We start from the raw sequence: 57,671 nt of genomic DNA on the forward strand, positions 1-57,671 counted from the left end.
GGTAGGGAAACGCCCGGTCCCATTCCGAACCCGGAAGCTAAGCCTGCCAGCGCTGATGGTACTGCACTCGATAGGGTGTGGGAGAGTAAGTCACTGCCGCAATATTCTTTGTTTGGTTGGTTGAGGGTCTGAGGGTTTGAGCGTTGCTCACCGTCAGGCCCTCAACCCATTCACAAGCACATTCGTGTGATGTCCGCACCGCGCTGCAGTGCCTACCGGCACTCGGCTGAGCCTGCATATGTGCGAGTCGTATGCAATTCCTTCTCGCTATTCAGAACCGCACGCTCGATCCTTGTGTCACCTATATAGTTCTCACCATGAGTCTTCATCCCGCCCTCCAGCCCATGTACGACACTGTCCTGCACAGGAACCCTGGGGAGTCCGAATTCCACCAGGCCGTGCTCGAGGTGTTCTACAGCCTGGGCGCTGTGGCGGACCGTCATCCCGACCTGGTGGAGTCAGGCGTCATCGAGCGCCTCTGCGAGCCGGAGCGCCAGATCATCTTCCGCGTCCCGTGGACGGACGATCACGGGAAGGCCCAGATCAACCGCGCATTCCGCGTCGAGTACAACTCCGCGCTGGGGCCGTACAAGGGCGGACTGCGATTCCACCCGACCGTCTACCTCGGCATCGTGAAGTTCCTCGGCTTCGAGCAGATCTTCAAGAACGCGCTGACCGGTATGCCGATCGGCGGCGGCAAGGGCGGTTCCGACTTCGATCCCAAGGGCAAGAGCGATGTCGAGATCATGCGCTTCTGCCAGTCGTTCATGACGGAGATGTACCGACACCTCGGCGAGCACACCGATGTCCCCGCGGGCGACGTGGGCGTGGGCAGCCGCGAGGTCGGCTTCCTGTTCGGTCAGTACAAGCGGATCACCAACCGGTTCGAGGCGGGAGTACTCACCGGCAAGGGCCTCGACTATGGCGGGTCCATGGTGCGGACTGAGGCGACAGGCTTCGGTCTCGTGTACTTCGTCCGCGAGATGCTCGCCGCCGCCGGCCGGTCGTTCGACGGCAAGCGGGTCATCGTCTCCGGATCGGGCAACGTGGCGATCCACGCTGCGCTCAAGGCGCAGGAGCTCGGGGCGACAGTCATCTCCGCGTCCGATTCCGGCGGATACGTCCACGATCCTGCAGGCATCGATGTTCGGCTGCTCAAGGACGTGAAGCTGGAGCGCGGTGCGCGGATCAGTGCGTACGCGGATGAGCGTCAGTCGGCCACATACCATCAAGGCGGAAGCGTGTGGTCGCTGGAAGCGGATATCGCCCTGCCGTGCGCCACTCAGAACGAACTGGACCGCGACGCCGCCGCTGAGCTGGTGAAGAGCGGAATATCCGTCGTCGCAGAGGGTGCGAACATGCCGTGCACGCCGGACGCGATCAAGGTGTTCGCCGAGAACGAGGTGCTGTTCGGTCCAGGCAAGGCCGCGAATGCCGGCGGAGTGGCGACTTCTGCTCTGGAGATGCAGCAGAACGCTTCGCGTGACTCCTGGTCGTTCGCGCAGACCGATGCCCGCCTCGACGAGATCATGTCCGGGATCCACACGGCGTGTGCGGAGGCGGCGGAAGCGTACGATGCGCCGGGCGACTACGTCGCTGGTGCGAACATCGCGGGATTCCTCCGCGTCGCCCGCGCCATGAGTGCGCAGGGCGTCGTCTGAGACTCTGACCTGACACCCCATCCCCTCAGCCGCCCGGCATTGCCGGGCGGCTGAGGGCGTTGTGCACGTCGTGGGGACTGTGCTGGACGTCCCGATGGCGGCTGTGAGGTCGTGCCTTCCTCCGGGTGTCGCCTGTGTCTACTGAGGAGTGCTGTGCCGTCAGCGGGGCGCAGGACGGTGATACTCGCCTGCCCAGTGCAGGAGGGGTGGGGGAGTCGTCCCAGCCGAGCTGCATGCCTCCACGCGGCAGATGAGCAGTTCATGGGTCTCAGCCGTGACGCGCTCGACGATCCGCAGGTCGAACCAGGCGACGCTGTGAGCGATGACGGGTCCCCCCGACGGGGCCTCGACCGTCTCGATGCTGTCCAGGACCCCGCGGAGGGGCTGTGCCGGCTCTCCGAGCCACTGGGCGATTCCCTTCTGCTCCGCCGAGAGGACGCTCAGAGTGCAGGTGTCGGTGAGTTCGAGTGATTCGGCCATCCGTGACCCCCCGTAGATGGACACGGCCATGGTCGGTGGGTCGTACGACACATCGAGGAATGAGTCGACGGTGATCGCGTGCCGGGCACTTCCGCGGCGACATGCGATGACGGCGACCGGTCGGGGGAAGTCTTGGGCCGTGCTGCGGTAGGCGTCCACGAAGGCTGGGTCGGACATGTCCGTGTGCGGTCCTAGAATGGGTGCCATGTCTGAAACATATCCCGCCGGCGGAGGGTCGGCCACGCTAGATCGGCTCGAGCAGGACCAGCTCGTCGAGCCCGGTGACCATGAGCGGTTCTCGCACTACGCACCCAAGGACAAGATCATGGAGGCCATGGTCAACGGCACTCCGGTCGTCGCGCTCTGTGGCAAGGTGTGGACTCCGACCCGTGACCCGGAGCGGTTCCCCGTGTGCCCCAAGTGCAAGGAGATCTTCGAAACGATGCCCGAAGGTCCGCAGGAGTAAGTGTCGAGCAGGGTTCCCGGCACTCACGCCGCTGAACAGCTTCCTCCCGCATTCCCCGAACGCGCTGCCTGGGGAACAGCGGGGAAGCTGCGTGCATGGCAGGCTGAGGCGCTGGAAGAGTACTTCGACACGCAGCCGCGCGATTTCCTCGCGGTGGCGACCCCCGGGGCAGGCAAGACGACGTTCGCGCTGCGGCTCGCAGCGGAGCTGCTGGCCAAGCGCATCGTCGACCGGGTGACGGTCGTCGCGCCGACTGAGCACCTCAAGGTGCAGTGGGCGGACGCAGCCGCACGGGTGGGGATCCGCCTGGACCCCCACTTCAAGAACGCGCAGGGACGGCACGCGCCGGGGTTCCACGGTGTGGCGGTGACGTACGCCCAGGTGGCGGCGAAGCCGGTGCTGCACCACAACAGGACCGCCGCGGCGCGGACACTCGTGGTCCTCGACGAGATCCACCACGCAGGCGACGCCCTGTCGTGGGGCGACGCGATCCGCGAGGCGTTCGAACCCGCCAGGCGACGGCTCTCGCTCACCGGCACCCCGTTCCGCTCCGACACCGCGGCGATCCCGTTCGTCGAGTATGAGCCGGACGAGGAGGGCATCCGCACCTCGCGCTCGGACTACACGTACGGCTACGCGCAGGCACTGCAGGACGGCGTGGTGCGCCCGGTGCTCTTCCTGGCCTATGCCGGCGAGATGCGGTGGCGGACGAAGGCGGGCGATGAGATGTCCGCCGTCCTGGGGGCTGACGCGACGAAGGACATCCACTCCCAGGCTTGGAGGACCGCGCTGGACCCGAAGGGCGAATGGATCCCAGCGGTGCTCCGTGCCGCCGATCGCCGTCTCTCGGAAGTCCGTCACACCGTGCCGGATGCCGGCGGTCTTGTCATCGCGACCGATCAGACCGTGGCGCGCGCCTACGCGAAGCAGCTGAGCGAGATCTGCGGAGAGGAGGTCACCGTCGTCCTCTCCGATGAGGCCGGTGCCTCGTCGCGGATCGAGGAGTTCCAGAACTCCGATCGGCGCTGGATGGTCGCAGTGCGGATGGTGTCCGAAGGTGTGGACGTCCCGCGGCTGGCCGTCGGCGTGTATGCGACGTCCTCGGCCACACCGCTGTTCTTCGCCCAGGCGATCGGCCGCTTCGTGCGTGCCCGGAAGCGGGGCGAGACGGCGTCGATCTTCCTTCCGAGCGTCCCGATCCTCATGGCGCTCGCGAACACGCTCGAAGCCGAACGCGATCACGCCCTGGACCGGAAGCCCAACCCGGATGACGACGGACTGGTCACGTTCGACGACGAGGCCCTCGCAGAGGCGAACCGCGCGGATTCCGCCAGTGACGACCTCCTGGGGTCCTTCGAGGCTCTGGACGCGCAGGCGAGCTTCGACAAGGTGCTCTTCGACGGCGGCGAGTTCGGCGCGGGCGGAGCAGTCGGATCCGCGGACGAACTGGACTTCATCGGCATCCCCGGCCTGCTCGAGCCCGACCAGGTGACGGAGCTGCTGCGCAAGCACCAGGCCGACCAGCAGTCCCGCCGCTCACGCGTCGCGGTCGAGGAGCCGCAGCCGGCCGTCGATGAGTTCGAGCATCGCGCGCTGAAGGAGGACCGCAACAGGCTGCAGACGCTCGTGGGCGCCTGGGCGCGGCGCACGGGCAAGCCGCACGCCACGGTCCACGTCGACCTGCGCAAGGCGTGCGGGGGGCCGGCCGTGGCCGAAGCGACGCGTGACCAGATCCGGGATCGGATCGCGAAGCTCGAGGCCTGGTTCGTCGGACGCCGCTGAGACTCACCGGCCGAGGCCCCCGGGCGGTCAGCCCTCGTAGTAGACGGTGGGGATGGCGGGCTCCCCGTCCTGGAGGCGCCTCGCGGTGCGGGGGAGCTCTGCGACGGACTCCGCGTGCCGGGCACGGGCCCGCCGCACCCCCTCCTTGCCGGTGTGCGAGTCGTCCACGACCCCGTCGACGACCAGGTCGACGAGCAGGTGCCGTCCGTCGGCGAGGTCGGCGGGGATCTGAGGAATGCCGATCGCCTCTTCCGTGACGATCGCGCCGTCGAAGACACGGACCGCCTGCTTGCGGCCGCCGCGGCTGCTCTTGCCGTTGGCCTTCTTCGCGACGGCAGTCCACTCGCCGTCGCCGCCCGGTGAGTCGGTGTGCGCGACGAGCTTGTAGACGAGGTTGGCGGTCGGGAAACCGGATCCGGTGACGACCCGCGTTCCCACGCCGTAGGCATCGACCGGAGCGGCGGTCAGCGCCGCGATCGCATACTCGTCGAGGTCGCTGGTCACGGTGATGGTGGTGTTCCTGGCTCCGAGCTCATCGAGCTTCGCCCGGACCTCGGACGCCTGGATCGCCAGGTCTCCGGAGTCCAGCCGCACACCGCCCAGCTCCGTGCCTGCGACGGCGATCGCAGTCTCCAGCGCTTCGTCCACGTCGTAAGTGTCGAGGAGGACCGTCGTGTCCGCACCGAGCGATTCGACCTGCGCGGTGAAGGCCTCGCGCTCCGTGTCGTGGATGAGGGTGAAGGAATGGGCCGAGGTCCCGAGGGTGGGGATCCCGTAGGCCATCCCCGCTTCGAGGTTCGAGGTCGCGGAGAACCCTGCGACGGCTGCGGCCCGTGCCGCGGCCACGGCGGAGCTCTCGTGCGTGCGCCGGGATCCCATCTCCGACAGCGGACGGCCCCCGGCAGCACTCGTCATCCGGGATGCCGCCGAGGCGACCGCCGTGTCGTGGTTGAGGACCGACAGGATGAGGGTCTCGAGGATGACGGCGTCGCCGAATGTGCCCTCCACCGTGAGGATGGGGGACCCGGGGAAGTACACATCACCCTCCGCGTAGCCGCGGATCGTGCCGGTGAAGAGGTAGTCGCGCAGATAGTCGAGAGTGTCCTCATCGACGAGTGATTCGCTCCTGAGCCACTGCAGCTGGGCATCGGTGAAGCGGAAGTCCGCGAGGTGCTCGAGCGCTCGGCCGGTGCCGGCGACGACGCCGTACCGTCGGCCCGCAGGCAGACGCCTGCCGAAGGTCTCGAAGATGCTGCGACGATGCGCCGCGCCGGATCGGAGTCCAGCCTGCAGCATCGTCAGTTCGTACATATCGGTGAGGAGTGCGCTCGAACCGAGCCTCGCCGCGAGTTCGCCCATGCCTGGATCCTAGAGCACATCACGGTCCACCGCAGAGCGTCGAGAGCGACGGACGATCCGGTGCGCCGCAGCCACGGCCGGGCCGCACCCGCGAACCGGCCGCACCCGCGAACCGGCGGCACCCGCGAACCGTCAGCAGCGGGGGCCGGCGGCAGCGGGGGCCGGCGGCAGCGGGGGCCGGGCCCGCCTCGTGTGAGGCGGATCCCATGCGTGCGGATGGGGACCTCGGCGGCGGTCATCGCGGTTAGGGTAGGGGCGTGGCAGACCAGGAAGGGGCGACCGCAGTCGCGGAGCCGGACGCATTGAGCGCGCCCGCGCCGGCGCGTGACCTGCCGTGGGTGACCCTGGTCCTCAATGACCCGGTCAACCTCATGAGCTACGTCGAGTTCGTCTTCCGCGAGTACTTCGGCTATCCCCGTGCGAAGGCCAGGAAGCTCATGCTCGAGGTGCATGAGAAGGGCCGCAGCCGGGTGTCGACGGGCACGCGTGAGCAGATGGAGACCGACGTCCAGGCCATGCACGGCTACGGTCTGTGGGCCGAATGCCGTCCTGCCGACGACAGGGGTGACCAGACGTGAGGATCCTGCCCGACCACACGGGCGAGCACGTCATCCTCCAGATGGAGGACGCAGAGCAGTCGATCATCGCCGCCCTCCTGTCCGACGTGTCGCAGCTGCTGTCGACCGACCTCCCCGAACCGGATGCGGATCCGTTCGAGAGGCTGGTGGGCCACCTCGATCCCGACCAGGAGGTCACCCGCCCCGGTGACCCCGCCCTGCTGCGCCTCCTGCCGGATGTGGACTCCACGGATCCAGACCGGTCGGCGGAGTTCCGGCGCCTCACCGAACGGGACCTGCGCGAATCGAAGCTGCACAGCATCCGCATCGCCCTCCACAGCCTCGGCCAGCACCCCGGCCCGGTCGCGCTGGACGCAGAGGCAGCGCGCGCATGGATGCGGGCGCTGACCGACGTGCGCCTGGTCCTCGCCTCCCGCCTCGACATCACACAGGACGAGGATGCGGAACGGCTGATGTCCGGGGCCAGGGACATCGGAGAGACGGGCGAGGCGGTCCTCAGTCTCTATGAACTCACCACCTGGCTGCACGAGCACATCACCCAGTTCATGCTCGAGGGGCTTCCCTCCCATCCCGACGACGGGATCGACGAGGACCTCGCAGAGCTCTTCGAGGACGACTGGCTCGATGCGGAGCTCGATGAGGAGACCGACGACGCCCCGGACGGCACCCAGTCCGATGACGACGACGAGGAGGACCGCTGATGCGACTCACTGCGGTCGGCACCTCCGGTTCGTTCCCGGGCGCGGGTAACGCGGCCAGCTGCTACCTCCTCACGTGGGACAACGGCGGCCGGGAGTGGAAGGTCGTGCTCGACCTGGGCTCCGGTGCGCTGGGAGCGCTCCAGGAGCACATCGACGCTCTGGACCTCGACGCGGTCGTGCTGTCGCACCTGCACCCGGACCACTGCCTCGACATGACCGGGCTGTTCGTGCGCCGCGTCTACGATCCCGCCGTGTTCCAGGCGCCGCCGGACTCTACCTCCGCTCCGGTGATCGCGACGGCACCGCTCGACGTCTGGGGGCCGGCCGGCACGCAGGAGCGCCTGACGCGGGCGCACCACACCGATCCGGGCCTCAGCCCCGACGCCGATCGGGCGCACCCGACCGACCTCGGCACCGCCTTCGCCTTCCGCACCATCCGCGAAGGCGAGCCCTTCACGATCGGCGGGGCCCTGTTCGAGCCGTTCCTGGTCCGTCACCCCGTCGAGTGCTATGCGCTGCGCATCACCGCACCGGACGGGGGAGTCCTCGTCTACTCCGGTGACACCGACGCGTGCGACGGGCTCGACCACGCCGCGGCGAACGCCGACCTCTTCCTGTGCGAGGCGGCGTTCGAGGAGGGCCGCGACGTCGCTCGCGACGTGCACCTCACCGGCCTGCGCGCAGGCGAGACGGCTGCGCGCGCAGCCGTGAGGCGCCTCGTCCTCACCCACATCCCACCCTGGACGCGCGCCCGCGTCGTCCGTGCAGAAGCGGAGTCCGTGTACTCCGGCCCCCTGGACATCGCGCGACCCGGCGCTGTCTGGGACATCCCCTCCGAAAGGACCCGACTGTGACTCAGACCGCTCGTTTCGACGGCCGCACCCCCGACCAGCTGCGCGAGGTGCGGATCACGCGCGACTGGCTGGACCATGCCGAGGGCAGCGTCCTCGTCGAGTTCGGCCGCACCCGCGTCCTCTGCGCGGCGTCGCTGTCCGAGGGCGTCCCGCGCTGGATGAAGGGGCAGGGCCGCGGCTGGGTGACCGGCGAGTACGCGATGCTGCCGCGCGCCACCCACACCCGCAGCTCGCGCGAGTCGGTCAAGGGCCGCGTGGGCGGGCGGACGCACGAGATCTCCCGCCTCATCGGCCGGTCGCTGCGCGCCGCTGTGGACATGGACAAGCTGGGGGAGAACACCCTCCAGATCGACTGCGACGTCCTCCAGGCGGACGGCGGCACGCGGACGGCCGCGATCACCGGTGCCTACGTCGCGCTCGCCGACGCGATCGACACCGGCCGCCGCCGCGGGTGGATCCCCGCCGCCGTCGACCCGATCGTGGATTCGATCGCCGCTGTGAGCGTGGGCATCGTCAAGGGTGCCCCCGTCCTCGACCTCCCCTACGAGGAGGACGTCGAAGCGGACACGGACATGAACGTCGTCATGACCGGCTCCGGCGCATTCGTCGAAGTGCAGGGCACTGCGGAAGCCGCCCCGTTCGACCGGTCCGAGCTGGGCCGGCTGCTCGACCTCGCGCAGGTGGGCTGCGCCTCGCTCACGGAACTGCAGCGCGCAGCGCTCGCCGAACCGCGCACGTCCGGTTCCTGACATGAGCGGCGCGACCTTCGCTGAGGCGGTCCTCGCCACCCGGAACGCGGGCAAGATCCGCGAGCTCGAGTCGCTGCTCGCGGAGTCCCTGGGCCCGGTCCGGGTCCTGTCCGCCGCCGATGCGGGACTGCCCGACGTCGTCGAGGACGGGATCACGTTCGAGGCGAACGCGCTGCTGAAGGCCCGTTCCGCTGCGGCGCACTCCGGACTGCCCGCGTTCGCCGACGATTCCGGTCTCGCGGTCGACGTGCTGCACGGCGCCCCCGGGATCTTCTCCGCGCGCTGGTCGGGAGTGCACGGCGACGATGCCGCGAACAATGCTCTGCTGCTCGCACAGCTGGGCGACGTGCCGGACGAGCACCGCGGGGCCGCCTTCGTCTGCGCGGCCGCATTCGTCACCCCGGACGGGACCGAGGTCGTCCGTGAGGGCCGCTTCTCAGGAACCCTGCTGCGCGAACCGCGGGGAGATGACGGATTCGGGTACGACCCCCTGTTCGTGCCGAACGGGTCCTCGCTGACCGCGGCAGAGATGGGGCCCGCGCGAAAGAATGCCGTCTCGCATCGTGCACTCGCCTTCCGCGCTCTGCTGGGGGCGATCGCCTGAGCGTATGAGGATGTGAGACCGCAGTCCGCATGCCGGACTGCGGAGGGTTCGCATGAGAGCTCCGTTACACTGTCGTACAGTCTTGAAGCAGTCCTCGACTTTGACTTCTCCCCGGATCCGACCGCGTGTCCCGGGAGCGAACGGAGCAATGATGTCCCGCCTCTCAGCCGCCGTCGCAGGCGCCGCAGTCCTCGCCCTCACCATCACCGGCTGCAGCGCAGGTGCCGACAGCAGCACGGGCGGTGAGGCGAACGCGGACCGCACCGACATCATCGTGGCTCACACCGCAGAACCGGTGAACCTCGACTTCACGACGACCGATGGCGCCGCGATCCCGCAGGCACTCATGGAGAACGTCTACGAATCACTCGTGCGCATCGACCAGGAGGGCGAGATCCAGCCGGCCCTGGCGACGGACTGGGAGGTCAGCGACGACCGCCTCACCTACACGTTCACCCTCGACGAGAACGCCGCGTTCTCCAACGGAGAACCCGTTACCGCGGAGGATGTGAAGTTCTCCTACGAGCGGGTCGGCTCGGATGACTGGACGAACGCGCTGGGCGCGAAGATGGATGTCGTGGACTCCATCGAGGCCCCCGACGACCAGACGGTCGAGATCACGCTCGCGCATCCGTCGAACACCTGGCTGTTCAACCTCGCCTCACTGGTGGGTGCCGTCTTCCACCCGGACGGGGTGGACGACCTCGCGAACACGGCGATCGGCTCCGGCCCCTACGAGGTCGAGGACTTCACCCGCGGACAGCAGATCGTCTTCTCGAAGCGCGACGACTACGCGGGCGCGACCCCGGGAACGCTCGACACGGTGACCTTCCGCTACTTCGATGACGCGGTCGCGGCGTCGAACGCGCTGAAGTCCGGCCAGATCGACGTGATCGGCAACCTCCAGACGCCGGAGCTCACGTCCGACTTCGAGGCCGATGACACCAAGCAGGTCGCCGAAGGCACGACGAACGGCGAAGTGGTGCTGTCGATGAACAACGCGGAGGGCATCTTCGCGGAGCAGACAGCCCGTGAGGCCGTGCTCTACGGCATCGACGAGCAGGCGGTCCTCGACACGGCGTGGGGCGGGCACGGCACGATGATCGGCAGCATGGTCCCGCCCACGGACCCGTACTACGAGGACCTCACCGACGTGTGGCCGCACGATGTGGAGAAGGCGAAGGAGCTCGTCGCGGAAGCGGGCATCGAGGGCGAGGAGTTCACCTTCACCGTGCCCAGCCGCCCCTACGCCCAGGCATCGGCGGAGATGGTCGCGGCCCAGCTCGAGGAGATCGGGCTGAAGCCGAACATCGTCACGCAGGAGTTCCCCGCGGTGTGGCTGGACGAGACGATGACCAACCACGACTACGACATGTCCGTCATCAACCACGTGGAGGCCCGTGACCTCCTCACCGTGTTCGGCGAGGGCTACTACACCGGCTACGACTCGGCCGGGATCGAAGAGATCGCGGCCGCAGCGGATGAGGGGACCGAAGAGGAGTACGTGGAGGGGATGAAGGAGGTCGCCCGGACCATCACGGAGGACGCGGCCGCAGGCTTCCTCTACCTGTTCCCGAACCTCGTCGTCGCAGACGCGACGGTCACCGGGCTGCCCGTCAACGCGGTGTCCGACTCCTTCCAGATCTACGACCTCGCGTGGAACTGAACGACGACCGCTCGGCCGGCACTCTGGGTCCTCTGGACCCGCCCATCGACACCGCACTACTGAAAGACGACTGATCCGTGCGCGCACTCGCCAGCAGACTCCTGCAGTTCGTGCTGACCGTGTGGGCTGCGTCCGTCGCAGTGTTCGCGCTCATGCAGATCCTTCCCGGCAACGCCGCACAGGTGGCCGCGGGCATGAGCGCCACTGCGGAGGACGTCGCCCGCATCGAGCAGGAGTTCGGCCTCGACCGGCCGCTCATCGTCCAGTACGGCGACTGGCTGACAGGGATGCTGCAGGGCGACTTCGGCATCTCCTATGTCACGGGCGCACCCATCACCCCGCTGGTGTTCAACAGCATCCAGGTCACGCTGATCCTCGTTCTCAGCGCCATGGTGCTCGCGCTGCTCATCGCAGTGCCGCTCGGGACGATCGCGGCGCTGCTGCGCGGCCGCAGCCTGGGCGCTGTGCTGTCCGGCCTGAGCCAGGTGGGAGTCGCAGTCCCCAACTTCCTCGCCGGCATCCTGCTGGTGATGGTCTTCTCGCTGGGGCTGGGCTGGTTCCCGTCGTCCGGATGGCAGGCGCCCATCTTCGGGATCGGCGGATTCCTGTCGCACCTGATCCTGCCGGTGGCCTCGCTGGCCCTGGTGCAGGGCGCGATCCTCACCCGCTACGTCCGCTCCGCAGTGCTCGAGATCATGCGCGAGGACTACCTGCGCACGGCGCGGGCGAAGGGCCGCACCTCTGCGAGCGCGCTCGCCGTCCACGGGCTGCGCAACGCGGCCATCCCGGTCGTGACGGTGGCCGGCGTCCAGCTCGCGACCCTCCTGATCGGCGCTGTCGTCATCGAGCAGGTCTTCGTGCTGCCCGGGATGGGATCGGAGCTGGTGCGCGCGGTCGAGAACCGCGACCTGCTCACCGTCCAGGCGATCGTCATGGTGCTCGTCTTCCTCGTCCTGGCGCTCAACCTCATCATCGACCTCCTGTACACCCTCCTCGACCCGCGTGTGAGGAATGCCGCATGACCACCCCCGCCTCTCCCGCCTCCACCGCCTCGGCGGCAGCCACCGGCGCTCCGGTCGCGGACGCCCCGCGCAGACGCAGCCGCCGCACCGCGGACCTCACGTTCATCGTCGGGCTCGTGCTCGTCGGCATCGTCGTGGTCCTGGCGCTCGTGTCCTTCGTGTGGACACCGCATCCTCCCACCCAGCCGGACGCGGCCGGCCGGCTCCAGGGGATGTCCGCGGCCCACCCGTTCGGGACCGACCGCTACGGGCGGGACACACTCACCTGGATCATGCTCGGTGCGCGAGTGACCCTGCTCGTCGGCATCGTCGCCGTGGGCATCGCCATGCTCATCGGAGTGCCGCTCGGGGTGCTCGCAGGCATGACGCGGGCGCGCTGGCTGTCCGGACTCATCATGCGCGGCAATGACCTCCTGCTGGCCTTCCCCGCGCTGCTGCTGGCGATCGTGTTCTCCGCCGTGTTCGGCCCCGGCACCGGACCGGCGATGGCCGCACTGGGCATCGCCGCGATCCCGGCGTTCGCACGGGTGGCCCGCTCCGGCACCCTGCAGATCATGGGCCGGGAGTACATCGCGGCGGCGCGCACGGCGAACCGCACGCCGCTGCAGATCGCGATCCAGCACGTCGTCCCGAACATCGCCGGCCTCATCATCGTGCAGGCGTCCGTCACCTTCGCGCTGTCCGTCCTGGCCGAGGCCGGACTCTCCTTCCTGGGGCTGGGCACGCAGCCGCCCACTCCCTCCTGGGGGCGCATGCTCCAGGAATCGCAGCAGTTCCTCGGTTCGCGGCCGGAGCTGGCGATCTGGCCGGGCCTCTTCATCGCGATCGCGGTCCTGGGCTTCAACCTGCTGGGAGACGGCCTGCGCGACCGCCTGGACCCGACGCTGAGAGGCCGAAGCTGATGACCGACCCGCTGCTCGCCGTGCGCGACCTCACGATCTCCAGCGCATCGCAGACCCTCGTCCACCCCCTGAACTTCGCGATCGCGCCGGGCGAACGGGTGGGGCTCATCGGCGAATCGGGTTCGGGCAAGTCGCTCACCTCGTCCGCGGTCATGGGTCTGCTCCCGTCAGAGCTCACGGCCCAGGGCGAGGTCGCGCTCGCAGGGGAGTCGGGAAACCTCCTCACCCAGTCGGAGAAGTCGTTCGCACGCCTGCGCGGCAGCCGCATGAGCATGGTCTTCCAGGAGCCGATGAGCGCCCTCAACCCGCTCATGCGCGTGGGGGACCAGGTCGCAGAGGTCATGCGCCTGCACCGGACGGCATCGGGCGATGCCGCGTCGAAGCGCGCGATCGAGCTGCTCGACCAGGTGCACCTGCCGGACCCCTCCGCTGCGGCGAAGGCGTACCCGCACCAGCTGTCCGGCGGCCAGAGGCAGCGCATCATGCTGGCGATCGCCCTGGCGAACTCCCCGGACCTCCTCATCTGCGACGAGCCGACGACCGCGCTGGACGTGACGGTCCAGTCCGCAGTCCTCGACCTCATCGACGAGCAGGTCACCGCACGCGGGACCGGACTGCTCTTCATCACCCACGACCTGGCGGTCGTCGCCCGCGTGTGCGAGCGGGTCATGGTCATGAACGCGGGCCGCGTCGTGGAGACAGGAACGGTCGACGAGATCTTCACCGCACCGCAGCACGAGTACACCCGCGGTCTGCTGGCCGCGAGCGACCTGACGGCCACGGATTCGCGCGGTCGCCTCTTCACGATCGCGACGGCCGACCAGTACGCCGGGGCCGATCAGCAGGCGACCGCCGCCGAGGTGCCGGTCACCTCGGAGCAGACGCACGAGTCGGCACCGGCAGCGGCTCCGGAGCCGACCACGGCCTCGGCTCCGGAGCCCGAGCCGGCCACGGCCTCGGGCGCGGCCGACCTCATCGAGATGACCGGGGTCGTCAAGACCTTCACCCGCCGGGCCGGGCTCTTCCGCAGCCACAGGGTCGAGGCGCTCAAGGGCATCGACCTCTCCGTGCGCGCGGGCGGACGGATGGGCATCGTCGGGGAGTCGGGGTCCGGCAAGTCGACGCTCCTGTCGATCCTCTCCGGCCTCGAAGCGCCCACCGCCGGTGCGGTCCGCGTGGGGGACGTCGTCGTCGACCCCGATGACCAGTCGGGCCTCACCGCGATGCGCCGCGACCTGCAGATCGTGTTCCAGGATCCCTACGCATCGCTCGATCCGCGGATGAGCGTCGCGGAGATCATCGGCGAACCGCTGCGCTCGATGCAGGTGGGCCGGGACGAGAGGCTCGGCAGGGCAGAGGAGATGGTGGAGGCCGTGGGGCTCGACCTCGACGCGCTCACCCGGTTCCCCCACCAGTTCTCCGGCGGTCAGCGCCAGCGCATCTCGATCGCCCGCGCCCTCGTCACGCGCCCGCGGATCCTCGTCGCGGACGAACCGGTGTCCGCACTCGACGTCTCCGTGCGGGCACAGGTGCTCAACCTGCTCGCCGACCTGGTCGACGACTACAGCCTGACGCTCGTCTTCGTGTCGCATGATCTGGGAGTGGTCCGCCACCTGTGCTCGGACGTCGCGGTCATGCGGTCCGGCGAGATCGTCGAACAGGGGCGCACCGACCAGGTGTACGACGAACCCGCGCACGCATACACGAGGGCGCTCGTCGCGGCCTCGCCCACCATCCACGCAGCGCTCAGCGCCTGAGCTGCTCCCGAGCACGAAGGAGAGGACCCGTGGTGAACCCCACTGCTCCGCACGCCACAACCGCCGATCTGTCCGTCGCAGCGATGACCGAGGGCTTCCGCACCGGCGACCTCACGCCAGTCGAGGTGCTCGACGCGGTGCGGGAACGGGTCGAGGCCTGCGAACCCACGCTGAACGCACTCTGGTGGTCGGATCTCGACCAGCGGGGGAGGGCCCAGGCCGCGGCCCGCGAATCAGCGGAGCGCTGGCAGGCGGGAGCGCCGCGCGGTCCGCTGGACGGCGTGCCGGTCACCGTGAAGGAGAACATCGCGGTCGAAGGCGTCCCGATGCCCGGAGGCCACGCGGCCGGCGACCCGCAGCCCGCGACCGCGGACGCACCGATCACCGCGCGGCTGCGCGCAGGCGGTGCCGTCCTCTTCGGTGCCACCGTGATGCCCGACTGGGGGATGCTGTCCTCCGGAGTGTCCTCACGGCATGGGATCACGCGCTCGCCGCTGGACCCCTCGCTCACCACCGGAGGCTCATCGGCCGGCGCCGGTGCCGCAGCGGCCGCCGGCTACGGCCCCGTGCACATCGGATCCGACATCGGCGGCTCGATCCGGCTCCCCGGCACCTGGCTGGGACTGGCGACCCTCAAGCCCAGCTTCGGACGGGTCCCGCTCGACGCGCCGTACCTGGGGCGGTGCGCCGGGCCGCTCGCCCGCCGCACGGAGGACGTGCGCGCGGCGATGCAGGTGATCGGCCGCTCCGATGCGCGGGACTACTCCGAACTGCCCGCGTACACCGGCGACTACGCACGACCGCTGGCGGACGGCGACACGGGTGTGCGCGGCCTGCGGATCGGCGTGCACACGGACGCGGGCTGCGGAGAGGCGACCGACCCCCACGTCGCGCGCGTGGTGCGGGCGACCGCCGACGCCCTGTCCGACGCGGGAGCCGAGGTGGTGGAGATCGCCCCCTTCATGGATGAGGAGCTGCTCGCCGACGTCGACCGGTTCTGGCGGGTGCGCTCGTGGGCGGACTTCTCCGCGCTGGACCTCGACGATCAGCGACTGATCCTGCCGCACGTGGCGCGGTGGTGCATGGCCGGCGCCGACGTCCCGGCCGTCGACCTCATGCGCTGCTACCACTCGATCCAGCGGATGCGCGCCGTGACGATCGCGGCGACGGTGGACTGCGACTTCGTGCTGTCGCCGGTGGCGCCCATGGCGGCGTTCCCCGCCGAGCAGCCGATGCCGTACACGGATCCGTCGCTGCCCATGCAGCACATCGGCTTCACGGTCCCGTACAACATGTCGGAGCAGCCCGCGTCGAGTGTGCACGCGGGGTTCACCCCCGACGGCCGGACCGTCGCCGTGCAGGTGGCGGGGCGCCGCTTCGACGACGCCGGGGTGCTGGCGCTCTCGGAGCGCATCGAGGGGATCACGGCAGCGGCCGCACCCGTGCGCACCGTGGGGGTCTGAGACCTCCGCGACGACACGCATGAGCCCCGTGGTCCACAGGACCACGGGGCTCATGCGTGCGTGGGGACTGGCCGCGTCCCCCGGCCGTCAGCCGTTGTAGAGGAAGTCGATGGAGATCGAATCCCCGTCGACGCTGACGGTTCCGGACGGGCGCAACTCCGATGTCAGCGTGTATTCGGCTCCGTCCTCGTCCTCGACGTCCGCCTCGACCTCGCCGGGCGCCTCATCGTCCGTGTAGAAGGAGCCGGTGCCGGGGATCCCGTAGTCGGTGACGACGATCGTGGGCCTCTCCGTCATCTCGTACTCGACGCCGTCCGTCTTGAGCGTGTCGTACGTCTCCTTCTCATCCGCGTTCGCGAACGAGTCGCGATCGAAGAAGCCGCAGTCGGTCTCGAGCTTGCCGGACTCCAGGCATTCGTCGAGCTTCGCATTGACCGCATCGGTGACGTCCTCCTTGTAGGCGTCCGTCACCTCGATGGTCACGTTGAGCGTCGCCGGCTGCGGTTCCGCGTCCGGGGCGAAGCCCACCGTGATGGCGGACGAGCCCTCTTCCGTGTAGGTGGTCTCCGGGACGACGAGTTCGTACGTCCCCGGCATGACCGCGTACTCCGTGGCCCCGGTCGCGAGGTCGACGGGTTCGCCGTTCACCGTCGCGTCCGCGGTCTGGGTGAGGTCGACGGAGAGCGTCTGCAGGACCGGCGGCTGCAGTGCCCACTGGTCGAAGAAGAAGCCCTGCCGGCCCGACTTGTCCGCGGTGAGCGGCAGTTCGTAGTCCTGGCCGTCGATCGAGTAGGACGCCGTCATCGTCGCCGTATCCCCGTCGATCTGGGCTTCGGACACCTGGACGTCCTCGATGGCTGAGGCCGAGGCTGAGAAGACGGCCGGATCGACGAGCGCCTCGTTCGCGCCGTTCGGCACTGTCGCGGGCGTGATCTCCTGCGCAGCTGCGAGGTCACCCGCGGCGACTGCGTCCAGGTACTCCTGCGCGACCGTCTCCGGACCGTACTGGCTGCGGTTGACGTTCATGAGGATCAGGGCGCCGACGACCACGAGGACCAGGACGAGCCCCACGGCGGACAGAGAGAGGATGAGGGGCATCTTCGACTTGCCCTTCTTCCGCTCCTGCTTGCGGGTCGCAGGAGCCGCGCCCGGCGCGTAGCCGGGGGCGGGCGCCGGCTGGGGGACCTCACCGGTCGGACCAGCAGCCTGCCCGCCCGGTCCGTCCTGCCCACCGCCGGGCTGTGGAGCATAGGGCGACGCGGGAGTCGATCCGTACGACGGAGGAGGAGCCCACGCGGACTGCTCGGATCGGTGCTCCTGCTGTGCCTGCTCCGGGGTCCGGTCGGGCATGGGCGGGATCTGCGGGTCCGGATCTCCAGAGCTCATCGCCAGGAACTCACCTTCACGACATCGACGACAGGGGTGCGGAGACGCGCTGGTCTCCAATCGCTCAAAGGTACCACCCGGACATGACCCGGAGGTGTGTCGAGTGCGCCTGTTGAGCGGCGATCGGGGCACAATGGGCGGCGATGTCATCGGCCCCCGCACTTCCCCCTCTCTCCAGCCGACACCCGGTCGTGATCGGCGCCCTCGAGGCGCTCCGGGCCGTCCTCGTCCTCGTCCTCACCGTTCTGGTCGTCGCCCTCGCCGCGTGGTTCGTCGCGATCGCCCAGCTGCAGCCGCTGTCCGCCGTCGTCCGGTGGGCCGGCACCCTGCTGGGCGCGGCCTCGGGGTGGGAGCTGGGGATCGGGCTCGGCCTCCCGCCGTCCCTCCTCACCGTCGGACTCATGTGTGTCATGACCTCCGCACTGCGAAGGACCCGCCGCGCGCTTGCCGCCAACGAGCAGCTGGTCCGTGCCGGAACCCTCCCCGCGACCCGCTATGCGGCGACGGTCGGGATGGCCACGTGCCTGGGTGCGATCGTCCTGGTGCTCCTGCTCGCAGGGCTGCTGGTGGGGGCGGGCACACTGACGCTCCTGGGGTCCGCGCGGTTCATCGTGGTGGTGTCGGTGCCGCTGCTCATCGCGTGCCTGGGTCCGGAGCGGCGCGGAGCACCCGCCGGTCGCTGGGCGCAGGCCCTGTTCGACCTCGTCGCGACGAAGGCGGGGGATGAGTGGGCCGACGCCCTGGAATCCGCGCTGCGGGTGCTGCGCCGCGTGGGGCTCGCCGTGGGGATCGTAGCCGTCCTGGGACTCATCGTCGCTCTCGCCACCGGGTGGTCCTCCATGGCCGAGGCGGTGTCCGGGTACTCCCGACCGACCGTCGCTGCGGTGGGGCTGGGCTTCGTCCAGCTGCTCTTCCTGCCGACGCTGCTGGTCATCACGGTGAGCTGGCTGTCGGGCGCCGGGGTCCACCTGTCTGCCGCTGCCCTCGCGACGCCGTTCAGCTCGCAGGCCGCAGTGGTTCCCGCCGTCCCCGTGCTCGCCGCGGTCCCGGTGGACACCGCGGCATGGGGGTGGGCGGTGCTGGTCGTCCTCCCGCTCGCTGCCGGGGTCGCGACCGTGGGACGCAGCACCTGGGTGGAGGAGGTGGACTGGCGCGTGGTCGTCATCTCAGCCGGTCTGGGCTTCGTCTGCACCGCTGCGGCCGTGCTGTTCGCAGCGGGGCCGATCGGACCCGCGGGACTGGAGACGTTCGGCGTCCCCATCGGGACTGCGATCGCCACCATCGGCGGAGCCGCGGGTGCGGGCACTGCCGCCGGGTGGGGCCTCAGTCTGCTTGCGAACCGGGCATCGGCTGACCGGTGAGCCGTTCGAACCAGTCGCCGACCTGCGTGTTGTAGTCGTTCTGGCAGACGGCCGTCGCCTGCTCGGTGATCGAATCGGCCATGCACGCTTCGAAATCGGCGCGGATGTCCCAGATGAGGACCGTGGAGATGGCGGAGACGAGTACGTATCCCGCGACGATGAAGCCGATGACCCCCGTGACGATCGCCTGAGCGACCTGCCCCGCGCGGATCCCTGCGACGAGGCAGATGACAGCGCACACCATCGCTCCGAGTGCGAGGACGCCGGACACGATGACGAGGGGGAGTGAGAGCATCGAGCAGAGGATCGCACCGGCGAGCAGCACCGTGAGCGCGAGGCCGTACTTCACGACGGTGCGCTGCGGGCCGCTGGGCTTCTCCGGTTCCTTGTCCGGACCGCCGTCGGGGGCGCCCGAACCCTTACCGGACGCGTCGGAATCGCGCGGCGGATCGATGCGGGTCTGGTCTTCGACGGGGCTCGGGTTGCTCACACCCACAGTGTCGCATACGGCCCGCGGGGGAGCGGCACAGCCCGGCCCGTCCCCTCCCACCGCGTTCCTCTAGACTTGCCGGGTGCGCTGCGTGATTCTCGCCTCCGGTTCAGGAACCCTCACCCAAGCTCTCCTCGACGCCTTCGCGGATGGGGGTGCAGGGGTGCAGATCGTCGCCGTCTGCTCCGACGTCGCGTCCGCCGGGGTGCTCGATCGTGCGCGGTCGGCAGGTGTCGAGACATGCGTCGTGGCCCCATCCGACCACTCCGCGCGTGCGGAGTGGAACCGGGCCCTGGCCGACACCGTGGCGTCGTACGATCCGGACTGGGTCATCTCCGCCGGTTTCATGCGGATCCTGGGAAGCGCATTCGTCGACCGCTTCGCCGGCCGCATCATCAACACGCACCCGGCTCTGCTGCCGTCGTTCCCCGGCGCCCACGGCGTCCGGGACGCGATGGCCCACGGCGTGAAGGTCGCGGGGACGACGTTCCACCTGGTCGACGCGGGCGTCGACACCGGCCCGATCATCGCGCAGTTCCCCGTGGCGGTGCAGGACGCAGACGATGAGGAATCGCTCCACGAGCGCATCCGCGCGGTCGAACGGACTCGACTGGTCGAGCTGCTGGCCTTCCTCGCCGAACGGACACTCACCGTCGAGGGACGACGCGTGACCGGGTGGACACCCGCACCGTGACCACTCCACAGAACCCATCCACACGAGCAGGAGGCACCAGAGACGTGCAGACAGCCCGACCCATCCGCCGCGCGCTCATCAGCGTCTATGACAAGACCGGCCTGGAGGGCCTCGCGCAGGGCCTCCACGCCGCCGGCGTCACCCTCGTATCGACCGGTTCGACGGCGGGACGCATCGCCCAGGCGGGTGTCCCCGTCACTCCTGTGGAGGAGCTCACCGGCTTCCCGGAGACCCTCGAAGGCCGTGTGAAGACGCTGCATCCGCGCGTCCACGCAGGGATCCTCGCGGACACGCGGAAGCCCGAGCACCTCGAGCAGATCGCTGAACTGGGCATCGAGGCGTTCGACCTGGTCGTCGTCAACCTGTATCCGTTCACGGAGACAGTCGCGTCCGGTGCGCCGTTCGACGACTGCGTCGAGCAGATCGACATCGGAGGGCCGTCGATGGTGCGCGCGTCGGCGAAGAACCACCCGAGCGTCGCAGTCGTCACCGACCCCTCCGTGTACTCCGAGGTCGTCGACGCGGCCGCGGGCGAGGGCTTCTCCCGCACACGGCGCACGCAGTTGGCCGCGGACGCATTCGCGCACACGGCCGCCTATGACGTCGCCGTGGCGTCGTGGATGGCCGGCCAGGTCGTCGAGGAGGAGGCCGGACTGCCGTCCTTCGTCGGCTCCGCCGTCCACAAGACCGCAGATCTGCGCTACGGAGAGAACCCCCATCAGCGTGCGGCCGTCTACGCGGTGCCCGGTGCAGGCGGCGCCGCGGGCGCGGTGCAGCTGGGCGGCAAGGAGATGTCGTTCAACAACTACCAGGACATCGACGCCGCGATCCGTGCCGCCTATGACTTCACGGACCCAGCGGTCGCGATCATCAAGCACGCGAACCCCTGCGGGCTGGCGGTGGGCGACGACATCGCAGACGCGCACAGGCGTGCGCACGCGACGGACCCGGTGTCCGCATACGGGGGCGTCATCGCAGCGAATCGCGAGGTGACGCTCGCGATGGCGGAGTCGGTGAAGCCGATCTTCACCGAGGTGCTCGCTGCGCCGTCCTTCGCCGCGGATGCCCTCGAGCTGCTGCGGACGAAGAAGAACCTCCGTCTGCTCGAGCTGGGTGAACACACGGAGCAGCGGATCGAGACGAAGCAGATCGGCGGTGGCCTGCTCGTGCAGGAGCGCGATCTGCTCCAGGCCGACGGCGACCAGCCGACGGGGTGGACCCTGGCCGCCGGTGAGGCTGCCGACGAGGCGACGATGCGCGACCTGGTGTTCGCATGGCGCGCTTGCCGATCGGTGAAGTCGAACGCGATCCTGCTCGCCCGGGACGGTGCCGCAGTCGGCGTGGGCATGGGCCAGGTGAACCGTGTGGATTCCGCGCGTCTCGCGGTCGAGCGGGCCGGGGAGGAGCGCGCGGCAGGCTCAGTCTGCGCGTCGGATGCGTTCTTCCCGTTCGCGGATGGACCGCAGGCGCTCTTCGACGCCGGCGTGAAGGCGATCGTCCAGCCGGGCGGATCGATCCGCGACGAGGAGGTGGTGGCTGCGGCTCAGGCTGCAGGCGTCACGATGTACTTCACAGGATCGCGCCATTTCCTCCACTGAGAGTGGGGACTCCACTGTGAGCAGGGGCTCCCGTGAGCACGGCGGCTCGCCCGGTCATGCTCGCCGTCCCGGTCATGCTCGACGTCGGGGCAAGGGCCGGGGCTGGTTCTCCAAGAGGTGGATCTACTGGAAGCGGCGCTACTCGAATCCGACGCTGCGCGACTGGGTGCTGCTGGCGACGGTCGTGGCGCTCGTCCTGGCCGTGGTCGTCGCCCCGCTGAGCTTCCGGCTGTCCGGATGGATGCTCGCTGCGGTCTGTGCCGCATCGGGCGTGCTCCGGCTGCTGCCCGACCCCTGGTGGGCGACGGTGCGCAATCGTGGGCGCGGGTTCGATGCGACGCTTTTCTTCAGCGCATCCGTCGCGCTTGCTCTTCTCACGGCGTCGATCCCCGATTAACACGAGCTGATCGTCGTCTGTGGACGTTCTGGGAGCATCCTCCTTCTGTTGCACGTGACCGGTCAGTAATGGAAGTGTCGTTTCCGAAGCCGCCCACCGGAGGCGGACGTCGATCTCAAGGAGGTACAGCAATGGGACTCGGAGATTTCGCAGACAAGGCCAAGGACGCCGCTAGCAACAACGAGCAGGTGCAGCAGTACGGCGAGCAGGGTCTGGACAAGGCCAGGGATGCCGCGAACGACGCCACCGGCGACAAGTTCTCGGATCAGGTCGACCAGGGTCACGGCGCTGCGTCGGACGCACTCGGCTTCGGTGACAAGGGCGGCGACCAGGGCGACGATAAGCGCAACTGATTCTTCGTTCTACGAATCGGCGCCCCGCTCCACCATCTGGTGGAGCGGGGCGCTTTCGTCTGTGCGGGGTCGGTGTGGACTGTGAGGACCGAGCGGGCTGCTGCCCGCCGGCCTCAGAGCTTCTCGACCGGCGCGTAGCGCATGAGGAGTCGCTTCGTGCCCTCCGAGCCGAAGTCCACGACCGCGACCGTCTTGTCACCTGCGCCCGTCACCTCGACGACCGTGCCGAGGCCGAACGAGTCGTGCGAGACCCGGTCGCCGGCGTCGACGGAGACCATTTCGCGCTGCGGGCGGATCCTGTTGGGGAAGCCGCTGCCGGGCTTGGTCGACGCCGCCCGCGCCCCGCCTGCTCCCTGGCGACCGGCTCCGAATGCGCCGCTCGAGCCGCCGCGTCCGCCGCCGTACGCGGCTCCGTAGGGGCCTGCGGCGCCGTCTCCCGCACCGAACCCGCCCGTTGTGAAGCCACCTGCGCCCAGCCCGCCTGATCCCGTGGACTCCCACTCGATGAGGTGTTCCGGAATCTCCGCGAGGAACCTGCTGGGCGGGTTGTACTGCGGCTGCCCCCACAGGCTGCGGGTCTCCGCGCGACTGATGAGCAGCTTCCGCTGCGCGCGGGTGAGTCCCACATACGCGAGGCGGCGCTCCTCCGACATCTCCTGGTCCGAGGTGAATGACCGCTGGTGCGGAAATGTCCCGTCCTCCAGGCCGGTGAGGAAGACGACGGGGAACTCGAGGCCCTTCGCGGTGTGCAGCGTCATGAGCGTGACCTCACCCGCCTCTTCGTCGGGGATCGAATCCGCGTCGGACGACAGAGCCACGGCTTCGAGGAAGTCGTCGAGCGTGCCCTCCTCGTTCTGCGCGTCGTACTGCTCCGCCACCGCGACGAGCTCCGCGAGGTTGTCCACGCGGGATTCGTCCTGCGGATCGGTCGACTCGTTGAGCGATGCGAGGTATCCCGTCTGCTCCAGCACTGCTTCGAGGGAGGCGGCGACGCCGCCTCCCTCCGCGACACCTGCCAGATCGTTCAGGAGGGTGAGGAACGTCCGGATCGGACCGCGCGACCGGGTCGTGATGCCGACCGCGTTGTCCGCGTCGTCCAGTGCGGCGCGGAACGTGGTGCGCTCGCGGTCCGCGTGGGCGGCGATGAGCGCTTCCGTCCGGTCGCCGATCCCGCGCTTGGGCTCGTTGAGCACACGGCGCAGGTTCACATCATCAGCCGGATTCGCCAGGACGCGCAGATACGCGAGCGCGTCCTTGATCTCCTTGCGCTCGTAGAAGCGCGTGCCGCCGACCACCTTGTAGGGCATCCCCGCACGGACCAGCGCGTCCTCGATCGCGCGGGACTGCGCGTTGGTGCGGTAGAAGACAGCGAAGTCGCCGTACGTGAGGTCGTGGTCGTCACGGAGCTCGTCGATGCGCTCGACGATGAAGCGCGCCTCTGCCTGCTCCGTCTCCGCGACCCAGCCGGTCACCGTCTCTCCGTCGCCGCTGTCCGTCCACAGCCGCTTGTCCTTGCGATCGGGGTTGTTCGAGATGACGGAGTTCGCCGCAGACAGGATGTTCTGGGTCGACCTGTAGTTCTGCTCCAGCAGCACGACGCGCGCCTGCGGGAAGTCCTCCTCGAATTCCACGATGTTCCGCACTGTCGCGCCGCGGAATGCGTAGATCGACTGGTCCGCGTCGCCCACGACGGTGAGTTCCCCCGTGGGCCCGTCCGGCTGGTCCGCACCGGCGAGGAGCCGGATGAGCCGGTACTGCGCGGGGTTCGTGTCCTGATACTCATCGACCAGGATGTGGCGGAAGCGCGCGCGGTAGTTGTCCGCCACCGCCTCGAAGGCGCCCAGGAGGTGGACCGTCTCCATGATGAGGTCGTCGAAGTCCAGGGCGTTCGCCCGGCGCAGCCGTTCCTGGTAGCGCCGGTAGACGGTGAGGACCGCTTCATCGTGCGGTCGTCTCTCCGACACCGTCGCGGCGAAGTCGTCCGGAGTCATGAGGTCGTTCTTGAGGCCGGAGATCCGTGACCGCAGTGCCCGGGCGGGGAACTTCTTCGGGTCGAGGTCCGCTTCCCGCGCGACCTGGGTGAGGAGGCGCAGCGAGTCCTGGGCGTCGTAGATCGTGAAGCTCGACGTCAGCCCCAGGGTCTTGGCCTCGCGACGGAGGATCCGCACGCATGCGGAGTGGAAGGTCGACACCCACATCGTGCGCGCCGCCGGCCCCACGAGGGCGGCGATGCGCTCTTGCATCTCCTTCGCTGCCTTGTTCGTGAAGGTGATCGCGAGGACTTCACCGGGCCGTGCCCGTCCCGTCCGCAGTGCGTGGGCGATGCGGCGGGTGAGGACACTGGTCTTCCCCGACCCTGCACCCGCGACGATGAGAAGGGGACCGCCATGATGCAGGACTGCCTCCCGCTGGGCCGGATTGAGCCCGTCCAGCAGCGAATCCGCGTCTCCTGCGGCGTCGTCCCGGATCCGGCCGGCCGAGGCTCCGCCCTGCGTCGCCGGTGCGGAACCGGCCGTACCGCTGGGCCGGGCGTCGGCAGCGGGAGGTCCATCTGCGGGGGCAGATGCGTCCGGGTCGAGTGCGGAGAGGAAATCGAAGGGTGAGCTCATAGCGGTGCGAACCTATCAGCAGAGACGGACACGGCCCGGCTCTGGGGAGCCGGGCCGGGATGCGTGCCGGGCACGGGATGGGCCCGTGCGGATCGGAGAGGGGACCCGATCAGGTGCGGATCCGCACTCAGGCGGTGACGGTTCCGGGGAGGAAGACGGCGATGATCACGGCGATGACCGCGACGATCCCGGTGGCGTGCGACATGCCCGCGGACGTGCCCTGCTCCGGGTTCGCCTTCTCCTTGCGCTTGCCGAGGAAGGCGAAGACGGCGACGGCGAGTGCCAGCACCAGCTTGATGCCGATCTTCATGTGATTGACGGCTTCTCCCTCGTCCACCATCGCCTCTGCGAGACCGGTGAGGGCGAGTCCCGTGACGAGCTGCAGGTATGCGCCGTGCAGCATTCCGGGGGAGACCTTGGGGGCCTTGATGTTCGCGAAGTAGCCGCCGATGATGATGGCCATTCCGAGGAGGTGCAGTACGACTAGGATGAGACGAAGGATTTCCATACCCCTGAGTCTAGTGGCAGGATTGCACCCAGCGCCCACCCGTCCCGGGAGCGCGGTCCGCCCTGGTGTAATGGCAGCACTCCGGCTTTTGGTGCCGTGTGGTCTAGGTTCGAATCCTAGGGGCGGAGCGGGATGAATCCATCCGCGATATCCAAGGAGCCCCACACATGCCGCAGCACAGCCCGGCAGCCGTGATCGTCCTCGCCGCAGGCGCAGGAACCCGGATGAAGTCGGCCACACCCAAGGTGATGCACCCGATCGCAGGACGGTCTCTCCTCCACCACGCGATCACCGCAGCGGCCGGCACCGGTCCCGAACACCTCGTCGTCGTGCTGCGCCACGCGCGCGAGCAGGTGGCCTCGCACGTCGAATCCATCGCCGGAGTCCTCGACCGCTCCGTGCTCGTGGCCGACCAGGACGATGTCCCCGGCACGGGCCGCGCCGCGGAGTGCGCGCTCACCCAGCTCCCCGAGGACATGGACGGCACGGTCGTCGTCACGTACGGCGATGTCCCGCTGCTCACCACCTCCACCCTCTTCGCTCTCGTCGAGCACCACGAAGCGCAGTCCAATGCGGTGACGGTCCTGTCCGCCAACGTCGCGAACCCCGCGGGCTACGGCCGCATCGTGCGCGACGCGGCCGGCGATCTGGAACGGATCGTCGAGCAGAAGGACGCGGATGAGGCAGTCCGCGCGATCGGCGAGATCAACTCCGGGATCTACGCGTTCGAGGCATCCGTGCTGCGCGACGCGCTCGCCCGCGTCGACACGGACAACGCCCAGGGGGAGAAGTACCTCACCGACGTCATCGGCATCGCGCGCAGCGGTGGCTCCCGCGTCGCAGCGCTCACGACCGACGACGTGTGGCAGGTGGAAGGCGCGAACGACCGCGTGCAGCTCGCCCAGCTGGGCCGCGAGCTCAACCGTCGCATCGTCGAATCCCACATGCGGGCCGGTGTCACGGTCGTCGATCCGGAGACCACGTGGATCGACTCCGACGTCGTCCTCGCACCGGATGTCACGATCCAGCCGGGAGTGCAGCTCCACGGCGCCTGCGATATAGCGGCCGATGCCGTCATCGGACCGGACACGACCCTGTCGGACACGGAGGTGGGAGAGGGCGCCACGGTGATCCGCACCCACGGCTCGCTCGCGGTGATCGGAGCCGGGGCTGCGGTCGGGCCCTTCTCCTACCTGCGGCCCGGGACGGAACTGGGCGCGAGCGGCAAGCTCGGCGCGTTCGTGGAGACGAAGAACGCGCAGATCGGCGAGGGGTCGAAGGTGCCCCACCTGACCTACGTCGGCGACGCCACGGTCGGTGAGCACTCGAACATCGGCGCGTCGTCCGTCTTCGTCAACTACGACGGCGTGAAGAAGCAGCGCACGACGATCGGCTCGCATGTGCGGATGGGCTCCGACACGATGTACATCGCCCCCGTGACGGTGGGCGACGGCGCATATTCGGGCGCGGGTGCCGTCATCCGCGACGACGTGCCGGCCGGGGCGCTGGCGATCAAGGAGGGCCGCCAGCGCAACATCGAGGGCTGGGTCGAGAAGAACAGACCAGGGAGTGCCGCCGCGCAGGCGGCACAGCTGGCACACGACACTGCGCCGGAATCGACGGCCGCGGACAGCGCGGCGCCGGACCGGGGGACAAGCGCAGACGATGCGGATCGAAATAAGGAGTCCTGAACGTGAGGTCGATCACCACCGCGGGCGAGAAGAAACTCGTCCTGGTCAGTGGGCGCGCGAACACTGAGCTGGCCGAACAGGTCGCACAGTGCCTCGGCACCGAACTGCTCCCCACAGACGTCTACAACTTCGCCAACGGCGAGATCTATGTCCGGTTCGGAGAATCCGTCCGCGGCACAGACGTCTTCATCATGCAGTCGCACACGACCCCCATCAACGAATGGGTCATGGAGCAGCTCATCATGGTCGACGCGCTCAAGCGTGCGTCGGCCAAGAGGATCACCGTCATCGCGCCGTTCTTCCCGTACGCGCGGCAGGACAAGAAGCACCGCGGCCGTGAGCCCATCTCCGCTCGCCTCATGGCGGACCTCTTCAAGACCGCGGGTGCCGACCGCCTCATCACGGTCGACCTCCACACGGCTCAGATCCAGGGCTTCTTCGACGGACCCGTCGATCACCTCGTCGCGCTGCCGATCCTGTCGGACTACGTGAAGGAGAACTACCCCGAGGACCTCGCGGTCGTCTCGCCCGACGCGGGCCGGATCAAGGTCGCGGAGAACTGGTCGTCCAGCCTGGGCGGCGTCCCCCTGGCGTTCATCCACAAGACGCGCGACATCACGCGGCCGAATGAGACGAAGGCCAATCGCGTGGTGGGCGAGGTCGAGGGTCGCCACTGCGTGCTCGTCGACGACATGATCGACACCGGCGGCACCATCGTCCAGGCGGCGGACGCCTGCATGGCGGCGGGGGCCAAGGGCGTCATCATCGTGTCCACCCACGCAGTCTTCTCCGGCCCCGCGGTGGAGCGCCTCACCAATTCCGTGGCGGAAGAGGTCATCGTCACGAACACGCTTCCGCTCAGCGAGGAGATGATGTTCGACAAACTCACGGTCCTGTCCATCGCTCCGCTGCTCGCGAGGGCAGTGCACGAGGTGTTCGAGGACGGCTCCGTCACGAGCCTCTTCGAGGGCGACGGCGCCTGATCCGGAGCATCCGCATCTGACCGTCCGCGTGACGGATGAGCGGCCGTTCGCCCGGGGAGGGCGAACGGCCGCTTGGCTGTTCCCACTGCCACGGCAGTTCCCGTTGCCGCAGCCGTCCCCGCGGCAGCCGTCCCCGCGGCAGCGTTCGGCGCCCGCTTTGACCGCGTGCGGGGAGTGCGTATGATTGACGGGTTACCTCGGCGAGGGAGGCCCCGACGGCCTCCGTGATCGACGCGGTGCTCATGATCCGAACAGGCTGCAGTGCCTCCTGGCCACAGCGTCCCTCGTTCCGGGTGGGTGGGCTGCGTCCGTGCGAGGCGCCACCGCTTGAGAAGGAGAATGACCATGGCAGATGCGAAGCTCGACGTCGTCCGTCGCGAAGAATTCGGCAAGGGAGCGGCACGTCGCTTCCGCCGCGAGGGCAAGGTCCCCGCGGTCTTCTACGGCCACGGGATCGACCCCATCCACCTGCTGCTCGATGCGCACCCCACGATGCTGGCGCTGCGCACCCCGAACGCGCTGCTGAAGCTCGAGAACCCGGACACGGGCAAGAGCGAGCTGGCACTCGTGAAGGACGTGCAGGTCAACCCCGTCACTCGTGAGAACGAGCACCTGGACCTGATCCTCGTCAAGAAGGGCGAGAAGGTCGAGGTCGACGTCCCGATCGTGCTCGAGGGCGAAGCGGCGCCCGGCACGATGGTGTCGGTCGACAACCAGTCGCTGCTCATCGAGGCCGACGCCACGAAGCTGCCGGAGACGATCGAGGTCAGCATCGAGGGCCGCGAGGTCGGCGACCACATCTACGCCGCAGACGTCACGATGCCGTCCGGCTCCACGCTGGTCTCCGATGCGGAGCTGCTCGTGGTGAACGTGTCCGCCGAGCTGTCGGATGCGGAGCTCGAGGCGGAGCTCGAGACCGACGCGGTCGATGAGGATGCGGCGGAGTCCACCGGCGAGGAGTCCGGCGACGAGTCCACGGAGGAGAAGCCGTCCGACGACGAGTGAGGCACGGGAGAGGGCTCCCCACCGGGAGCTGACCACCCAGGCTCGCGCGTGCACACCTGCGGGGCAGGACCGATCCGGTCCTGCCCCGCAGTGCATGACCCGCGTCGCCCCTCGAGAGCTCCATCACCACAGCAGTCAGCCCGACCCCGCGACGAGCGGGTCATCACAGAAGGACGGTCGCGTCGCCATGGCATCGGACACCTGGATCATCGTGGGCCTCGGCAATCCGGGCAGCCGGTATGAGGCGACCCGCCACAACATCGGCTACCTGGTCGTCGACGAACTGCTGCGACGCATGGGCGGGACGCTGACGAAGTCGAAGACCCGCGCACTCGCCGCGACGGGGAGACTCCCCGGGGCCGGGGGGCTGCCGGGCCCGCGGGCTGTCCTCGTGCGGCCGGCGACCTACATGAATGAGTCGGGGCAGCCGGTGGGACAGCTCGCCCGCTTCCATTCGGTCGCACCCGACCGCGTGATCGCGATCCACGACGACGTGGACCTCGACTACGATTCCGTTCGTCTCAAGCAGGGCGGCGGAGAGGGCGGCCACAACGGACTGCGATCCCTCACGAGCCACCTGGGAACGAAGGACTACCTCCGGGTCCGTGCGGGAGTGGGGCGTCCTCCCGGACGCATGGACACCGCCGACTACGTGCTGGGGCGCTTCACCTCGCAGGAGCGCACCACTCTGCCGATCTTCGTCTCCGACCTCGCGGACGCGGTGGAGGCCATCGCGCTCGAGGGGCTCGAGCCCGCCCAGCAGCGGTTCCACTCACCGCGCTGAGGCACCCCCGCCGGCAGGAGGCGTCGGCGACCGTCGGAGGGCTCCCGCGGCGCGGCTCTACCGCGACGCGGTCCGGGGCCTCAGGAGCAGAGCTGCGAGTCCACCGCCGATCGCTCCGAAGAGATGGCCCTGCCAGGAGATCCCCGGATGGACGGGAAGGACTCCCACGAGCATCGAGCCGCCGTAGACGACGAAGACGATCGCGGCGATGATCCCGTACAGGATGCGGTGCGACATGGTCCCAGCGGTGAAGACGCGGACGATGAGGTAGGCGAAGTACCCGAAGACGAGTCCGGAGGCTCCGACCGTCAGGGTACCGGGCCATGCGAGCAGCCACGGTCCGATCCCGCCGATCACAGTGGCGATCGCCGTCACGGCCCAGAACCTGCGCGCACCCTCTGCGGCGACCAGGCAGCCGAGGACCGCGAACGGCACGGTGTTCGCGATGAGATGGCCCCACGTCGAGTGGAGGAGCGGGGCGAGGACGACGCCCGGCAGGTGCGTGACGTCCCACGCGCGGATGCCGAGGACCTCGAACCGCCCGGGCAGCAGCATGTCCGCGAACTCGATCGCCCACATGAGCGCGATGAGGAGCAGCGGCGGGACCAGGCGCGCGGCGAATGGCGCGCGCGGACGGGTGTCGTCGGGTGTGTGCGCCATGTCCCCAGTATCCGTCATGAAGCTGGAGGCCCGGTCCGCGCGGACGGCAGTGAAGGCGCGCAGGAGCTGCGGCGACCTGGCGATCAGTCGTGTCCGCGCCGACGCCTACACTGGACGCGTGCTGACTGGATTGAGTGACGCCCTCACGCTGCCCGCATTCGACGATGTCCGGCGAGCGGTGGCCGATCCCGCGTCGCCGGGCGGCTCCGTGTCCCTGGTGCGCGGACTCCTGCCCGCACTCATCTCGCGCACCGCGAAGACCGGGACCGTCCTGGTGGTCACAGCGACGACGCGTGAGGCGGAAGACCTCGCACGTGCGCTCGCCGACCACCTGCCGCAGGAATCCGTCGCGGTCTTCCCGTCCTGGGAGACGCTGCCGCATGAGAGGCTCTCGCCCCGCTCGGACACCGTGGGCGAACGCCTCACGGTGCTGCGCCGGCTCGCCTATCCGGGTGCCGACGGCGATTCCCCGCTGCGGGTCGTCATCGCGCCGGTGCGCGCTGCGCTGCAGCCGCTCGTCAAGGGACTCGCACACCTCGAACCCGTCGACCTGCGCGTCGGTGACAGGGTCGATCTCACCGAACTGTCCGAAACGCTGTCCGGGCTCGCGTACACCCGTGTCGACATGGTGTCCCGCCGCGGTGAGTTCGCGGTGCGCGGCGGCATCATCGATGTCTTCCCTCCGACTGCCGAATCCGCCCTGCGACTCGAATTCTTCGACGACGAGATCGAGGAGATCCGCCCCTTCGCCGTGGCGGACCAGCGCTCCCAGAACCCCGACCCCGACGGTCCCGCCCCCCGCCTGTACGCACCGCCGTGCCGGGAGGTCCTGCTCACCGCCAAAGTCCGGGAACGTGCCGCAGCCCTGGCGGAGACGACGCCCGCTGCGGCCGACATGCTGGGCCGCATCGCCGCGGGCGTCGCCGTGGAGGGGATGGAATCGCTCGCGCCGGTCCTCGCGGATGGGATGGAACCCCTCGTCGCGGTCGTGCCGCAGGACACCCGTGTGCTCGTCGTGGAGCCGGAGAGGGTCGCGCGCCGCGCGGACGACCTGGTCCGCACGTCTGATGAGTTCCTCGCGGCCGCCTGGGAATCGGCCTCCGACGGCGCGCAGGCCCCTGTCGATCTGTCCGCTGCGAACTTCCGCACCCTCGAGCAGACGCGGGAGGCCGCCGGCGTCCTGAGCCTGCCGTGGTGGGAGCTGGGCGGCTTCGCAGTCGACGAAGAGCTCACCGCTGCGGGCGACGAGGTCTACACGGTGCCGGCGCGTGAGCCGCGGGGGTACCAGGGCGACGTCGAGGCGATCCTCGGCGACGTGCGCACGCTGGTGCGGGACGACTGGTCCGTCGTCGTCCTCACGGAGGGCGGCGGTCCGGGCAAGCGGCTCGTCGAGGTGTTCGCCGACGCCGAGGTCCCCGCAGCCTTCGTCGAGGCTCCCGACTTCACTGCTGCGGGGCGCGTCGAAGTCGCGATCGGGGCCGGCTACGGCGGGTTCGTCGTGGACGAGCTCAGGCTGGCCGTGCTCACGGAGGCGGACGTGCTCGGCCGTGCGGCCGCCACCTCGACGCGGGACATGCGGAAGCTCCCCGCGCGCCGCAGGCGCAACCAGGTCGACCCCCTCAACCTGTCGCCCGGCGACCACGTGGTGCACGAGCAGCACGGTGTCGGCCGGTTCGTCGAGATGGTGCAGCGCACCGCGGGGAAGGGGAAGGACGCGCACACGCGCGAATACCTGGTCCTCGAGTACGCGCCGTCGAAGCGCGGGCACCCCGGCGACCGGCTGTACGTGCCCTCGGACGCGCTCGACCAGGTCACCCGGTACGTGGGCGGCGAGAGCCCGACGCTCAACAAGATGGGCGGGTCCGACTGGTCGAAGACGAAGACGCGGGCGCGGAAGGCGGTCAAGGAGATCGCCGGAGAGCTCGTCCGCCTCTACTCCGCTCGGCAGGCCACGCAGGGCCACGCATTCGGTCCTGACACCCCCTGGCAGCGGGAGCTCGAGGACGCCTTCCACTACGTCGAGACGCCGGATCAGCTGACGACGATCGATGAGGTCAAGGACGACATGATGAAGTCGGTCCCCATGGACCGGCTGATCTGCGGCGACGTGGGCTACGGCAAGACGGAGGTCGCGGTCAGGGCGGCCTTCAAGGCGATCCAGGAGGGCAAGCAGGTCGCGGTGCTCGTCCCCACGACGCTGCTCGTGCAGCAGCACCTGGAGACGTTCGCGGAGCGCTACGCGGGCTTCCCCGTGAGTGTGGGGGCCCTGTCGCGCTTCCAGTCGAAGAAGGAATCGGATCGCGTCGTCGCCGCGATGAAGGACGGGACGATCGACCTCGTCATCGGCACCCACCGACTGCTGTCGGGCGAGATCTCGTTCAAGGACCTGGGCCTCGTCATCATCGACGAGGAGCAGCGGTTCGGGGTCGAGCACAAGGAGACGCTCAAGGCGATGCGCGCGGACGTCGACGTTCTCGCGATGTCCGCGACGCCCATCCCGCGCACGCTCGAGATGGCGGTCACGGGCATCAGGGAGATGTCGACCCTGGCGACTCCGCCGGAAGAGCGCCATCCCGTGCTCACCTACGTGGGACGCCACGAGGATCGGCAGGTCGCCGCAGCGATCCGGCGCGAGCTCATGCGCGAGGGGCAGGTCTTCTACATCCACAACCGGGTGCAGGACATCGACCGGGTGGCGGGGCGCCTCGCGGAGCTCGTCCCCGAAGCGCGGATCGGGATCGCGCACGGCAAGATGGGCGAGCGACAGCTGGAGCAGATGATCGTCGACTTCTGGGAGCGGAAGTTCGATGTGCTCGTCTGCACGACGATCGTCGAGACCGGCATCGACATCGCGAACGCGAACACGCTCATCATCGACCGGGCCGACCGCTACGGACTCTCGCAGCTCCACCAGCTGCGGGGCCGGGTGGGGCGCGGCCGCGAACGCGCGTACGCGTACTTCCTCTACCCGCCGGACGGCACGCTCACGGAGACGGCGCACGACCGGCTCAAGACCCTGGCCGAGCACTCCGAGCTGGGCGCGGGGATGCAGGTCGCCATGAAGGACCTCGAGATCCGCGGCGCGGGCAACCTGCTGGGCGGTCAGCAGTCCGGGCACATCGAAGGAGTGGGCTTCGACCTCTACATCCGCCTCGTGGGCGAGGCGGTGGCCAACTTCCGCGGTGAGTCGCAGGAGGAGGAGCCGGAGATGCGCATCGAGCTGCCCGTCGACGCGCACATCCCCACCGACTACGTCGAGCACGAACGGCTGCGGCTCGAGGCGTACCGGAAGCTCGCCGCCGCCGGGGGAGAAGAGCAGATCCGGTCAGTGCTGGAAGAGCTCACCGACCGCTACGGCACGCCGCCGGACGCGGTGGGAGTGCTGGCGGACGTGGCTCGTCTGCGCATCCGTGCACGGAAGTCGGGGGTCTCCGACATCGTGAGCCAGGGCAACTTCATCCGCTTCGGTCCGGTGGAGGACCTGCCGGACTCGCAGATCGCCCGTCTGAAGCGCATGTACCCCAAGTCGCTCATCAAGCCGGCCGTCCGGTCGGTGCTCGTCCCCAAACCCGTGAGTGGGGGCGGATTCGACAGCAGGGAAGTCGTCGACTCGGAGATCCTCACATGGGCACACCAGTTCCTGGAGGCCATCATGCCGGTCGAGGATGAGGAGACCGAGAGCCTCGAGAGTGCCGCGAGCGCCTCGTCATGAGCCGGGTGCGGGGCACGAGTGCCGGGGGAGGCGAGGACCCGGACCCGCGCGACGTCCGCGAACCGTGGAGCCGGCCTGACGTCGCGACCCTCACCCCGGACCGGATGATGGCGTACATCCGCGCGCGCTGCCCGTGGGCCGCGGCCCACACCCACAGGACGCTCGCGCCCTATCTGCTGGAGGAATCGGCAGAGCTGATGGCCGCCATCCTCGAAGACGAGCGGGTCGGCTCCGCGGGCGGATCGGCGACGGCCGACGCGGTCGAAGCCGAACTCGCAGACGTCCTCTACCAGGTGGTGTTCCACGCTGCGCTGCTCGACGAGCGCAGGGAAGCAGAGCCCGGCGACACCTGGAGTTCTCTCCAGCAGCGACTGGTCGACAAGTACGTCCGCAGGCATCCGCACGTCTTCGAATCGTCCTCTCCGGTGCCGATCGCAGACGTGCAGCGCCGGTACCAGGACGTGAAGGCCGCGGAACGAGCGGAGGGGAGCGCTGCCCGCGAGCCGTCTGCTGAGGTTCACGCAGAGGCAGCGGACGAGGCTCTGCGCATCCTGTCGGACATCCGGGAGACAATGGCCTCGAGGAACAGGCAGGACTGACCGGTCTGGGCTGCGTGCGATCGACGACGCGCGATCGACGACGACCGCACCGGTACACCCGACCGCACCACGGAGACGAGGAGCACGCATGACAGAGGAATTCCATCGCGCACCGCGGATCGAGATCCCCGGCACGTTCAACTTCCGCGATCTCGGCGGCCACCGCACTCGTGACGGCGGCGCGGTCGCGACCGGTCGCCTCTACCGGGCAGACGGTCTGGGACGGCTGGGGCCGGACGGCGTCGCGATGCTCAAGGAGATGCGCATCGCCTCCGTCGTCGATCTGCGTGAGGAGAAGGAGGTCGCGAACATCCCCGATGCCGTCGACGGCCTGGGCGCCCGCTATTCCCACATGCCGCTGCTGGGCAACCGCTATTTCCCGCTCGACAAGGACCGCCCGGACCGGATCGTCCTCGACACCCCCTCGCTGCCTGCGCTCTACGCGGCGATGATCGAGACGGCCGGATCGCGGTTCGTGGACGTCATCACCCACATCGCGGACGTCGAGCAGGACGCGGCCGTCTTCCACTGCTCAGCCGGCAAGGACCGGACGGGTCTGATCGCCGCCTTCGTGCTGTCGATCCTGGGTGTCGAGCGCGATGCGGTCATCTACGACTATGCGCTGACGGAGGAGTACCTGGGGGATGACTTCCGCGCTGCGCTGCGCAGCCACTTCTCGTCGGCCGGCATCTCGTCCGTGTCAGCCATGGCGACGGATGCGAAGCCGGAATGGCTGGCGGACGTCTTGGACCGGCTGGACCGCGATCACGGGGGCGTCGAGGGGTACCTCGCAGATCACGGACTCCGGGACGGGGTCGCTGACCGCCTGCGGGCCTCACTCACGGAGGCGAAGACTCCGACGTCGTGAGGCGCATCCGAGCTCGGTCCGGACGATGCTGCCGGTGACGACGATGCTGCGGGTCGCTTCGCCTCACGCGCACTGAGTCGGCGCAGAAGGACCATCCACCCGCTGAGTGCTGCGACGAGTGCGAGTGCATAGACCGTCAGCCCCAGGGGGTCATCGGCGGCGGTCTGCTGGCGTAGAGGAGGCCGGCCCATGTGCGGCCTATGACGAGAGCCATGTCAGGCGGCTCGAGCTGATCCTGGGCATCCGCGGAATCATCGGGGGGCCGAACCGTCGATTCCGGGAACGATGCCACCGCACGTGCTGCCACCGCACGTGCTGCCACCGCACGTGCTGCCACCGCCCGTGCTGCCACCGCACGTGCTGCCACCGCCCGTGCTGCCACCGCGAGTGCCGTGACAGACCCGGCGGGGGCCTCGGCGGAGGTCGTCCGGCTCCTGTCCGAGCAGGACTGGCCGGACAAGCAGACCGTCGCGCGCACCGCGGTCGAACAGAGGCTGCGCAGGATGGCGGGGCTGGGCGTCGAGGAGGGGACGCGATATGAGCTCGCACTCGGCGTCGCGGTGGGCACGTACGAGGTCTCGCAGCTCGTCGTCGACATGCTGCGGCTCGCACAGACGTCTCAGAGCATCCGCAGCGTCGAGGGCGACGCACGCGCGCCGTGAGCGCGATCTGCGGGGCGGTGTGCACTAGGCTGGCTCCGTCGTCCCCGCACACGCGCACATGCGCACGATCAAGGAGAATCCGTGGCAGAGATTCTGGCCGTAACCGCACGGGAGATCCTCGACTCCCGTGGCAATCCGACCGTCGAAGTGGAAGTCCTCCTCGAAGACGGCGCCGTGGGCCGCGCCGGGGTGCCGTCAGGCGCCTCGACGGGTGAGTTCGAAGCAGTCGAACTGCGCGACGGGGATCCGGAGCGCTACCTGGGCAAGGGCGTGCAGAACGCCGTCGAAGCAGTCCTCGACGACATCCACGACGAGGTGACCGGCATCGAGGCCGATGACCAGCGACTCGTCGACCAGGCGCTGATCGACCTGGACGGCACGGACAACAAGTCCCGCCTGGGCGCGAACGCGACGCTCGGCGTCTCACTCGCCGTGGCACGTGCTGCGGCGGAGAGTGCGGAGCTGCCGCTCTACCGCTACCTCGGCGGACCCAACGGGCACGTCATGCCCGTGCCGATGATGAACATCCTGAACGGCGGTTCGCACGCGGACTCCAACGTCGACATCCAGGAATTCATGATCGCGCCGATCGGCGCATCGAGCTTCCGCCAGGCGCTCCAGTGGGGCGCAGAGGTCTACCACGCGCTCAAGAAGGTCCTGCAGGACCGCGGGCTGTCGACCGGCCTGGGCGACGAGGGCGGGTTCGCCCCGAACCTCGACTCCAACGCTGCGGCGCTCGACCTGATCCTCGAGGCGATCGAGGCCGCGGGCCGCAAGCCCGGCACGGAGATCGCGCTCGCGCTCGATGTCGCGTCCTCGGAGTTCCACGGCGACGACGGCTACACGTTCGAAGGTTCGCTCAGGTCCGCATCGGACATGACCGCGTACTACGAGAAGCTCGTCGCGGACTACCCGCTCGTCTCCATCGAGGATCCGCTCGACGAGAACGACTGGGACGGCTGGACGGAGCTCACGACCCGGATCGGCGGTGCCGTCCAGATCGTCGGCGACGATCTCTTCGTCACCAACCCGCAGCGCCTGCAGCGCGGCATCGAATCCGGCGCCGCGAACTCCCTGCTGGTCAAGGTCAACCAGATCGGGACCCTCACGGAGACGCTCGATGCGATCTCGCTGGCCCACTTCCACCACTACACCGCGATGATCTCCCATCGTTCGGGCGAGACCGAGGACACGACGATCGCCGACCTCGCGGTCGCGGTGAACGCCGGGCAGATCAAGACGGGTGCGCCGGCGCGCTCGGAGCGCGTGGCGAAGTACAACCAGCTCCTGCGCATCGAGGAGCAGCTGGGCGATGCCGCTCGGTACGCCGGTCGCGGGGCGTTCCCGCGGTTCAACGGCTGACACGCCGGGACGGATCACAATCCCCCCGGACACGGAAGGGGCGCGGCACACTTGAGGTGGCCGCGCCCCTTCCCCCATCCGCGCGGATCGAGGTGGACACGATGAGCAGACGCAGCACGGGCGGTCGCGGCAGCGGTCGCCCCGGCCCCGCCGGTGGACGGCGCCCTCATCGTGCCTCGAAGCAGTCCCGGTCCACCGGGAGCGTCTCCCCGGAACTCATCGACGACACGGCTGCGGGCAGGCGGATGTCGTTCCGCACCTCCGTGATCGTCGGCACACTCCTCATCGTCCTCTTCGGGCTCATCCAGCCGATCAGCAGCGGACTCACCCAGATGCAGCAGATCGCGGCTCTGGAAGCCGACATCGCGGCGACGAAGGGCGAGGTCGAGCAGCTCCAGGAGGAACGGGAGCGGCTGGACGACCCGGCGCATCTGGAGCGCCTGGCGCGTGAGAACCTGCAGTACGTCCACGAGGGCGAAGAGGCGTTCATCGTCGTGGACAGTCCGAACGACCACGGCGACGAGGCGGACGAATCCGAGGCCAGCGCCTCGAAGGCAGTCCGTGCCCAGCCCTGGTACATAGAGCTGGCCGATTCGCTGCGTGCGGTCGGCTACGCGAACGAGGAGGACCCCACGTGATCACCCCGTACACAGATGCGGACAGGGAGCGGGTGCGAGAGCAGCTGAACAGGCTGCCGCGCGGAGTCGTGGGAGTCGCATCCCGGACCGCCGGCGGCGAGCCGATCGTCGTCGCGACCGCACCCCGGCTGGATGATGGGACTCCGTTCCCCACCACCTACTACCTCACGCACCCCGACTATGTGACGGAGGCGTCGCGGTTGGAAGCGAACGGGGTCATGGCGGAGCTCACCGCCGAACTCGCAGACGACGAGGAGCTCCAGGCGGCCTACGCCCGCGCCCACACGCAGTATCTGGCCGACCGTGCGCGGATCGGCCGGGAGGCGGGGCTCGACGAGGTGGCAGAGGTCGCCGACTTCTCCGCGGGCGGGATGCCGACCCGCATCAAGTGCCTGCACGCTCTCGTCGGCCACAGCCTGGCTGCCGGACCCGGCGTCAACCCGGTGGGGGACAGGGCACTCGCGATGATGGGGACAGTGCCGCCTGCCGTAGGCTTCCACGTATGACGAGAACGGCTGCCTTCGACTGCGGAACGAACTCCCTGCGACTCCTCGTCGCGGACGTCGACGACACCGGGCGCTTCACGGAGGTCGTGCGCGAGATGCGGGTGGTCCGACTGGGCCAGGGAGTCGACCGCACCGGCGAGTTCGCTCCGGAGGCGCTCGCACGGACCTTCGCGGTCTGCGACGAGTACGCGGAGATCGTGTCCCGTCACGCTCCGGACCGACTGCGGTTCGTCGCGACATCGGCCAGCCGCGACGTGTCCAACCGCGATGAGTTCGCGGCCGGAGTGCACGAGCGCCTGGGGATCGCCCCGGAGGTGATCGAGGGCGGCGAGGAAGCGGAGCTCTCGTTCCTCGGCGCCACCGCGGGTGTGCCGGATGCAGCGTCGCCGCGGCTGGTCATGGATCTGGGCGGCGGTTCGACGGAGCTCGTGCTCGGAGACGCGACCGCGGACGACGCGTACAGCATGAACATCGGATGCGTGCGCCTGTTCGAGCGCCACCTCGCGTCCGACCCGCCCACCGCAGACCAGATCGCAGCGCTGCGCGCGGACGTCGACGACGCCTTCACCGAAGCCGCGCAGCACGTCGATGTGTCCGCGACCCGCACGCTGGTGGGCGTCGCGGGAACCATCACGACGATCGCCGCCGCGATCCTCGACCTGCCCGGCTACGACCGCGACGCGATCCATGGTGCCTCCCTCACGCGGGAGCAGATCGTGCAGACAGCGGACCGCCTCGCCGCGATGACGTCGGACGAGCGCCGGGCACTGCCGTACATGCACCCTGGACGTGCGGACGTCATCGCCGCGGGCAGCCAGGTCTTCGCCCGACTCGTCGAGCTCGTCGACGACGCCGTCGGCCGCTCCGGAGGCTCCCTCGGGATCCGAGTGAGCGAATCGGACATCCTCGACGGGATCGCTCTGGGCCTCGCGCGAGGCTGATCGATGTCACGGCGACGCGGACAGCAGGAGCCGCCGAGTGAGCGGCGTCGACGCAGGGAGCGCAGACGCCGTCTGCGGAGCCGCGTCCTCCAGCTGCTGGCGATCCTCGCCGCGCTCGGACTCGTCGCCGCCACGATCTTCGGCGGGTCCGCCGGCGCTGCGGAGGCGCAGACGGACGAGGGACCGGAGCCCGGACCCGGCCAGTGGTTCATGGACGACTACGACATCCCCGAACTGTGGGAGACGACTCGGGGCGACGGCGTCACGGTGGCCGTCATCGACTCCGGCGTGAGCGACGCCCATGAGAACCTCACGGACGCGGTGACCGCCGCGCGCGACTTCTCGGGTGCCGGCAAGGACGGGACCGAGCCCGTCGGCGCGGAGAGCATCATCCATCACGGCACGGCTGTGGCGGGCGTCGTCGCCGGCAACGGGACGGGCAGCGGTCCGGTGGGCGTGGCACCGGAGGCGACGATCGCCTCGGCGTCGGTGTGGTTGGGCGGCGGAGCCCCATCGGCCGCGCAGTCCACGCGCGTGCAGGCCGAGAAGGCGCTGCGCTGGGCCGTGGACAGCGGCGCCTCCGTCATCAACATGTCCCTGGGCTGGGACGACCCGTCGTGGCCCCGGCAGTGGGACGAGGCCTTCGCCTATGCCTACGAGCACGACGCGGTCGTCATCGCGTGCGTGGGCAACCGGTCGCAGGGTGCGACTCAGGCGTGGTCGCCGGCGACGGTCCCCGGAGTGGTGGGGGTCGGCGGACTGGCGAAGTCCGGCGCCGTGCGGGACACGTCCACCGCACCGGGCACGGCAGTGGACCTCATGGGGCCGGCCGAGGACATCCCCGTCCCGTTCTGGGACGGGGGATACGGCACGGCCGACGGGTGCTCGTTCGCGGCCCCCGTGGTGTCCGGGATCGCGGCGCTGCTGCGGTCCGCGCACCCTGACTGGTCCGCCGACGAGGTCGTCGCCGCTCTCCACGAGACCGCCGGGCCGGTCGAGGGACACGATGGACTGGGCACCTACGAGGAGCCGGACCCGATCGTGGGATACGGCAGGGTCGACCCCGCCGCGGCCCTCGCATGGGAACCGGACGACGATGTGCCCTCCGCGTCGGATCAGCTCGCGGACTGGGTGCAGATGCATCGCCGCGGCGGCGCGGACTCGGAGGGCCCCCGTGCCGGGGGCGAATCGCCTGCCGCAGAGGACGATACGACCGAGCCGGCTGAACGGACCCAGGAGACCGAGGAGGCCGACGGGACCGTCGCCGCCGTGAACGGGTCGCGGCAGGTGCTGGGACCCTCGGTGCTGATCGGCGGTGGTGTCGTCGGGGCGGCGCTGCTGATCGGCGCGCTGGTCGTGGGAATCCGCGCGCGGCGCTCGCGGCAGGACCGGGCCACGGCCTCGGACGAGGCCGATGGGACAGCCGAGGAACCGCGTGCCGGAGCGTCCGCGGGTGTGGCGGAGGAGACCCGCGACGACGGCTAGTGAAAAGTTTCACAAGCCTTTAGGATGAGGTCATGGCTCTCATCAGAAACAACGCTCTGCGTCCGCGCATCCTCATCGTCGGCGGTGGCTACCTGGGCTTCGTGACAGCTCAGAACCTCCTCAAGGACCTCGGGCGGGGTGAAGCCACGGTGACGGTCGTCGACCCCAACCCGTACCTCACCTACGCGCCGTTCCTCCCGGAGGTCGCCGGCGGAAGCATCGAACCGCGTCACGCGATCGTCCCGCTGCGCAGCCACCTCAAGGGTGCGGAGATCATCACGGGCTCCGTCGCGAACATCAACCACGACAAGAAGTTCGTCGTCATCGAGCAGGAGGGCTACGAGGCCTTCGAACTCGACTACGACCAGATCGTGCTGGCGTCCGGCGCAGTGCCGCGCGCACTGCCCATCCCGGGCCTCGCGGAGGAGGGGATCGGCCTCAAGCGCATCGAAGAGGCCATCGCACTGCGCGACCACGTCCTCAACCGCCTGGCCGAAGCATCGCTCATGGAAGACGACGCGGAGCGCCGCAAGGCCCTCACGTTCGTGTTCGTCGGTGGCGGCTTCGCCGGCATCGAAGCACTCGCGGAGCTCGAGGACATGGCGCGTGCCGCCGTCTCCCAGTACGACACCCTCACGGAGGCGGACATCCGCTTCGTGCTCGTCGAGGCTCTTGGCCGCGTGATGCCCGAGGTGGGCGAGGCACAGGCCCGCTGGGTCGTCGACCACCTGCGCGAGCGCGGAGTCGACGTGTACCTGGAGACCTTCCTGCAGGACTGCACCGACAAGCACATCAAGCTGTCGAACGGCGAGGAGTTCGACGCGGACCTCGTCGTGTGGAACGCGGGGGTCAAGGCGAACCCGATCCTCATCGATTCCGACCTGCCGCTGGACGAGCGCGGCCGGATCACGGTCCGCGCGGACCTGCGCGTCGAGAACGAAGAGGGCGTCGTGGCCGGTGCCTGGGCGGCCGGCGACAACGCCGCTGTCCCGGACCTGTCCGGTGAGGGACCGGGCGGCTTCTGCGTCCCCAACGCGCAGCACGCCATGCGTCAGGCTCCGGTGCTCGCGAAGAACCTGCTGGCTGCCATGCGCGGCGAGACCGTCTTCACGCAGTACTTCCACAAGTCGCTGGGCGCAGTCGCGGGCATGGGCCTGTTCAAGGGCGTCGCACAGATGGGCAGCGTCGAGCTGCGCGGCCCGATCGCATGGGGGCTGCACCGCCTGTACCACGGCTACGCGATTCCCACGTGCGAACGCTCTGTGCGCGTGTTCGGCAACTGGGTGCTCAACACGGTCATGGGCCGCGACCTCACCGCGCTCAAGGACGTCGATGTGCCGCGCCGCGCATTCGTCGAGGCGGCGAACTCGAAGCCTGCTCCCCAGAAGGAGAAGGCGAACGCCTGAGACTGAGTCGTGAACGGTTCTGAGCCCTGACGGGTCCGGAATCGGGAGGAGATGGAGCGGCCCCGGACTGCGGTCCGGGGCCGCTCTCGCATTGTCCGCCGCGGACGCGCGCGAGCAGCGGCGGGAGCGGGATGAGCGGCGGCACCTCACGTGTTGTGAGGATAGGCTTGCCTAGAATGATCGATCCGCGTGCGCGGGAGCAGAGAGGAGTGGGATGGATCCGACGACGTGGAACCTTCCCTTCCTCCTGGTCTGGCTCATCATGTACGGCATCATCATCTGCCGGGCCGGCGCGACGTACGCACTGGGGCGGCTGGGTCGCGGGGGGCTGGCGAAGTCCGCGCGGATCCGGGCGCTGCTCGCCTCGGAGAAGTACGCGCGCGCAGAAGCGCGGGTGAACCGCTTCGGGGCTCCCATCGTGGCCGCGAGCTTCCTGACGATCGGGTTCCAGACGCTTGCGAACCTCGCCGCAGGCACGACGCTGATGCCGTGGCTGCGCTACCTCGCAGCACTGCTGGTCGGGGGAGCGGCATGGGCGACCGTGTACTCCATCGTGGGCTTCGCGGGCTTCCGCGCGATCGGGCTCGCGTATGATCGCGCGCCGGTCCTCACTGCGGGCATCGGGGTCGCTGCCGTCGTCATCCTCGTGCTGGCGATCGCCTGGCCCGCGAGGCGGCGGAAGAGCACGCGGGGCACCGTGCAGACGGGCGACACGCACCCGCTAGTCTGAGACCACGCCCTCATAGCCCAATCGGCAGAGGCAGTCGACTTAAAATCGATTCAGTGTGGGTTCGAGTCCCACTGGGGGCACCGACGGCACCGAGGCACTGCGGGCACCTCTGGGGCAGCGTCGAAGCGCCGCGTCAGGCGTAGCCGTGGGCGCGCTTCGCGTTCACGCGCCGGGTCTCGCCGCGGATCGTGAAGAGCGAGATGATCGTGCCGACGTACAGGAAGCCCAGCGTGAGCAAGAAGAGGATCCCCTTGAGGATCTTCCCCAGGTAGAAGTACTGGAGCCCCGCGATGAAGAAGAATCCGAGGATCGTGAGGACGAGGGCGAGGCCTTCGTCCTTGGCCGGAAGAACGGGGTGGGACACGTCGTCTCCTTGGGTATGGGGTGTTCGTGCTCTTAGCCGATTCTCCCATCCCGCCGGCACCGCCCGCAGTGGGGATCCCCTCCCTCACAGCATCCGGCTGACCACCCTGAGAACCACTCGCCCCGTACCGTGAGGACAGCACGCACGCACTCACAGGGGAGACCGGCATGCGCATCATCATCACCCAGAACATGACACTCGACGGACGCGTCGAGATGCTGGACGACTGGTTCGATCCGCAGGCGCAGGACGACGAGCTCAGCGACGAGCTCATGCGGCAGTCCGCGGAGGAGGACGTCCTGCTGCTGGGACGTCAGACGTTCGAGGACTTCCGCGGGTACTGGCCGCTGCAGACCGACGACACCACCGGAGTCGCGCAGCACCTGGATCGCGTCGACAAGCGGGTCGTGTCCTCGACGCTCACCGACCCAGGCTGGCATAACACGCAGGTGATCACAGGCGACCCGCTCGAGGCGGCGCGTGCGCTGCGCGACGAGCCGGGCCGCGATGCGATCCTCACCGGCAGCATCCGGCTGGCGCATGCTCTCATCGCAGCCGACCTCGTCGACGAGTATCGGATGTTCGTCTACCCGCACTGGCAGGGACGCGGCCGTGGCTTGTTCCCCGACGGCCAACCCGCACGGCGCCTGCGGCTGCTCGAATCGAGGGCGTTCGCCTCCGGCGTCGTCTTCCACGCGTGCGCACCGTTCGACCCGCCCCCGCCTCGACCACCTCTATGAGGTCGAGCGGGTCGAAGCCAGCCGGAGGTGCGCCCGCCGCGGGTGCGCCCGCAGCAGTCGGGTCGTAGAGTCGCTGTGTGATGCGAACAGATGCGCGGCCCCTCCTCGTGGCAGGCGATGGTGCCGCAGGACGTGCAGCCGCCCAGTCCCTCCTCGCTGCGGAGTCGGGATTCCCGATCCTCCACCTCACCGGCCCCGCTGTCGAGGCGATCGACCGGACGACGGTCGATAAGGCGATCATGACCGGCAGGCTCTCACCCGCACGCGCGATGGCGATGCGTCCGCCGCTCGCCGGGGCGACGACGCGGGAGGACCGCGTCGTGTCCGTCGCGAAGTCCGCGGACGGCTGGAGCGTCCGGGTTCCGGGAGAGGAGATCCGTGCGTCGGGTCTCGTCCTCGCGACGGGGTCGCAGCCGCATCGGCTGGATGTGCCAGGGGCCGATGCGTGGGCTGCCGCAGGGCGGCTGTCGACCCTCCACTCCGTCGCCGATGCGCTGCGGATCCGCGAGCTCGTCGACGGGGTCGACGGTGCGAGGGTCCTGGTCACCGGATCAGGTCTGGTCGGTGCGGAGGCGGCGAGCCTGCTGACTGCGGCAGGCCACCGCGTGACCCTCGTGGCACGGTCGGGGCTGCCCGGTGCCGCAGCGTGGGGCCCTGAGATCGCACGACGGATCGCCCGCCTCCACGATGAGGCGGTCGATGCACGCTGGTCGGCCCGGATCGTGTCTCTCGAGGACGGAATCGCGGTGCTCGACGACGGGACGACGGTGGCGGCTGACCTCGTGATCGTCGCGCACGGTGCGCGGCCACGACTCCCCGACGGCGTCCCGGTGTTCACCGATGCTGCGGGGGCACCGAGCGGAGTGCGGGTCGACGACCGGCTGCGGGTGCACGGTGCGCACGCGCCGATGGTCGCCGCGGGAGCGGTGGCCCAGCACGGGGTGGGCGACGATCCGGTCGTTCCGTACCGGATCGATCACTGGGACGACGCCGAGGCCCAGGGCGCCCATGCCGCGAAGGCTCTGCTCCACGCTGTGGGACTGGGGGAGGACCCCGGACCCTATCGACCACGCAGCCCGTGGTCCGCGCGCATCCACGGACGTCAGGTGGCAGGGTTCGGACACCCGGTGCCCGGAACCGTCGAGCGGGTCGTGTCGGAGGAGCCGCTGCTCGTCGAGTTCCATACTCCGGCGGGGGAGTCGGGCGGGTCGTCGGTGGCCGCCGTCGTGGGGCTCGATGCGGGTCGGGCACTGCGGGAGCACGCGCGAGCCGTCGGCCTGCAGTGAGCGCGCAGGGACGCATCGTCCGCACGATGGACCAGCCTCTGCCCCCGCCGCCCACCGGCGTAGCCTGCGGATATGGACCGCACATCGCCCGCTGACGGGTTCCCGGACGCGCGCAGTCGGGTGCTGGCATGGCGGGCCCTGGTGCTGGGGAGCCTCGCACAGACGATCGTGACGATCGTCGTGGCCGGGCCCGCATTCCTCATCCCGCTGCTGCGTGAGAAGGAGGCGTTCACGCTGGCGACCGCGGGCACTGCCGCGGCCTCCACGAGCCTCGGCATGGTCTTCACGCTGGTCATCTGGGGTGCCGTCGCCGACCGTCGGGGAGAGCGGATCGCGCTGACCGCCGGGCTGCTGGCCTGCGCGGCCGCGACTGCTCTGGGAGTGGTCCTCGCGCAGGCGGGAGCTCTCCACCAGCCCCTGCCGCTGATCGGAGTCCTCGCGCTCGCCGGTGCCGCCGGTGCGAGCGTGAATTCGGCGACGGGTCGTGTGGTCGCGGGCTGGTTCCCGCGGAGCCAGCGCGGCACTGCGATGGGGGCGCGGCAGATGGCACAGCCGCTGGGCACCGCCATCGCAGCCGTCCTCGTACCCCCTCTGGCCGCCGCGACGGGCGTGCTCGGCTTCTTCCTCGTCACCAGCGGCCTCTGCCTCGCCATCGGGATCGCATGCTGGCTGGGGATCGTGGATCCGCCGAGGCCGGCTCGAGCAGAGCTGCCGGATCCGGCTGATGCGGACGCCGGAGGGGCCGGAGAGGGCGCGAAGACCCCGGCACCGGAGCCCGCCTTCTCCTCACGTCCCGCCGACGAGGAGAACCCCTATCGTGCGGACTCCTTCCTCCTGCGGATCCACGCTGCCTCTGCGCTCCTCGTCATCCCGCAGTTCGCGTTCGCGACATACGGGCTCGTGTGGCTCATGGACTCGCAGGGGATGGCGGCTGCGACGGCAGGCCTCGTCGTGGGGGCGGCACAGCTGGCAGGAGCGGGCGCCCGGTTCGCGATGGGGCGGGTCAGTGACATCGCGCCGTCCCGCGTCGTCGTGCTCCGCATCGTCGCGTGGTTCGCCTGCGTCCTGTCCGCACTCGTCGCGGCAGTGTCCCTGGGGCTCCTCCCGGTCGTCGCCGCGATCGTGTTCATCGTGGCCTCAGCGGCGTCCGTGGCGGACAATGGCCTGGCCCTGACCTCCATCGCGGAGGCGGCCGGCCACCGCTGGTCGGGCAAGTCGATGGGGATCCAGAACACCGGCCAGCACATCGTGGGCGCAGGCGTCGGTCCCGCGCTGGGCCTCCTCATCACCGCAGGCGGGTATCCGATCGCGATGCTGTGCGTGGCCGTCGCTCCGGCCCTCGCCTCGTTCCTCGTGCCGAAGGCGGATGTGGAGCGGTCGTAGGCAGCGGCCTCGCGTTCCCCGGTCCCGAACAGGGGGCGCACCAGGCGGATTCACCGATCGTTCACGGTGCCTGTGTAGCGTCATAGGGTGAGCCCTCCGGCTTCCGTGACGAAAGGACGTCCGCATCATGCACCCCCTGCAACGGGAGAATCTGCGCGAGTACATCGACCGACTCCATCTGGAGGGCTACAGGGTCCTGCACGGCCACACTCCGGATCCGGACCTCATCGATCCGGGCGGGCGTGCTGTGGAGACCTGGCGCGAGGGCTACCCGTATGACGAGCGCATGGACCGGGAGGAGTATGAGCTGGCCAAGTACCACCTCCAGATCGAGCTCCTGAAGTTCCAGTACTGGAGCCAGGACAACGGGCTCAGCCACGTCATCGTGTTCGAGGGGCGCGATGCGGCGGGCAAGGGCGGCACCATCAAGCGGTTCACGGAGCATCTCAACCCGCGTGCGGCCAGGGTCGTCGCGCTGAACAAGCCGTCGAACGTCGAGCAGGGGCAGTGGTACTTCCAGCGCTACATCCAGCATCTGCCGACGGCCGGGGAGTTCGTCATGTTCGACCGCTCCTGGTACAACCGGGCGAACGTCGAACGCGTCATGGGCTTCTGCACCGATGAGGAGTACGAGATCTTCATGCAGCAGGCGCCGCTGTTCGAGAAGATGCTCATCGACTCCGGGATCCACGTGACGAAGTTCTGGTTCTCCGTGACGCAGGCGGAGCAGCGCACCCGCTTCGCGATCCGCCAGATCGATCCGGTGCGTCAGTGGAAGCTGTCACCCATCGACCTGGAGTCGCTCGACAAGTGGGAGGACTACACCGCGGCCAAGGAGGCGACGTTCCTCCGCACGGACACGGACTTCGCCCCGTGGATCACCATCAAGTCGAATGACAAGAAGCGTGCGCGCCTCAATGCGATGCGCTTCTTCCTCAACCAGTTCGACTACGACGGGAAGGACACGTCCGTCGTGTATCCGGCCGATGAGAATCTGGTGAAGCGCGGACGCGAGGCCGTCGGCGACTGAGCTGGGCCGTCGGAGACTGCGTCATGGGCTCGGTGCCTGAGCCGGACCGGTGCCTGTCGGTTCTCCAGCCGCCCGCTGATGCCCAGTAGTCTGTGATCGCGCAGCACGCGCGCGCCATTCTCAAGGAGGAGAACTGATATGAGTGTGGATCACAGCAGGGCAGAGAGCGCCTCGTCCGGCGCCTCGGCGGCGGCCGCGCACGCCGAGCAGGCCGGAATCGAACTCCCTGCGCTCGAGTCGTGGCTGCAGACGCAGCTGGGTGCGGGTGAGCTGCACGATCCGGAGTTCCTGACCGGCGGCACGCAGAATGTGCTGCTGGGCTTCACCTGGAATGACGAGCGGCTCATCTATCGCGGGCCGCCGGTCAACAAGCGGAAGAACTCCGACACGATCATGCTGCGCGAGGCCCGCGTGCTCGAAGCGCTGGGCGGCAGCGGGGTGCCGCACCCGGAGTTCATCGCCGCCTGCGAAGACCTCGACGTGCTGGGCAACGCCTTCTTCATCATGCGTGCGGTCGACGGCTTCAACGGCGTCAGCGAGATCCCCGCGCACGTCCTGGACAGCCGTGAGTGGCAGCACGAGATGGGCCTGTCCCACGCGCGCGCAGTCGCCCAGCTGGGCAATGTCGACCACGAGGCGGCCGGGCTGGAGGGCTTCGGTCGGCCGGACGGCTGGCTGGCACGGCAGCCCGGCAGGTGGGTGGGCCAGCTCGAGAGCTACCGCGACTTCGACCAGTGGGAAGGCCTCGACCATCGCGGAGTCGAGGTGATCCCCGCCTGGCTGAACGAGCGGATGCCGACTGAGCAGCGAGCGGGGATCATCCACGGCGACTGCCACGCCGGGAATGTGCTGTTCAGGAACGACTCTCCCGAGGTCGCCGCTCTGGTCGACTGGGAGCTGTGCACGCTGGGCGACCCGCTGCTCGACCTCGGGCACCTCCTGGCCTCTGCGCACGGCGTCGAGCTGCCGGGCGCACCCTCCAAGGCGGAGACCGTGGCGGCCTACGGCGACGTCAGTCGGTGGGCCGTCGACGACGTCGACTTCTACCACGTGCTGGCCTGCTTCCGCTTCGGCTCGATCCTCGAGGGCTCGCAGGCGCGCGCCTCGGCCGGGCTGGTGCCGGAGTCCGTGGGCACCCGCCTGCACGAGCGGACCGTCTCCCTCTTCGACCAGGCGATGGAGATCATCGAATCATGAGCACCTGGGCCTTCGACTTCACAGACAAGAAGATCGTCATCACCGGCGGGTCCCGCGGCCTCGGCCTCGAGATGGCCCGCGCCTTCTCCTTGCTGGGCGCCGACGTCGCCATCGCCTCGCGGAAGCTCGCAGCATGCGAGGACGCAGCCGCCGCCCTCACTGCCGAGACCGGCAGCACGGTGCGACCGTACGCACTGCAGGTCGCGGACTGGGACCAGTGCACGGACTTCGCGCAGACGGTCTGGCACGACATGGGCGGAGTGGACGTGCTCGTCAACAACGCGGGCTCGTCGCCGCTGTACGACTCGATCAGCGGGATCAGCGAGGAGCTCTACGACAAGGTCATCGGGCTGAACCTCAAAGGGCCGTTCCGGCTCTCAGCGCTGCTGGGCGAGAAGATGGTCGAGGCAGGTGGGGGAGCGATCGTGAACATCTCCTCCATCGCGTCGCTGCATCCGAAGCCGGAGACGGTGCCGTATTCGGCGGCGAAGGCCGGACTCAACGCGACGACCACCGCGCTGGCGCATGCCTACGGCCCCAGCGTCCGGGTCAACGCAGTGGTGCCGGGCACCTTCCTGACAGATGTCTCGCGCCATTGGGATCACGCGGCGTTCGCGAAGCGCGCGCAGACGTTCGCGGCCCAGCGCGGGGGAGACCCCGAGGAGATCGTCGGTGCGGTGCTGTACCTGGCATCCTCGCTCGCCTCGTACACGACCGGAGCGCTGCTCACCGTCGACGGGGGCGCGCCCGATTGAGCACGCCTGGGTCCTGAGGCGGTCTGGGTTCTGAAGGCGGACGGCCCCACCGCAGGGGTGAGAAGGCAGTCATCGGCCGGGTGGGAGGGGAAAACCCACCCGGCCGATCACATCTGTGGGGGCAGCGCTGCACGCGACGGATGCGCGGCTGCGGTCTCTCGTTTCGCTGCAGGGGTCGCTTTCAGCGCTCGACGCGGCGTGCCCGGCGCTTCTTCGAGCGCCCGGCGAAGCTCAGGCAGAACGCGAAGACGCACAGGACCAGCACGATGAGCGCGAGCGCGATGCCCGCGTCGACCCAGAACTGCGGTGGGAAGAGGCGGATGAGGGAGTCATCCATGTAGAACGTCCAGGTGCCCTCGGCGAAGAAGACGTCGTGGAATCCGGTGAAGAACTGCTCCCAGCCGAGGACCGCCAGCACCGCGAGCGCGGCGAAGAGGACGAGGGTGAGGATCGGTCCCGCACGGAGGCTGCCGCGGACTCCGCTGCCGCCGCGGCGGCACTTGTAGACGCCGAACACGATCATGCCGATCGCTGCGATGACCGCGGTGAGCGTGAGGATGCCGATCAGGAACTTCACGTCGGCCATGTGCGAGATCTCCCCGGACGTGAAGAGGGGAGTGCCGTCCGGCAGGACGACGTCGGAGAGGTAGCGCTCCGTGGCCAGGTTGAAGAGGTAGTCGACGGTGTAGGAGCCGTAGTGCAGGCGATCCGCGTCGGTGAAGCCGTACTGGTCGTCGGGGAAGCCGGGGCGCCAGTTGTACGTCCACGCGAGGAACCACCCGGATGCCACCGTGCGCACTGCGAGCGCGAGGGCGACGAAGGGGAACCCGAGCGTGATCCACACGGCGCCGATCACGTCGAGCGGGTTGCGCCTGCGCTCCGGCATCTCCATGGTGCGGGACGCCATCGACGCTTCGGCATCGCGCGTCTCCCGGCGGTCCTCGTCGAGCTTCGAGGCCCGCTTGGCGGCCCTGCGCTCCTTGCGGGTGAGCTTCTTCGTCGGCTGATCGCCCGCGGGGGCCGCGGCGCTCTCGCCGTTGATGAGTGACCATTCCTCGTCCGAGATCATGCCCGGTCGTCCAGCCGACCCATCGGTTCCGGCCGAGCCGACCGCTGCAGCTCCCGCTGCAGCTCCCGCTGCGGTGCCGCCTGCGGCTCCAGCCGCGCTCGTGCTCGTCGCCGAGGCCACCGTGACTCCGCGTCCGTGGTCGCCTTCCGCATCCGCGTCAGTATGGGAGATGGGGTCGAACTCCGCAGTCGCCTGATCGTCGTGGGAGGGATCGCCGTCGCGGATCGGATCGAACGAGGCGGTCGCGTCCGGATCGAACGCAGAGGCGTCGAAGGTGCCTGACCGGTCGGACTCGTGCGCGCCCGCTACCGCACCGGCGTCGCCGCCGGCGTAGTGAGCCGCCGTCGGGTCGTCCCCGTCCGGCTGAGAGCTCAGCCGGCGGGAGAGGAGGTCCTTCGGCTCGTTCGGATCGTCTGCAGTCACGTGTTCATTGTGGACGGGGAGGGCGCGCCAGCCGCGGACGACACGCCTGGAGCAGGCGATTCCCGCCCTCCGGTGCTGCGAGTATCGGATCGATGTGATCGGCCCGAAGCCCTTCCGGACGGGTCCGGAAGGGGACTACCGTGGATGGATGGACGACCTCGTGAGGATCTTCAGCCCCCGCGTCCGATCCGTCCTCGCGGCGGAGTTCCGACGGAAGCTGTCCGCCGTGGGCGGTGGAGACGACGTCTATGCCGCTGCGGTCCTGCACACCGGAGGGCTCGCCTGGCGGACTGCGGTGAATGCTCCCGACATCCCGTCGGAGAAGGCCGCCCTTCGCACGGACGTGCCCCGTGAGAGCGCCGAGGCACGTAGGCTGCGCTGGTCGCCGGGAGAGTGGAGTTCGCCCGGGGCACGGAACTCACCGCGGACCGCAGACCTGCTGGGCGACCTGGAGGCGTGGATCTCCGATTCCACACACGTGGAGGCGACCTCGTGGACCGAGGTGCGGCACATCCTCGTGGACCTCATCGTCGAGTCGTTGGACTCCTCCGAGGTCCGGACGGTGTTCGCAGAGGCCGGTGCGGCACCTGTGCTCCTCGTCTGCGAGGCTGACGAGGCCGACCGCGGCACGGGGCCGGTGATCGCCGCGCTGGAGCGCCTCAACGCGGACCACCCGTACAGGGTCGATGTCGAGGACGCACTCGGCTACTGGCGGGGTGAGGGCTAGTCCAGTGCTCCGTCGACCCCGCTGCGCCTCATCCAGCCGCCGCTACCCCAGGAGCGCCGAGCACACGAGGATCGCGGGCACGGACAGCACTGTCGTGATGAACACGCTGTCGCGCACGAGCGTCTCCGATTGCCGGTACCGCATCGAGTAGATGTAGACGTTCTGCGCGGTGGGCAGCGCGGACGTCACGACGATCGCCATCAGGTCCACACCGGTCCACCCCAGGATCGGTCCGCCGATCACCCATGCGATCACCGGCTGGACGATGAGCTTCGTCGACGTGATGATCGTCAGCTGCGAGCGCGTGCCCTTGAGTGGCAGCTGCCACCCGTCCTTGAAGCTCAGGCCGAACGCCAGGAGTGCGCCGGGCACGGACATGTCGCCCACCATGCTGAGCGGGTCGAAGAGCACCGGGGGCACGTCGAATCCGGTGCCGGACACGGTGATGCCCGCGACGGCGCCGATCACGATCGGGTTCCGGATGATCGTCCAGATCGGCGACCACCAGTGGTCGACCTTCCCCTGCCGGATCGTGTCGAGGACCGCCATGCCGATGGGAGCCAGCAGGAGCAGCTGGAAGAGCAGCACGGGCGCGACGTAGGCGATGTCGCCCAGCACGTAGATCGCGATGGGGATGCCCAGGTTCCCGATGTTCACGTAGCTCACCGCCCACGCGGAGAACATCGCCTCTCCGGTGGATCGCTTCCGCAGCCACCGGGTGAGCACGAAGAGTGCGACGGCGCAGAGCACGGCTGACCCGCCGGTGGCGATGAGCTGGGTGGAGAAGATGAACGTGAGGTCCGTCTCCGCGATCATCGTGAAGAGCAGGGCCGGCGTCGCGATGTAGAACACGACGCCTGCGATGACCTGCTGCGCATGGGGTCCGAGCACGCCGGTGCGGCCCAGCACGAACCCGGTGAGGACGACGACGGCGATGACGCCGAACCCTTCGAACACTCCGAGCACTCGCGCCCCCTCTCATCGGGCAACCTTACGCGCGGGCGAACGCCGGTAGCCTGGTGTTCGCCATGAGAGACGAGACCCCTGAGACGCCCGACACCTCCCGCGACACGCCTGTGCCCGCCCGCAGGGGCGCGAAGCAGTCGGCAGACGGTGCGGGCTCCCGCGGCCGAGGCCGTCCCCGGCGGAAGCGCGCGGGTGACCGTCGTCGTCCCGACGGCGGGTCGCGCCGTGAGCAGCACGAGGCCCGACGCGAGCGTCAGCGGGCCGCACGCGCGACCCGCGACCCGCTGCTCGAGTACCCCGGTGAGCTCCCCGTCGTCGAGCATCGCGAGGAGATCGCGGAGGCGATCCGCGATCATCAGGTCGTCGTCATCGCCGGCGAGACGGGGTCGGGCAAGACGACGCAGATCCCGAAGATCTGCCTGGAGCTGGGCTTGGGTGTGACGGGCATGATCGGCCATACCCAGCCCCGTCGCATCGCGGCACGATCCGTGGCGGCCCGCCTGGCGGACGAGATGGGGGAGGACCTGGGCGACACGGTCGGCTACCAGGTGCGCTTCACGTCACAGGTGGCCGATCACACCCGCGTGAAGGTGATGACCGACGGCATCCTGCTGTCCGAGCTGCGCCACGACCGCCTGCTGCGGGACTACGAGGTCCTCATCATCGACGAGGCCCACGAACGCAGCCTCAACATCGACTTCATCATCGGCCTGCTCACCCGCCTCCTGAAGGAGCGGCCCGACCTCAAGGTCATCATCACGTCTGCGACGATCAACCCGGAGGCGTTCAGCGAGCACTTCGACGATGCCCCGATCATCTCCGTGTCCGGCCGGACCTACCCGGTCGAGGTCCGCTATCGGCCACTGGACCCCACCGCCGATGCGAGCGGAGACGGCGACGACGATGACGAGGGGGCCCTCACCCGTGGGGGCGCCGCCTCGAGGACGCCCAAGGACCAGGTCGAGGGCATCATCGACGCCTTCGACGAACTGACGGGGGAGGCGCCCGGCGACATCCTCGTCTTCCTGTCCGGCGAGCGGGAGATCCGCGACGCTGCGGATGCGCTGACCGACCACGTGCAGCGGGCGACGCGGAGGGGACCGCGCAGCCGCGGTGCCGACTGGGAGGTCGTGCCCCTGTTCGCGCGGCTGTCCTCGCAGGAGCAGCAGCGCGTCTTCCAGCCCCACGGCCGACCGCGCGTGGTGCTGGCGACGAACGTGGCGGAGACCTCGCTGACGGTGCCGGGGATCAAGTACGTCATCGACACCGGAGTGGCCCGCATCTCGCGCTACTCGAACCGCACGAAGGTCCAGCGGCTGCCGATCGAGCCGATCAGCCAGGCCAGCGCCAACCAGCGCAAGGGCCGGTCCGGCCGCACCAGCGACGGGATCTGCATCCGCCTCTACTCCGAGGCGGACTTCGAGGCCCGACCGGAGTTCACCGATCCGGAGATCCTGCGGACGAACCTGGCGAGCGTCATCCTCCAGATGGCCACGCTGGGATTCGTGCGCACGGAGAGGGACGTCACGGACTTCCCGTTCCTCACGCCGCCGGATCCGCGCGCGGTGCGCGACGGACGCGCGCTGCTGGCAGAGCTGAGCGGGCTGCGGATCGCGCAGGACGGCGCGCTGAGCGTGACGGAGACCGGGCGGAGGATCGCCGCGCTGCCCATCGATCCCCGCTTGGCGCGCATGGTCATCGCCGGAGCGCAGAACGGGTGCGGAGCGGAGGTCGCAGTCATCGTCGCCGCGCTGTCCACGCAGGATCCGCGCGAGCGCCCCGCAGAGCAGCGGGGCGAGGCTGATGCGCTGCACGCGCGCTTCACCCACACGCGGAGCGACTTCCTGTCCTTCCTCGCACTGTGGAACTACGTCCGCGAGCAGTCGCAGACGCTGTCCAGCTCGAAGTTCCGCCGCACGATCCGCGGTGAGTTCCTCAACTACGTCCGCATCCGCGAATGGCAGGACCTCGTCGGACAGCTGCGGGCGATCGCCGGATCCGCCGGCATCCAGCTGGGCGAGGTGACCTGGAAGACGGGTGCTGACGGGGACTACGAGCAGCGAACCGCGGCGACGGGCGGGCGCACGCGGGGAAGGTCCCGTGGCAGCGGTGCCGGTTCCGGTGGCGGCGCGGCCGGTTCCGGCCCGTTCGACGAGCAGGCCGTCGCGATCCACACCTCCCTGCTCACCGGCCTGCTGTCGATGATCGGGCAGAAGCTGCCGGACGGACGCGAGTACCAGGGCGCCCGCGGTTCGCGCTTCCAGATCTTCCCCGGCTCCGGACTCTTCAAGAAGGGCCCGGACTTCGTCATGGCCGCGGAGCTCGTCGAGACGTCGCGCCTGTGGGCGCGCACGGTCGCGTGGGCGGATCCGGACTGGATCCTCGACGTGGCTGGCGACCTCGTGAAGCGGACCCACGCGGAGCCCCGCTGGTCCGCGAAGAGCGGTCACGCGGTCACAGACGAGAAGGCGACGCTGTACGGGGTGACCCTCTACGCCGAGCGCCCGGTCTCCTACGCGCGGATCGACCCGATCGTCGCGCGTGAGCTGTTCATCCGGCACGCCCTGGTGGAGGGCGATTGGCGGGAGACGCACGAGTTCCTGACGACGAACGCGCGCACCCTGGCAGAGGCCGAAGAGCTCGCCTCCCGCACCCGCGACCGGCGCGTGCTGGCGGGCGAGGACGACCTCTACGCCTTCTACGACGCACGGGTGCCGGACGACGTCCTCACCGCGTCCGACTTCACCGGGTGGTGGCGGAAGAAGCGGCGCGAGGACCCCGCGCACCTCGACGTGCCGCTCGATCTGCTGCTCGCGGAGGACGCGGCGGACCGCACCGCGGACCTCGCCCGCGACTACCCGACGCACTGGGTGCTGCCCGCCCGCGACGACACGGAGGACGACGCCCGCGCAGAACTGCGGTACTCCTTCGAGCCGGGCACCGAAGGCGACGGGGTCACGGCGGAGATCCAGATGAACGACCTGGACCGCGCCGACCCCCACGCGTTCTCGTGGCACGTGCCGGGCCTGCGGGTCGACTTCGTCTCAGCCCTCATCCGCTCCCTGCCCAAGGCGAAGCGGACGTACTTCGTCCCCGCTCCGGATGTGGCGCGCGAGATCCTCGCGCACCTGCGCGCCGCCGATGAGGAGGGAGTCGGCAGCCTGCCCGAGGTCCTCGCCGCAGAGCTCACCGCCCGCGGCGGCGGAGGCCGCCTCGAGGACCGCAATCCGATCACGGTGTCACCCGCCGACTTCGACTGGGCGCGAGTACCCGCGCACTTGAGGCTCCGCTTCCGCCTGCAGCGCGGCCGCCGGGTGCTCACAGAGGGCTTCGACCTGGCCGCGCTCCAAGCAGATCAGCGCAGACGCGAGGCCGCGCGGGCGCAGAAGGCGCTCGCCCGGGAGTCCGCTGCGGCGGGCGGACGGTCGGGCGGCGGGAACGCTCGAACCGCGGCCGAGGCCGCAGCCGGCTCCCGACGCAACGGCGCCGGACCGTCCGGACCGTCCGGTCCTGCTGGTCAGGCCAATCAGGCCGGCCGCGGACAGCCGGCCGCTGGACGTGCAGGGCAGGGGACCTCGGGCGCGGGGGCCGGAGGATCGGCGCAGGGAGCCGCACGGTCGACGCGTGCGGCCCGGGAGCCGGTGCCCACGCGGGAGCAGTTGGTGGACCGGGTGCGGGCCGGCGCCTCGGCGGTCCTCGCGTATGCGAAGGAGCACCTGAGCACGCAGGAGAAGCTGGTGCTCGCGGGGCACCAGAAGACTTCGGACGCGCTGCTGGAGGCGGTCCTGCGCGTCGCCGCGCGCGGGGAGGTCGCGGCAGCCGGCATCGGACCGGACGGCACGTACGCGCACCCAGCCGACGCGGGCGGTGCGAGCGCGGCGGCAGGCGGTCCGGCCTCGGCGGGGGAGCCGGGGACTGCACCCGAGACGGAGGCGCTCGTCCGCTCCGCGCAGGGCGGACTCACGACTCGGCTCGAGAAGCTGGTGCCCGCGCTCATCGCAGCCCTCACGGGGATGACGACGCTCGATACGAAGGTGACGAAGGCGTCGTCGCTGGTGATCCTCGCGAACCTCGCGGACGTGAAGGACTGGCGCGACGCGATGGGGACCGCCCCTGCGATCGCCGGACTCAGCGAGGCCGCGCTGCTGCGGCTGCCGCGGTGGGTGGAGGCGGCGAACGTGCGCGTCGACGCGATGGTCGACCAGCCGCCGCGCGACCGTCAGCTCATGGACCGCGTCCTGGGGTCCGAGGCAGGAGTG

The 57,671-nt window shown here is 69.4% G+C and carries 51 protein-coding genes, 2 tRNA genes and 1 rRNA gene (1 of these 54 running past the window's edge); 44 read left to right on the top strand and 10 right to left on the bottom strand.

The annotated features are described in order from the left end of the window. Positions 1-102 (top strand): 5S ribosomal RNA (gene rrf / locus BSP109_RS11055); the annotation flags it as partial. A 215-nt stretch (positions 103-317) separates the two neighbouring features. After that, positions 318-1,661, top strand: a complete 1,344-nt coding sequence (gdhA, locus tag BSP109_RS11060; protein WP_179207206.1) for an NADP-specific glutamate dehydrogenase — start codon at positions 318-320, stop codon at positions 1,659-1,661. 159 nt (positions 1,662-1,820) lie between these two features. On the opposite strand, the gene BSP109_RS11065 is transcribed toward gdhA, so the two are convergent. Then, positions 1,821-2,318, bottom strand: coding sequence for a flavin reductase family protein (locus BSP109_RS11065; RefSeq protein WP_087009310.1), 498 nt, complete (start codon positions 2,316-2,318; stop codon positions 1,821-1,823). A gap of 28 nt (positions 2,319-2,346) precedes the next feature. Between BSP109_RS11065 and BSP109_RS11070 the strand changes: the two genes are divergently transcribed. Next, complete coding sequence (locus BSP109_RS11070; protein WP_087009312.1) at positions 2,347-2,607, top strand: DUF3039 domain-containing protein; 261 nt, start codon at positions 2,347-2,349, stop codon at positions 2,605-2,607. Further along, positions 2,608-4,389, top strand: a complete 1,782-nt coding sequence (locus BSP109_RS11075; RefSeq protein WP_087009313.1) for a DEAD/DEAH box helicase — start codon at positions 2,608-2,610, stop codon at positions 4,387-4,389. Between the two features lie 27 nt (positions 4,390-4,416). Here BSP109_RS11075 and BSP109_RS11080 read toward each other — a convergent pair whose 3' ends face one another. After that, positions 4,417-5,748, bottom strand: a complete 1,332-nt coding sequence (locus BSP109_RS11080; protein ID WP_101600664.1) for a nicotinate phosphoribosyltransferase — start codon at positions 5,746-5,748, stop codon at positions 4,417-4,419. 302 nt (positions 5,749-6,050) lie between these two features. Between BSP109_RS11080 and clpS the strand changes: the two genes are divergently transcribed. The 10 genes from clpS (at position 6,051) to BSP109_RS11130 (ending at position 16,044) form a co-directional block, all read left to right on the top strand. Next, positions 6,051-6,326 (top strand): ATP-dependent Clp protease adapter ClpS, encoded by a 276-nt coding sequence (gene clpS, locus BSP109_RS11085; protein WP_256970434.1) that lies wholly within the window; start codon positions 6,051-6,053, stop codon positions 6,324-6,326. Then, positions 6,323-7,027: a DUF2017 domain-containing protein gene (locus BSP109_RS11090; RefSeq protein ID WP_101600666.1), complete on the top strand. Its 705-nt coding sequence runs from the start codon at positions 6,323-6,325 to the stop codon at positions 7,025-7,027. Before clpS ends, BSP109_RS11090 begins: the two co-directional genes overlap by 4 nt. Further along, positions 7,027-7,881, top strand: coding sequence for an MBL fold metallo-hydrolase (locus BSP109_RS11095; RefSeq protein WP_101600667.1), 855 nt, complete (start codon positions 7,027-7,029; stop codon positions 7,879-7,881). Before BSP109_RS11090 ends, BSP109_RS11095 begins: the two co-directional genes overlap by 1 nt. Further along, positions 7,878-8,630, top strand: coding sequence for a ribonuclease PH (rph, locus tag BSP109_RS11100; protein ID WP_101600669.1), 753 nt, complete (start codon positions 7,878-7,880; stop codon positions 8,628-8,630). The genes BSP109_RS11095 and rph overlap by 4 nt, the downstream gene beginning before the upstream one ends. A gap of 1 nt (position 8,631) precedes the next feature. After that, complete coding sequence (gene rdgB, locus BSP109_RS11105; protein WP_101600671.1) at positions 8,632-9,234, top strand: RdgB/HAM1 family non-canonical purine NTP pyrophosphatase; 603 nt, start codon at positions 8,632-8,634, stop codon at positions 9,232-9,234. 151 nt (positions 9,235-9,385) lie between these two features. Beyond that, positions 9,386-10,900, top strand: coding sequence for an ABC transporter substrate-binding protein (locus tag BSP109_RS11110; RefSeq protein WP_087009434.1), 1,515 nt, complete (start codon positions 9,386-9,388; stop codon positions 10,898-10,900). Between the two features lie 77 nt (positions 10,901-10,977). After that, a complete protein-coding gene (locus BSP109_RS11115; RefSeq protein ID WP_087009325.1) occupies positions 10,978-11,922 on the top strand; it encodes an ABC transporter permease in 945 nt (314 codons plus the stop codon). Next, complete coding sequence (locus tag BSP109_RS11120) at positions 11,919-12,824, top strand: ABC transporter permease (protein WP_087009327.1); 906 nt, start codon at positions 11,919-11,921, stop codon at positions 12,822-12,824. Before BSP109_RS11115 ends, BSP109_RS11120 begins: the two co-directional genes overlap by 4 nt. Then, complete coding sequence (locus tag BSP109_RS11125) at positions 12,824-14,581, top strand: ABC transporter ATP-binding protein (protein WP_101600673.1); 1,758 nt, start codon at positions 12,824-12,826, stop codon at positions 14,579-14,581. Before BSP109_RS11120 ends, BSP109_RS11125 begins: the two co-directional genes overlap by 1 nt. 29 nt (positions 14,582-14,610) lie before the next feature. Further along, complete coding sequence (locus BSP109_RS11130; protein ID WP_256970430.1) at positions 14,611-16,044, top strand: amidase; 1,434 nt, start codon at positions 14,611-14,613, stop codon at positions 16,042-16,044. Positions 16,045-16,131: 87 nt separating this feature from the next. On the opposite strand, the gene BSP109_RS11135 is transcribed toward BSP109_RS11130, so the two are convergent. Continuing rightward, the gene (locus tag BSP109_RS11135; RefSeq protein ID WP_143275899.1) at positions 16,132-17,430 is read right to left on the bottom strand and encodes a hypothetical protein; all 1,299 of its coding nucleotides are present in this window, start codon (positions 17,428-17,430) and stop codon (positions 16,132-16,134) included. 143 nt (positions 17,431-17,573) lie between these two features. Here BSP109_RS11135 and BSP109_RS11140 point away from each other — a divergent pair, with 143 nt between their 5' ends. Next, on the top strand, positions 17,574-18,791 hold the full coding sequence (locus tag BSP109_RS11140) for a DUF6350 family protein (RefSeq protein ID WP_146001137.1): 1,218 nt from the start codon (positions 17,574-17,576) through the stop codon (positions 18,789-18,791). Here BSP109_RS11140 and BSP109_RS11145 read toward each other — a convergent pair. Then, positions 18,754-19,281 (bottom strand): hypothetical protein, encoded by a 528-nt coding sequence (locus BSP109_RS11145; protein WP_101600676.1) that lies wholly within the window; start codon positions 19,279-19,281, stop codon positions 18,754-18,756. The genes BSP109_RS11140 and BSP109_RS11145 overlap by 38 nt on opposite strands. 82 nt (positions 19,282-19,363) lie before the next feature. Here BSP109_RS11145 and purN point away from each other — a divergent pair, with 82 nt between their 5' ends. The 4 genes from purN (at position 19,364) to BSP109_RS11165 (ending at position 22,323) form a co-directional block, all read left to right on the top strand. Further along, a complete protein-coding gene (gene purN, locus BSP109_RS11150) occupies positions 19,364-19,975 on the top strand; it encodes a phosphoribosylglycinamide formyltransferase (RefSeq protein WP_087009335.1) in 612 nt (203 codons plus the stop codon). 44 nt (positions 19,976-20,019) lie between these two features. Next, complete coding sequence (gene purH / locus BSP109_RS11155) at positions 20,020-21,573, top strand: bifunctional phosphoribosylaminoimidazolecarboxamide formyltransferase/IMP cyclohydrolase (protein WP_087009337.1); 1,554 nt, start codon at positions 20,020-20,022, stop codon at positions 21,571-21,573. Between the two features lie 16 nt (positions 21,574-21,589). Then, positions 21,590-21,970, top strand: a complete 381-nt coding sequence (locus BSP109_RS11160) for a hypothetical protein (protein ID WP_087009339.1) — start codon at positions 21,590-21,592, stop codon at positions 21,968-21,970. Positions 21,971-22,101: 131 nt separating this feature from the next. Then, positions 22,102-22,323: an antitoxin gene (locus BSP109_RS11165; RefSeq protein ID WP_087009341.1), complete on the top strand. Its 222-nt coding sequence runs from the start codon at positions 22,102-22,104 to the stop codon at positions 22,321-22,323. Positions 22,324-22,436: 113 nt separating this feature from the next. Here BSP109_RS11165 and pcrA read toward each other — a convergent pair whose 3' ends face one another. After that, a complete protein-coding gene (pcrA, locus tag BSP109_RS11170) occupies positions 22,437-24,932 on the bottom strand; it encodes a DNA helicase PcrA (RefSeq protein WP_087009343.1) in 2,496 nt (831 codons plus the stop codon). 127 nt (positions 24,933-25,059) lie between these two features. Continuing rightward, positions 25,060-25,440: a hypothetical protein gene (locus BSP109_RS11175; RefSeq protein ID WP_087009345.1), complete on the bottom strand. Its 381-nt coding sequence runs from the start codon at positions 25,438-25,440 to the stop codon at positions 25,060-25,062. A 56-nt stretch (positions 25,441-25,496) separates the two neighbouring features. On the opposite strand from BSP109_RS11175, the gene BSP109_RS11180 reads away from it, so the two are divergent. From BSP109_RS11180 to pth, 5 genes are all read left to right on the top strand, one after another. Next, positions 25,497-25,568 (top strand) — tRNA-Gln (locus BSP109_RS11180). Between the two features lie 39 nt (positions 25,569-25,607). Next, complete coding sequence (glmU, locus tag BSP109_RS11185; protein WP_087009346.1) at positions 25,608-27,131, top strand: bifunctional UDP-N-acetylglucosamine diphosphorylase/glucosamine-1-phosphate N-acetyltransferase GlmU; 1,524 nt, start codon at positions 25,608-25,610, stop codon at positions 27,129-27,131. A 2-nt stretch (positions 27,132-27,133) separates the two neighbouring features. Continuing rightward, positions 27,134-28,114 (top strand): ribose-phosphate diphosphokinase, encoded by a 981-nt coding sequence (locus tag BSP109_RS11190; RefSeq protein ID WP_087009349.1) that lies wholly within the window; start codon positions 27,134-27,136, stop codon positions 28,112-28,114. Positions 28,115-28,459: 345 nt separating this feature from the next. Next, entirely contained in the window at positions 28,460-29,119 is a 660-nt protein-coding gene (locus BSP109_RS11195) for a 50S ribosomal protein L25/general stress protein Ctc (protein WP_101600678.1), read from the top strand. 187 nt (positions 29,120-29,306) lie between these two features. After that, the gene (gene pth / locus BSP109_RS11200; RefSeq protein WP_101600680.1) at positions 29,307-29,903 is read left to right on the top strand and encodes an aminoacyl-tRNA hydrolase; all 597 of its coding nucleotides are present in this window, start codon (positions 29,307-29,309) and stop codon (positions 29,901-29,903) included. Between the two features lie 57 nt (positions 29,904-29,960). Here the strand turns inward: pth and BSP109_RS11205 are convergent, their stop codons facing one another. Next, a complete protein-coding gene (locus BSP109_RS11205; RefSeq protein WP_087009355.1) occupies positions 29,961-30,563 on the bottom strand; it encodes a rhomboid family intramembrane serine protease in 603 nt (200 codons plus the stop codon). On the opposite strand from BSP109_RS11205, the gene mfd reads away from it, so the two are divergent. The 12 genes from mfd (at position 30,562) to BSP109_RS11270 (ending at position 43,552) form a co-directional block, all read left to right on the top strand. Next, positions 30,562-34,275 (top strand): transcription-repair coupling factor, encoded by a 3,714-nt coding sequence (mfd, locus tag BSP109_RS11210; protein WP_257944664.1) that lies wholly within the window; start codon positions 30,562-30,564, stop codon positions 34,273-34,275. The two genes, BSP109_RS11205 and mfd, sit on opposite strands and share 2 nt — an antisense overlap. Beyond that, complete coding sequence (locus BSP109_RS11215) at positions 34,272-34,874, top strand: MazG nucleotide pyrophosphohydrolase domain-containing protein (RefSeq protein ID WP_087009357.1); 603 nt, start codon at positions 34,272-34,274, stop codon at positions 34,872-34,874. The genes mfd and BSP109_RS11215 overlap by 4 nt, the downstream gene beginning before the upstream one ends. 88 nt (positions 34,875-34,962) lie before the next feature. Next, positions 34,963-35,742, top strand: coding sequence for a tyrosine-protein phosphatase (locus BSP109_RS11220; RefSeq protein ID WP_101600681.1), 780 nt, complete (start codon positions 34,963-34,965; stop codon positions 35,740-35,742). A gap of 392 nt (positions 35,743-36,134) precedes the next feature. Continuing rightward, positions 36,135-36,404 carry a hypothetical protein gene (locus BSP109_RS11230; protein WP_101600683.1) on the top strand — a complete coding sequence of 90 codons (270 nt, stop codon included), beginning with the start codon at positions 36,135-36,137 and terminating at the stop codon, positions 36,402-36,404. An 81-nt stretch (positions 36,405-36,485) separates the two neighbouring features. Further along, positions 36,486-37,766 carry a phosphopyruvate hydratase gene (gene eno, locus BSP109_RS11235; RefSeq protein ID WP_087009363.1) on the top strand — a complete coding sequence of 427 codons (1,281 nt, stop codon included), beginning with the start codon at positions 36,486-36,488 and terminating at the stop codon, positions 37,764-37,766. Positions 37,767-37,867: 101 nt separating this feature from the next. Continuing rightward, the gene (locus BSP109_RS11240; RefSeq protein WP_143275901.1) at positions 37,868-38,404 is read left to right on the top strand and encodes a septum formation initiator family protein; all 537 of its coding nucleotides are present in this window, start codon (positions 37,868-37,870) and stop codon (positions 38,402-38,404) included. Continuing rightward, positions 38,401-38,910 (top strand): DUF501 domain-containing protein, encoded by a 510-nt coding sequence (locus tag BSP109_RS11245; RefSeq protein ID WP_087009367.1) that lies wholly within the window; start codon positions 38,401-38,403, stop codon positions 38,908-38,910. Before BSP109_RS11240 ends, BSP109_RS11245 begins: the two co-directional genes overlap by 4 nt. Then, positions 38,907-39,851: a Ppx/GppA phosphatase family protein gene (locus BSP109_RS11250; protein ID WP_087009368.1), complete on the top strand. Its 945-nt coding sequence runs from the start codon at positions 38,907-38,909 to the stop codon at positions 39,849-39,851. Before BSP109_RS11245 ends, BSP109_RS11250 begins: the two co-directional genes overlap by 4 nt. A gap of 3 nt (positions 39,852-39,854) precedes the next feature. Further along, positions 39,855-41,336 carry a S8 family serine peptidase gene (locus BSP109_RS11255; protein ID WP_180959711.1) on the top strand — a complete coding sequence of 494 codons (1,482 nt, stop codon included), beginning with the start codon at positions 39,855-39,857 and terminating at the stop codon, positions 41,334-41,336. Positions 41,337-41,368: 32 nt separating this feature from the next. Then, positions 41,369-42,742 (top strand): NAD(P)/FAD-dependent oxidoreductase, encoded by a 1,374-nt coding sequence (locus BSP109_RS11260; RefSeq protein WP_087009369.1) that lies wholly within the window; start codon positions 41,369-41,371, stop codon positions 42,740-42,742. Positions 42,743-42,956: 214 nt separating this feature from the next. After that, complete coding sequence (locus tag BSP109_RS11265) at positions 42,957-43,472, top strand: DedA family protein (RefSeq protein ID WP_087009371.1); 516 nt, start codon at positions 42,957-42,959, stop codon at positions 43,470-43,472. A 6-nt stretch (positions 43,473-43,478) separates the two neighbouring features. Beyond that, a tRNA-Leu gene (locus BSP109_RS11270) sits at positions 43,479-43,552 on the top strand. 53 nt (positions 43,553-43,605) lie between these two features. Here BSP109_RS11270 and BSP109_RS11275 read toward each other — a convergent pair. Next, on the bottom strand, positions 43,606-43,836 hold the full coding sequence (locus BSP109_RS11275) for an NINE protein (RefSeq protein WP_087009373.1): 231 nt from the start codon (positions 43,834-43,836) through the stop codon (positions 43,606-43,608). Positions 43,837-44,003: 167 nt separating this feature from the next. Between BSP109_RS11275 and BSP109_RS11280 the strand changes: the two genes are divergently transcribed. The 6 genes from BSP109_RS11280 (at position 44,004) to BSP109_RS11305 (ending at position 50,227) form a co-directional block, all read left to right on the top strand. Further along, entirely contained in the window at positions 44,004-44,576 is a 573-nt protein-coding gene (locus tag BSP109_RS11280) for a dihydrofolate reductase family protein (protein ID WP_101600686.1), read from the top strand. 80 nt (positions 44,577-44,656) lie between these two features. Further along, positions 44,657-45,862, top strand: coding sequence for an FAD-dependent oxidoreductase (locus BSP109_RS11285; protein ID WP_087009377.1), 1,206 nt, complete (start codon positions 44,657-44,659; stop codon positions 45,860-45,862). 72 nt (positions 45,863-45,934) lie between these two features. Next, positions 45,935-47,245 (top strand): MFS transporter, encoded by a 1,311-nt coding sequence (locus tag BSP109_RS11290; protein ID WP_087009379.1) that lies wholly within the window; start codon positions 45,935-45,937, stop codon positions 47,243-47,245. A 127-nt stretch (positions 47,246-47,372) separates the two neighbouring features. After that, on the top strand, positions 47,373-48,275 hold the full coding sequence (ppk2, locus tag BSP109_RS11295; RefSeq protein ID WP_087009381.1) for a polyphosphate kinase 2: 903 nt from the start codon (positions 47,373-47,375) through the stop codon (positions 48,273-48,275). Between the two features lie 138 nt (positions 48,276-48,413). Next, a complete protein-coding gene (locus BSP109_RS11300; RefSeq protein WP_087009383.1) occupies positions 48,414-49,472 on the top strand; it encodes a phosphotransferase family protein in 1,059 nt (352 codons plus the stop codon). After that, positions 49,469-50,227 (top strand): SDR family NAD(P)-dependent oxidoreductase, encoded by a 759-nt coding sequence (locus BSP109_RS11305; RefSeq protein WP_087009385.1) that lies wholly within the window; start codon positions 49,469-49,471, stop codon positions 50,225-50,227. The genes BSP109_RS11300 and BSP109_RS11305 overlap by 4 nt, the downstream gene beginning before the upstream one ends. 181 nt (positions 50,228-50,408) lie before the next feature. On the opposite strand, the gene BSP109_RS11310 is transcribed toward BSP109_RS11305, so the two are convergent. Next, entirely contained in the window at positions 50,409-51,719 is a 1,311-nt protein-coding gene (locus tag BSP109_RS11310; RefSeq protein WP_101600687.1) for a TIGR01906 family membrane protein, read from the bottom strand. A 148-nt stretch (positions 51,720-51,867) separates the two neighbouring features. On the opposite strand from BSP109_RS11310, the gene BSP109_RS11315 reads away from it, so the two are divergent. Beyond that, positions 51,868-52,446: a DUF4303 domain-containing protein gene (locus BSP109_RS11315; RefSeq protein ID WP_146001138.1), complete on the top strand. Its 579-nt coding sequence runs from the start codon at positions 51,868-51,870 to the stop codon at positions 52,444-52,446. 42 nt (positions 52,447-52,488) lie between these two features. Here the strand turns inward: BSP109_RS11315 and BSP109_RS11320 are convergent, their stop codons facing one another. Further along, positions 52,489-53,412: an AEC family transporter gene (locus BSP109_RS11320; protein WP_087009390.1), complete on the bottom strand. Its 924-nt coding sequence runs from the start codon at positions 53,410-53,412 to the stop codon at positions 52,489-52,491. 62 nt (positions 53,413-53,474) lie between these two features. Between BSP109_RS11320 and hrpA the strand changes: the two genes are divergently transcribed. Then, a protein-coding gene (hrpA, locus tag BSP109_RS11325) for an ATP-dependent RNA helicase HrpA (protein ID WP_101600691.1) crosses the window boundary here: on the top strand, positions 53,475-57,671 show its 5' portion. The gene runs 246 nt beyond the window's last position; the window shows 4,197 of its 4,443 coding nt (coding positions 1-4,197); its start codon is at positions 53,475-53,477; the stop codon falls past the right edge of the window.

It is taken from the genome of Brevibacterium sp. Mu109 (assembly GCF_900169375.1).
GTDB lineage: Bacteria > Actinomycetota > Actinomycetes > Actinomycetales > Brevibacteriaceae > Brevibacterium > Brevibacterium yomogidense_A.

Coding starts and splice junctions, on each gene's coding strand:
- gdhA (WP_179207206.1), top strand. CDS start 318: ATGAGTCTTCATCCCGCCCTCCAGCCCATGTACGACACTGTCCTGCAC.
- BSP109_RS11065 (WP_087009310.1), bottom strand. CDS start 2,318: ATGTCCGACCCAGCCTTCGTGGACGCCTACCGCAGCACGGCCCAAGAC.
- BSP109_RS11070 (WP_087009312.1), top strand. CDS start 2,347: ATGTCTGAAACATATCCCGCCGGCGGAGGGTCGGCCACGCTAGATCGG.
- BSP109_RS11080 (WP_101600664.1), bottom strand. CDS start 5,748: ATGGGCGAACTCGCGGCGAGGCTCGGTTCGAGCGCACTCCTCACCGAT.
- BSP109_RS11095 (WP_101600667.1), top strand. CDS start 7,027: ATGCGACTCACTGCGGTCGGCACCTCCGGTTCGTTCCCGGGCGCGGGT.
- rdgB (WP_101600671.1), top strand. CDS start 8,632: ATGAGCGGCGCGACCTTCGCTGAGGCGGTCCTCGCCACCCGGAACGCG.
- BSP109_RS11110 (WP_087009434.1), top strand. CDS start 9,386: ATGTCCCGCCTCTCAGCCGCCGTCGCAGGCGCCGCAGTCCTCGCCCTC.
- BSP109_RS11120 (WP_087009327.1), top strand. CDS start 11,919: ATGACCACCCCCGCCTCTCCCGCCTCCACCGCCTCGGCGGCAGCCACC.
- BSP109_RS11125 (WP_101600673.1), top strand. CDS start 12,824: ATGACCGACCCGCTGCTCGCCGTGCGCGACCTCACGATCTCCAGCGCA.
- BSP109_RS11135 (WP_143275899.1), bottom strand. CDS start 17,430: ATGAGCTCTGGAGATCCGGACCCGCAGATCCCGCCCATGCCCGACCGG.
- BSP109_RS11140 (WP_146001137.1), top strand. CDS start 17,574: ATGTCATCGGCCCCCGCACTTCCCCCTCTCTCCAGCCGACACCCGGTC.
- BSP109_RS11165 (WP_087009341.1), top strand. CDS start 22,102: ATGGGACTCGGAGATTTCGCAGACAAGGCCAAGGACGCCGCTAGCAAC.
- pcrA (WP_087009343.1), bottom strand. CDS start 24,932: ATGAGCTCACCCTTCGATTTCCTCTCCGCACTCGACCCGGACGCATCT.
- BSP109_RS11175 (WP_087009345.1), bottom strand. CDS start 25,440: ATGGAAATCCTTCGTCTCATCCTAGTCGTACTGCACCTCCTCGGAATG.
- glmU (WP_087009346.1), top strand. CDS start 25,608: ATGCCGCAGCACAGCCCGGCAGCCGTGATCGTCCTCGCCGCAGGCGCA.
- BSP109_RS11195 (WP_101600678.1), top strand. CDS start 28,460: ATGGCAGATGCGAAGCTCGACGTCGTCCGTCGCGAAGAATTCGGCAAG.
- pth (WP_101600680.1), top strand. CDS start 29,307: ATGGCATCGGACACCTGGATCATCGTGGGCCTCGGCAATCCGGGCAGC.
- mfd (WP_257944664.1), top strand. CDS start 30,562: ATGTCCCCAGTATCCGTCATGAAGCTGGAGGCCCGGTCCGCGCGGACG.
- BSP109_RS11205 (WP_087009355.1), bottom strand. CDS start 30,563: ATGGCGCACACACCCGACGACACCCGTCCGCGCGCGCCATTCGCCGCG.
- BSP109_RS11215 (WP_087009357.1), top strand. CDS start 34,272: ATGAGCCGGGTGCGGGGCACGAGTGCCGGGGGAGGCGAGGACCCGGAC.
- BSP109_RS11220 (WP_101600681.1), top strand. CDS start 34,963: ATGACAGAGGAATTCCATCGCGCACCGCGGATCGAGATCCCCGGCACG.
- BSP109_RS11240 (WP_143275901.1), top strand. CDS start 37,868: ATGAGCAGACGCAGCACGGGCGGTCGCGGCAGCGGTCGCCCCGGCCCC.
- BSP109_RS11250 (WP_087009368.1), top strand. CDS start 38,907: ATGACGAGAACGGCTGCCTTCGACTGCGGAACGAACTCCCTGCGACTC.
- BSP109_RS11255 (WP_180959711.1), top strand. CDS start 39,855: ATGTCACGGCGACGCGGACAGCAGGAGCCGCCGAGTGAGCGGCGTCGA.
- BSP109_RS11260 (WP_087009369.1), top strand. CDS start 41,369: ATGGCTCTCATCAGAAACAACGCTCTGCGTCCGCGCATCCTCATCGTC.
- BSP109_RS11265 (WP_087009371.1), top strand. CDS start 42,957: ATGGATCCGACGACGTGGAACCTTCCCTTCCTCCTGGTCTGGCTCATC.
- BSP109_RS11280 (WP_101600686.1), top strand. CDS start 44,004: ATGCGCATCATCATCACCCAGAACATGACACTCGACGGACGCGTCGAG.
- BSP109_RS11285 (WP_087009377.1), top strand. CDS start 44,657: ATGCGAACAGATGCGCGGCCCCTCCTCGTGGCAGGCGATGGTGCCGCA.
- BSP109_RS11290 (WP_087009379.1), top strand. CDS start 45,935: ATGGACCGCACATCGCCCGCTGACGGGTTCCCGGACGCGCGCAGTCGG.
- ppk2 (WP_087009381.1), top strand. CDS start 47,373: ATGCACCCCCTGCAACGGGAGAATCTGCGCGAGTACATCGACCGACTC.
- BSP109_RS11300 (WP_087009383.1), top strand. CDS start 48,414: ATGAGTGTGGATCACAGCAGGGCAGAGAGCGCCTCGTCCGGCGCCTCG.
- BSP109_RS11305 (WP_087009385.1), top strand. CDS start 49,469: ATGAGCACCTGGGCCTTCGACTTCACAGACAAGAAGATCGTCATCACC.
- BSP109_RS11315 (WP_146001138.1), top strand. CDS start 51,868: ATGGACGACCTCGTGAGGATCTTCAGCCCCCGCGTCCGATCCGTCCTC.